The organism is Streptomyces sp. NPDC008150, assembly GCF_042956945.1.
Lineage (GTDB): Bacteria > Actinomycetota > Actinomycetes > Streptomycetales > Streptomycetaceae > Streptomyces.
The window spans coordinates 696,972-753,445 of the sequence record NZ_JBIBHJ010000001.1 but is presented as its reverse complement, the minus strand read 5'-3'; the positions used below and the strand labels follow the sequence as shown (position 1 = coordinate 753,445).

General features: G+C 72.7%; 49 protein-coding genes, 1 other RNA gene and 3 pseudogenes (1 of these 53 only partly in view). 32 read left to right on the top strand and 21 right to left on the bottom strand.

Annotated features, from left to right (window positions below; translation table 11 throughout):
• The 3 genes from ACFZA0_RS03260 to ACFZA0_RS03250 form a co-directional block, all read right to left on the bottom strand.
• Positions 1-85, bottom strand: the 5' end (the start) of a protein-coding gene (locus tag ACFZA0_RS03260) for a PhzF family phenazine biosynthesis protein (protein ID WP_391010373.1). It extends 560 nt beyond the left edge of the window; 85 of the gene's 645 nt are visible here — the first part of the coding sequence; it begins with the start codon at positions 83-85; its stop codon lies off the left edge, out of view.
• 83 nt (positions 86-168) lie between these two features.
• Complete coding sequence (locus ACFZA0_RS03255; protein ID WP_391010371.1) at positions 169-1,740, bottom strand: HtaA domain-containing protein; 1,572 nt, start codon at positions 1,738-1,740, stop codon at positions 169-171.
• Positions 1,741-1,812: 72 nt separating this feature from the next.
• Complete coding sequence (locus ACFZA0_RS03250; RefSeq protein ID WP_391010368.1) at positions 1,813-3,318, bottom strand: HtaA domain-containing protein; 1,506 nt, start codon at positions 3,316-3,318, stop codon at positions 1,813-1,815.
• Positions 3,319-3,443: 125 nt separating this feature from the next.
• Here ACFZA0_RS03250 and ACFZA0_RS03245 point away from each other — a divergent pair, with 125 nt between their 5' ends.
• From ACFZA0_RS03245 to ACFZA0_RS03230, 4 genes are all read left to right on the top strand, one after another.
• Positions 3,444-4,460 (top strand): ABC transporter substrate-binding protein, encoded by a 1,017-nt coding sequence (locus ACFZA0_RS03245; RefSeq protein ID WP_391010365.1) that lies wholly within the window; start codon positions 3,444-3,446, stop codon positions 4,458-4,460.
• Positions 4,461-4,519: 59 nt separating this feature from the next.
• On the top strand, positions 4,520-5,581 hold the full coding sequence (locus ACFZA0_RS03240; RefSeq protein ID WP_391011811.1) for an iron chelate uptake ABC transporter family permease subunit: 1,062 nt from the start codon (positions 4,520-4,522) through the stop codon (positions 5,579-5,581).
• On the top strand, positions 5,578-6,432 hold the full coding sequence (locus ACFZA0_RS03235) for a heme ABC transporter ATP-binding protein (protein ID WP_391010362.1): 855 nt from the start codon (positions 5,578-5,580) through the stop codon (positions 6,430-6,432). Before ACFZA0_RS03240 ends, ACFZA0_RS03235 begins: the two co-directional genes overlap by 4 nt.
• A 129-nt stretch (positions 6,433-6,561) precedes the next feature.
• Positions 6,562-7,563: a hypothetical protein gene (locus ACFZA0_RS03230; protein ID WP_391010360.1), complete on the top strand. Its 1,002-nt coding sequence runs from the start codon at positions 6,562-6,564 to the stop codon at positions 7,561-7,563.
• Positions 7,564-7,665: 102 nt separating this feature from the next.
• Here the strand turns inward: ACFZA0_RS03230 and ACFZA0_RS03225 are convergent, their stop codons facing one another.
• Positions 7,666-8,397, bottom strand: a complete 732-nt coding sequence (locus tag ACFZA0_RS03225; RefSeq protein WP_391010357.1) for a bifunctional DNA primase/polymerase — start codon at positions 8,395-8,397, stop codon at positions 7,666-7,668.
• A 261-nt stretch (positions 8,398-8,658) separates the two neighbouring features.
• Positions 8,659-9,156: a MarR family transcriptional regulator gene (locus ACFZA0_RS03220; RefSeq protein ID WP_391010354.1), complete on the bottom strand. Its 498-nt coding sequence runs from the start codon at positions 9,154-9,156 to the stop codon at positions 8,659-8,661.
• 114 nt (positions 9,157-9,270) lie between these two features.
• Between ACFZA0_RS03220 and ACFZA0_RS03215 the strand changes: the two genes are divergently transcribed.
• Together ACFZA0_RS03215 and ddaH are read left to right on the top strand one after the other, a co-directional pair.
• Complete coding sequence (locus ACFZA0_RS03215; protein ID WP_391011808.1) at positions 9,271-10,233, top strand: zinc-binding dehydrogenase; 963 nt, start codon at positions 9,271-9,273, stop codon at positions 10,231-10,233.
• Positions 10,234-10,449: 216 nt separating this feature from the next.
• The gene (gene ddaH, locus ACFZA0_RS03210) at positions 10,450-11,289 is read left to right on the top strand and encodes a dimethylargininase (protein ID WP_391010351.1); all 840 of its coding nucleotides are present in this window, start codon (positions 10,450-10,452) and stop codon (positions 11,287-11,289) included.
• A gap of 48 nt (positions 11,290-11,337) precedes the next feature.
• Here ddaH and ACFZA0_RS03205 read toward each other — a convergent pair whose 3' ends face one another.
• Entirely contained in the window at positions 11,338-12,315 is a 978-nt protein-coding gene (locus ACFZA0_RS03205) for a small ribosomal subunit Rsm22 family protein (RefSeq protein WP_391011805.1), read from the bottom strand.
• 213 nt (positions 12,316-12,528) lie between these two features.
• Positions 12,529-13,659 (bottom strand): serine hydrolase, encoded by a 1,131-nt coding sequence (locus tag ACFZA0_RS03200; RefSeq protein ID WP_391011802.1) that lies wholly within the window; start codon positions 13,657-13,659, stop codon positions 12,529-12,531.
• Positions 13,660-13,931: 272 nt separating this feature from the next.
• Here ACFZA0_RS03200 and ACFZA0_RS03195 point away from each other — a divergent pair, with 272 nt between their 5' ends.
• The gene (locus ACFZA0_RS03195; protein ID WP_391010348.1) at positions 13,932-14,933 is read left to right on the top strand and encodes a Gfo/Idh/MocA family oxidoreductase; all 1,002 of its coding nucleotides are present in this window, start codon (positions 13,932-13,934) and stop codon (positions 14,931-14,933) included.
• A 347-nt stretch (positions 14,934-15,280) separates the two neighbouring features.
• Here ACFZA0_RS03195 and ACFZA0_RS03190 read toward each other — a convergent pair whose 3' ends face one another.
• Entirely contained in the window at positions 15,281-16,486 is a 1,206-nt protein-coding gene (locus tag ACFZA0_RS03190) for a serine hydrolase (RefSeq protein WP_391010345.1), read from the bottom strand.
• Between the two features lie 271 nt (positions 16,487-16,757).
• Here ACFZA0_RS03190 and ACFZA0_RS03185 point away from each other — a divergent pair, with 271 nt between their 5' ends.
• Both ACFZA0_RS03185 and ACFZA0_RS03180 read left to right on the top strand, forming a co-directional pair.
• Entirely contained in the window at positions 16,758-18,233 is a 1,476-nt protein-coding gene (locus ACFZA0_RS03185; RefSeq protein WP_391010342.1) for an ABC transporter permease, read from the top strand.
• A gap of 117 nt (positions 18,234-18,350) precedes the next feature.
• On the top strand, positions 18,351-19,103 hold the full coding sequence (locus tag ACFZA0_RS03180) for an ATP-binding cassette domain-containing protein (protein ID WP_391010339.1): 753 nt from the start codon (positions 18,351-18,353) through the stop codon (positions 19,101-19,103).
• A 265-nt stretch (positions 19,104-19,368) separates the two neighbouring features.
• On the opposite strand, the gene ACFZA0_RS03175 is transcribed toward ACFZA0_RS03180, so the two are convergent.
• The gene (locus ACFZA0_RS03175) at positions 19,369-19,695 is read right to left on the bottom strand and encodes a nuclear transport factor 2 family protein (RefSeq protein WP_391010336.1); all 327 of its coding nucleotides are present in this window, start codon (positions 19,693-19,695) and stop codon (positions 19,369-19,371) included.
• Positions 19,696-19,827: 132 nt separating this feature from the next.
• Between ACFZA0_RS03175 and ACFZA0_RS03170 the strand changes: the two genes are divergently transcribed.
• The 5 genes and pseudogenes from ACFZA0_RS03170 to ACFZA0_RS03150 all read left to right on the top strand — a co-directional run bounded on the left by ACFZA0_RS03170 (position 19,828) and on the right by ACFZA0_RS03150 (position 24,984).
• Positions 19,828-20,376 carry a DoxX family membrane protein gene (locus ACFZA0_RS03170; protein ID WP_391010333.1) on the top strand — a complete coding sequence of 183 codons (549 nt, stop codon included), beginning with the start codon at positions 19,828-19,830 and terminating at the stop codon, positions 20,374-20,376.
• A gap of 51 nt (positions 20,377-20,427) precedes the next feature.
• Positions 20,428-20,844 (top strand): MazG-like family protein, encoded by a 417-nt coding sequence (locus ACFZA0_RS03165; protein ID WP_391010330.1) that lies wholly within the window; start codon positions 20,428-20,430, stop codon positions 20,842-20,844.
• 18 nt (positions 20,845-20,862) lie between these two features.
• Positions 20,863-21,795 (top strand): annotated as a pseudogene (locus ACFZA0_RS03160) (NAD(P)-dependent oxidoreductase); the annotation flags it as partial.
• A 328-nt stretch (positions 21,796-22,123) separates the two neighbouring features.
• Entirely contained in the window at positions 22,124-23,941 is a 1,818-nt protein-coding gene (locus ACFZA0_RS03155; protein ID WP_391010327.1) for a DUF262 domain-containing protein, read from the top strand.
• Positions 23,938-24,984: a CBS domain-containing protein gene (locus ACFZA0_RS03150; protein ID WP_391010324.1), complete on the top strand. Its 1,047-nt coding sequence runs from the start codon at positions 23,938-23,940 to the stop codon at positions 24,982-24,984. The genes ACFZA0_RS03155 and ACFZA0_RS03150 overlap by 4 nt, the downstream gene beginning before the upstream one ends.
• A 592-nt stretch (positions 24,985-25,576) precedes the next feature.
• On the opposite strand, the pseudogene ACFZA0_RS03145 reads toward ACFZA0_RS03150, so the two are convergent.
• The 3 genes and pseudogenes from ACFZA0_RS03145 to ACFZA0_RS03135 all read right to left on the bottom strand — a co-directional run.
• Positions 25,577-25,798, bottom strand: a pseudogene (locus tag ACFZA0_RS03145) (hypothetical protein); the annotation flags it as partial.
• 45 nt (positions 25,799-25,843) lie between these two features.
• Positions 25,844-27,979, bottom strand: coding sequence for a tetratricopeptide repeat protein (locus ACFZA0_RS03140; RefSeq protein WP_391010321.1), 2,136 nt, complete (start codon positions 27,977-27,979; stop codon positions 25,844-25,846).
• On the bottom strand, positions 27,976-28,386 hold the full coding sequence (locus tag ACFZA0_RS03135; RefSeq protein ID WP_391010318.1) for a hypothetical protein: 411 nt from the start codon (positions 28,384-28,386) through the stop codon (positions 27,976-27,978). Before ACFZA0_RS03135 ends, ACFZA0_RS03140 begins: the two co-directional genes overlap by 4 nt.
• 225 nt (positions 28,387-28,611) lie before the next feature.
• Here ACFZA0_RS03135 and ACFZA0_RS03130 point away from each other — a divergent pair, with 225 nt between their 5' ends.
• Positions 28,612-28,881 carry a hypothetical protein gene (locus ACFZA0_RS03130; protein ID WP_391010315.1) on the top strand — a complete coding sequence of 90 codons (270 nt, stop codon included), beginning with the start codon at positions 28,612-28,614 and terminating at the stop codon, positions 28,879-28,881.
• On the top strand, positions 28,874-29,515 hold the full coding sequence (locus ACFZA0_RS03125; protein WP_391010312.1) for a DUF6879 family protein: 642 nt from the start codon (positions 28,874-28,876) through the stop codon (positions 29,513-29,515). The genes ACFZA0_RS03130 and ACFZA0_RS03125 overlap by 8 nt, the downstream gene beginning before the upstream one ends.
• Before the next feature lies 1 nt (position 29,516).
• On the opposite strand, the gene ACFZA0_RS03120 is transcribed toward ACFZA0_RS03125, so the two are convergent.
• Complete coding sequence (locus ACFZA0_RS03120; RefSeq protein ID WP_391010309.1) at positions 29,517-30,281, bottom strand: hypothetical protein; 765 nt, start codon at positions 30,279-30,281, stop codon at positions 29,517-29,519.
• 297 nt (positions 30,282-30,578) lie between these two features.
• On the opposite strand from ACFZA0_RS03120, the gene ACFZA0_RS03115 reads away from it, so the two are divergent.
• Positions 30,579-32,387 (top strand): HNH endonuclease, encoded by a 1,809-nt coding sequence (locus ACFZA0_RS03115; RefSeq protein ID WP_391010306.1) that lies wholly within the window; start codon positions 30,579-30,581, stop codon positions 32,385-32,387.
• 37 nt (positions 32,388-32,424) lie between these two features.
• On the opposite strand, the gene ACFZA0_RS03110 is transcribed toward ACFZA0_RS03115, so the two are convergent.
• Positions 32,425-34,311 carry a DNA/RNA helicase domain-containing protein gene (locus ACFZA0_RS03110; protein WP_391010303.1) on the bottom strand — a complete coding sequence of 629 codons (1,887 nt, stop codon included), beginning with the start codon at positions 34,309-34,311 and terminating at the stop codon, positions 32,425-32,427.
• Between the two features lie 588 nt (positions 34,312-34,899).
• Here ACFZA0_RS03110 and ACFZA0_RS03105 point away from each other — a divergent pair.
• From ACFZA0_RS03105 to ACFZA0_RS03090, 4 genes and pseudogenes are all read left to right on the top strand, one after another.
• Positions 34,900-35,825, top strand: a pseudogene (locus tag ACFZA0_RS03105) (ABC transporter ATP-binding protein).
• Entirely contained in the window at positions 35,822-36,553 is a 732-nt protein-coding gene (locus tag ACFZA0_RS03100) for an ABC transporter permease (protein ID WP_391010300.1), read from the top strand. The pseudogene ACFZA0_RS03105 and the gene ACFZA0_RS03100 overlap by 4 nt, the downstream one beginning before the upstream one ends.
• A complete protein-coding gene (locus ACFZA0_RS03095; protein ID WP_391010297.1) occupies positions 36,550-37,722 on the top strand; it encodes a histidine kinase in 1,173 nt (390 codons plus the stop codon). Before ACFZA0_RS03100 ends, ACFZA0_RS03095 begins: the two co-directional genes overlap by 4 nt.
• Complete coding sequence (locus ACFZA0_RS03090; RefSeq protein WP_391010294.1) at positions 37,719-38,384, top strand: response regulator; 666 nt, start codon at positions 37,719-37,721, stop codon at positions 38,382-38,384. Before ACFZA0_RS03095 ends, ACFZA0_RS03090 begins: the two co-directional genes overlap by 4 nt.
• Positions 38,385-38,439: 55 nt before the next feature.
• Here the strand turns inward: ACFZA0_RS03090 and rnpB are convergent.
• Positions 38,440-38,841: RNase P RNA component class A (gene rnpB, locus ACFZA0_RS03085), an RNA gene on the bottom strand.
• Between the two features lie 96 nt (positions 38,842-38,937).
• On the opposite strand from rnpB, the gene yaaA reads away from it, so the two are divergent.
• Both yaaA and eda read left to right on the top strand, forming a co-directional pair.
• Positions 38,938-39,738, top strand: coding sequence for a peroxide stress protein YaaA (gene yaaA, locus ACFZA0_RS03080; RefSeq protein ID WP_391010291.1), 801 nt, complete (start codon positions 38,938-38,940; stop codon positions 39,736-39,738).
• 76 nt (positions 39,739-39,814) lie between these two features.
• A complete protein-coding gene (eda, locus tag ACFZA0_RS03075) occupies positions 39,815-40,468 on the top strand; it encodes a bifunctional 4-hydroxy-2-oxoglutarate aldolase/2-dehydro-3-deoxy-phosphogluconate aldolase (RefSeq protein WP_391010288.1) in 654 nt (217 codons plus the stop codon).
• A gap of 230 nt (positions 40,469-40,698) precedes the next feature.
• Here the strand turns inward: eda and ACFZA0_RS03070 are convergent, their stop codons facing one another.
• Genes ACFZA0_RS03070 through ACFZA0_RS03060 form a run of 3 tightly spaced genes read right to left on the bottom strand, consistent with a single transcriptional unit; the run spans position 40,699 to position 43,565 of the window.
• Positions 40,699-41,940, bottom strand: a complete 1,242-nt coding sequence (locus ACFZA0_RS03070; RefSeq protein WP_391010285.1) for a bifunctional RNase H/acid phosphatase — start codon at positions 41,938-41,940, stop codon at positions 40,699-40,701.
• 12 nt (positions 41,941-41,952) lie between these two features.
• Complete coding sequence (locus tag ACFZA0_RS03065; protein WP_391011800.1) at positions 41,953-42,696, bottom strand: C4-type zinc ribbon domain-containing protein; 744 nt, start codon at positions 42,694-42,696, stop codon at positions 41,953-41,955.
• Complete coding sequence (locus ACFZA0_RS03060) at positions 42,693-43,565, bottom strand: Nif3-like dinuclear metal center hexameric protein (RefSeq protein WP_391010282.1); 873 nt, start codon at positions 43,563-43,565, stop codon at positions 42,693-42,695. The genes ACFZA0_RS03065 and ACFZA0_RS03060 overlap by 4 nt, the downstream gene beginning before the upstream one ends.
• A 416-nt stretch (positions 43,566-43,981) precedes the next feature.
• Between ACFZA0_RS03060 and ACFZA0_RS03055 the strand changes: the two genes are divergently transcribed.
• Complete coding sequence (locus ACFZA0_RS03055) at positions 43,982-45,493, top strand: hypothetical protein (protein ID WP_391010279.1); 1,512 nt, start codon at positions 43,982-43,984, stop codon at positions 45,491-45,493.
• A gap of 97 nt (positions 45,494-45,590) precedes the next feature.
• The gene (locus ACFZA0_RS03050; RefSeq protein WP_391010276.1) at positions 45,591-45,746 is read left to right on the top strand and encodes a hypothetical protein; all 156 of its coding nucleotides are present in this window, start codon (positions 45,591-45,593) and stop codon (positions 45,744-45,746) included.
• A 178-nt stretch (positions 45,747-45,924) separates the two neighbouring features.
• Here ACFZA0_RS03050 and ACFZA0_RS03045 read toward each other — a convergent pair whose 3' ends face one another.
• Entirely contained in the window at positions 45,925-46,785 is an 861-nt protein-coding gene (locus tag ACFZA0_RS03045; protein ID WP_391010273.1) for a MaoC/PaaZ C-terminal domain-containing protein, read from the bottom strand.
• Between the two features lie 182 nt (positions 46,786-46,967).
• On the opposite strand from ACFZA0_RS03045, the gene ACFZA0_RS03040 reads away from it, so the two are divergent.
• Entirely contained in the window at positions 46,968-48,470 is a 1,503-nt protein-coding gene (locus ACFZA0_RS03040; protein WP_391010270.1) for a histidine kinase, read from the top strand.
• Between the two features lie 421 nt (positions 48,471-48,891).
• Positions 48,892-49,533, top strand: a complete 642-nt coding sequence (locus tag ACFZA0_RS03035; RefSeq protein WP_391010267.1) for a response regulator — start codon at positions 48,892-48,894, stop codon at positions 49,531-49,533.
• Here the strand turns inward: ACFZA0_RS03035 and ACFZA0_RS03030 are convergent.
• Positions 49,530-50,315, bottom strand: a complete 786-nt coding sequence (locus ACFZA0_RS03030; protein ID WP_391010264.1) for a methyltransferase domain-containing protein — start codon at positions 50,313-50,315, stop codon at positions 49,530-49,532. The genes ACFZA0_RS03035 and ACFZA0_RS03030 overlap by 4 nt on opposite strands.
• A gap of 339 nt (positions 50,316-50,654) precedes the next feature.
• On the opposite strand from ACFZA0_RS03030, the gene ACFZA0_RS03025 reads away from it, so the two are divergent.
• The 4 genes from ACFZA0_RS03025 to ACFZA0_RS03010 all read left to right on the top strand — a co-directional run bounded on the left by ACFZA0_RS03025 (position 50,655) and on the right by ACFZA0_RS03010 (position 55,242).
• On the top strand, positions 50,655-52,394 hold the full coding sequence (locus ACFZA0_RS03025) for an MFS transporter (RefSeq protein ID WP_391010261.1): 1,740 nt from the start codon (positions 50,655-50,657) through the stop codon (positions 52,392-52,394).
• Positions 52,395-52,533: 139 nt separating this feature from the next.
• Positions 52,534-53,226, top strand: a complete 693-nt coding sequence (locus ACFZA0_RS03020) for a class I SAM-dependent methyltransferase (RefSeq protein WP_391010258.1) — start codon at positions 52,534-52,536, stop codon at positions 53,224-53,226.
• A 69-nt stretch (positions 53,227-53,295) separates the two neighbouring features.
• Entirely contained in the window at positions 53,296-54,258 is a 963-nt protein-coding gene (locus ACFZA0_RS03015; RefSeq protein WP_391010255.1) for an N-acetylmuramoyl-L-alanine amidase, read from the top strand.
• Between the two features lie 144 nt (positions 54,259-54,402).
• Positions 54,403-55,242 (top strand): hypothetical protein, encoded by an 840-nt coding sequence (locus tag ACFZA0_RS03010; RefSeq protein ID WP_391010253.1) that lies wholly within the window; start codon positions 54,403-54,405, stop codon positions 55,240-55,242.
• Between the two features lie 116 nt (positions 55,243-55,358).
• Here ACFZA0_RS03010 and ACFZA0_RS03005 read toward each other — a convergent pair whose 3' ends face one another.
• Entirely contained in the window at positions 55,359-55,907 is a 549-nt protein-coding gene (locus ACFZA0_RS03005; RefSeq protein WP_391010250.1) for a hypothetical protein, read from the bottom strand.
• 162 nt (positions 55,908-56,069) lie between these two features.
• On the opposite strand from ACFZA0_RS03005, the gene ACFZA0_RS03000 reads away from it, so the two are divergent.
• Positions 56,070-56,360: a hypothetical protein gene (locus tag ACFZA0_RS03000; RefSeq protein ID WP_391010247.1), complete on the top strand. Its 291-nt coding sequence runs from the start codon at positions 56,070-56,072 to the stop codon at positions 56,358-56,360.
• Positions 56,361-56,474: the final 114 nt, after the last annotated feature.

Genomic DNA, 56,474 nt, shown 5'->3' with positions numbered 1-56,474 from the left:
GCGAGCCCTCGCGCACCACGCCCAGTTCGTTGCCGTAGCCGCCGCGCGGTCCCACGAAGACCCGCAGCACGTCGTAATCCGTCACCCCGGAATTGAAGCATCCGCGGGCGTCCGGCCGATCCGGACGGCAACGGCCGGGGCACCCCTCGGGGTGCCCCGGCCCGTGCGTCACTCCTGGGTCGCGCGGCGCCTGCGCGTCACGGCGACCGCCGCCGCACCCGCGACGACGGCCGCGCCCGCGGCGGCGCCCAGACCGCCCACCGGGAGGTCGCTGCCCGTGGAGGCGAGGCTGCCGCCGGTGGTCGAGCCGGTGCCGCCGATCGTGGAGCCGGTGCCGCCGGTGGTCGAGCCGGTCGTGCCGGAGCCGCCCGCCGAACCCGAACCGCCGGTGCCGGAACCGCCGGACGTGCCGCCGGAGCCGCTGCCGCCGGGCAGTTCGGCGTCGTCGTCGAGGGCCAGCGCCAGGTCCACCGGGTCGAGTTCGGTGCCCGCGGTGTAGAAGCCGGCGAACGCCTTGGCGCCCGCCCCGGTGATGGTGGCGGTGACGTCGTCCACCGCGACGACGTCGTCCTCGGCGGTCAGGTCGGCGGAGGGCGCCTCGAGGTCGGCGAGGACCACGTCCTCGGTCTTCTCGCCGAGGCTGGTGACGTCGGCGGTCAGCTCGCCCTTGCCGCCGTCCAGCGTCGCCCGCACGTCGCTGAGGGTCAGGTCGAGGCCGTACGTGCCGTTGTCCTCGTGGCCCTTGAAGTTCACCGAGCCCGCGAAGGACGCGGAGAGGGTGTCGGCGTCGGTGTCGTAGCTGCCGGACGCGTCGGTGAACGTGAACGGGCCGTTGCCGGCGGCCTGCGTCGCGCCGTCCGCCGTCGTGATCCTGCCGTTGGCGACGGAGCCGACGACGTACGAGCGGAAGGACTCCTTCACGCCCCAGCCCAGGGTGCCGTCGGCGATCTCGCCCTTGGCGGGCGCCGGGGTGTGCGTGTCCGACGGGGACGCCGACGGCGACCCGGTGGCCGTGCCGGTCGGCGAGGGGGTCTCCGCCGGGTCGGTCGTGCCCGGAGGGGTGGACCCCGGCCCGGTGGTCTCCTGGTCCGTCGGCTCCGCGGTGGTGGGCTCGTCCGTGGGGGCCGGCGAAGAGGTCTCCGGGGCGCTCGGCCCGGGGGACGTCGGCTCCGTCTTCTGGACGACCGTCACCGGGTCGCCCGCCGCCCCCGCGTAGCTCGCGCTGCCGAGGACGTCGGCGGCCTCCGTGGTCAGCGTCGTCGTCATGTCCGTCATCTCGCGGGTGACGGTGACGTCGGCGAGCGGCACGTCCTGCTGGGTGGTGCCGGACTTCGTGACGTCGGCCGTGATCTCACCGGCGCCGCTGTCGAAGCGCACGTCCGAGAGCGTGATGTCGAAGCCGTGCGCCGCCGAGACGATGTTCAGGCTGCCCTGGAAGGCGAGGTCCAGCGTGTGGGCGTCGGAGTCGTAGCCGCCCGCGCCGCCGGTGAAGGTGAACACGCCGTTGCCGTCGGCCTGCGAGGCGCCGCCCGCGGGCGTGAAGGTGCCGGCCGCGTAGGTGGCGACGTAGGTGCGGTAGGACTGCTTGATGCCCCAGCTCAACTCGTAGCCGGACAGCGGTATTTCGGCGGCGGACGCGGTGGCGGCCCCGAAGGTGGCCAGGGCGGCCGCACCGAGTGTCGCGGCGGTCGCCACGGCGGCGGCGAGGGCGATCGGGCGTCTGCGCGAAGTGGCGGGCATGGCGGTGGTACTCCTCGGTGGGTGCGGTGTGTTGGGGGGGTGGGCCGCCGACAGGCGTGCCGGGAGGGGAAGTCAGTCGTCCAGGGGGGTGGCGGGCCCGGTCGGCTCCGCCGGGTCCGAGGCGTCGGCCTGGCCCGGCTCCGGGCGGGCGCGGCGACGGCGGCGGACGGTGAAGGTCACGGCCGCGGCCACCAGGACCGCGGCGGCTGCCGCGAGGGCGACCGGCAGGACGGGTACGCCGTCGTCGTCGGAACTGCTCGCCACCGGCTCGGCGGACGTGCTCGGCGCCGGGCTCGCGGCGGGCGTCGGCGTCGCCGTCCCGGTCGGGGTGCTGCCGAGGTCGGGCAGGGCGGGCAGTTCGGCGTCGTCGGTGAGGGCGACGGCGACGGACACGGGGTCCATGGCGGTGCCCGTCGGGTACGTCCCGCCGAACGCCCGTGCACCGCGCGCGGTGAGTTCCGCCGGGGCCTCGGTCAGCCTCACCAGGCCGTTCTTCGCCTTGAGGTGCTTGGCGGTGAAGGTGACCAGCGGGACCTTCGTGCCGGTGAAGCCGTCGCCGCGCACGTCGGCGTAGAGGGTGCCCGTGCCGTCGTCCACGACGACGCGCAGGCCGCTCAGCGTGAGGTCGAGGCCGTGGTCGCCGGTGAAGCGCACGGCGCCCTTGAACGTCGCCCGCAGGCTGCCGTCCTCGAACGTGCCCTCGCCGTCGGGGAACCGGAAGAGCGCGCCGCCGTCCTCGGCTCCGGACGTGAGCGTCCACTTGCCGCGGGCGATGTCACCGGTGACGTATTCGCGGTAGGTGCGGCGCACGCCCCAGTCGACGGCCCCGTCCTCGATCGCGCCGTCCTGCTTCCCGCCGCCGCTCCCGGTCGTGGAACCGGCCTTCGCGGAGGCCGACTTCGACGCCTTCGGGGTGCTCGACGGGACCGCCGCCGCGGCCGGCCGCACGTCCGCCGAGAGGCTGACCGGGTCGAGCGCGGTGCCCGCCGTGTAGTACCCGGCGAAGGACTGCGCACCCTGCGAAGTGAGCGTCGCGGGAAGGTTGTTGAGGACGACGGCGTTGCCGTCGCCCCGCATGTCGATGCCGCCCAGGGACAGCGTGGCGAACGGGACCTGGGAGGACGTCGTGACCCGCCCGGTGTCCTTCGCCCTGCTGACGACGTCCACGTAGAGCGTGCCGCCGCCGCCCGAAATGCGCACCGTGGGGCGGCTGATGGTGAGGTCGAGCTGGTAGGTGCCGCTCGTCGCGCGGTGGCCGACGAAGTGGACGCCGCCGGTGAACGAGGCGGTGAACGAGCCCGCCGTCCCGTCGTAGGAACCGGTGGCCGACGGGAAGCGGAAGGTGCTGGCGCCGACGGTCGCGGCGCCGCCGGTCAGGGAGTAACTCCCGTTGGCTATCGGGCCGGTGACGTAGCTCTGGAACGAGGCCCTGATGCCCCAGTCGAGTCGGCCGCCCTGCACGGTCCGGCTCGCGGCGTGCGCGGCACCGGCCGGCAGCACGGCCGTGAGCACCGCCGCGACGAGCACGGCGGTCGCCGTGCACATCGCGGTGGCCAGGGCACGAGGGCGCGCGGGCATGGAAGGTCCTCCGGAATACTGTCGCCGGGTAGCAAGCGAGGTAAGGCTAACCTAACCTTTACCAGCCGCATACCCACGGTGGACAAGCCATCCCGGGAAGCCGGCGGACCGAAAGGACGGACGACGTGCGACCCTTGCGCACACGACTGGCGGGAGCGGCGGTCGCCGCACTCGCCCTCGCGCTGACCGCGACCGGATGCGGAGGGGCCGCGACGGGGGCCTCGGGGGGCGGTCCGGCCAAGGCCGCGGCCACGACCGCCGACCGCCTCGAACCGCTGCCGGGCACCGCGCGGCCGGACCTGCCGGTGACCGTGGAGTCGGCCGACGGCAAGAAGGTGACCGTCGGCCGGGCCGACCGCGTCGTGCCGCTGTCGGGCAGCCTCAGCGAGATCGTCTTCACGCTCGGCCTGGGCAGCAGGGTCGTCGCCCGCGACATCACGGCCACCTTCGAACAGGCCGCGAAACTCCCGGTGGTGACCCGCAACCACGACGTCTCCGCCGAGAGCGTGCTCTCGCTCAAGCCCGACCTCGTGCTCGCCGAGACGACGACCGGGCCGAGCGAGGCCATGGACCAGATCCGCGCGGCCGGGGTGCCCGTGCTGGTGGTCGACCCGGCGCAGGGCCTGTCCGACGTCGGCCCGCGCATCGACGCGGTGGCCGCCGCCCTGGGCGTCCCGGCCCGCGGGGCCGACCTCGCGAAGCGCTCGCAACAGCGGATCGCCGCCGTGCGCAAGGACGTTCCGCGGCGGACGACGAAGCCGCGCGTCGCCTTCCTCTACGTGCGCGGCTCGGCCTCCGTCTACCTGATAGGCGGTCAGAAGTCGGGCGCCACCTCGCTGTTGGAGGCCGCCGGGGCGATCGACGCGGGCGCCGCGTCCGGCCTGCGGAAGGACTTCAGCACCATCACCACCGAGGCGCTCGCCAAGGCGGCGCCCGACGCCATCCTGGTCATGACCAAGGGGCTCGAATCGGTGGGCGGCGTCGACGGATTGGTGAAGATCCCGGGCGTCGCGGAGACCCCGGCCGGAATGAACCGGCGGATCGTCTCGATCGAGGACGGCGTGCTGCTCAACTACGGGCCGCGCACCGACCAGGTGCTCAAGTCCCTGGTCGGCCAGCTGTACGGGGACGGTGCCGCGTGAGCGTCGTCGAGGAGGCCGGTCCCGGCACGGACGGCGGCACCGGGGGCGAGCGGCCGGAGGTGCCCGCGAAGGCCGCAGCCCGGCCCGCCGCCCGCCGAAGTACCGCCTGGACACTGACCGTTGGCCTGGTCGTCCTGCTGCTCGTGCTGGTCCCCGTGGCCGCCGGGACCGGCGCCTACCCGATCCCGGTCGGGGACGTCCTCGGTTCCGTGCAGCACCGGGTCGGGCTCGGCGGCACGCAGCTCGACCGGGTCGCCGACTCCGTGCTGTGGAACGTGCGCTTCCCGCGGATCGTGCTCGCGCTGCTCGTCGGTTCCTCGCTCGGCTGCGCGGGCGCCCTGATGCAGGGGGTGTTCGGCAACCCGCTGGCGGAACCCGGCGTCATCGGCGTCTCGTCGGGCGCCGCGGCCGGCGCCGTCGCCGCGATCTCGCTCGGCCTGACCTTCCTCGGCACCTGGACCGTCCCGGCGTTCGCGTTCGCCGGCGGACTCGCCACCGTCCTGCTCGTGTACGCGATGTCCCGCTCCGGCGGGCGCAGCGAGGTGGTGACGCTGATCCTCACCGGCATCGCCGTGAACGCCTTCGCGGGCGCCCTGATCGGCCTGTTCGTGTTCTTCGCGGACACCGCCGCCGTCAACCAGATCACGTTCTGGCAGCTCGGCTCGCTCGCCCAGGCGACCTGGCCGAAGGTGCTCGCGGTGCTGCCGTGCGCCGCCCTGGGCCTGGGGCTCGCCCCGCTGTACAGCCGCCGCCTGGACCTGCTGGCGCTGGGCGAACGGCCCGCCCGGCACCTCGGCGTGGACGTGGAACGGCTGCGGATCGTCCTGGTCCTGGTCATCGCGCTGCTGACGGCGGCGGCGGTCAGCGTCGCCGGGATCATCTCGTTCGTGGGGCTGGTCGTGCCGCACCTGCTGCGGATGGCGGCGGGGCCCGGCCACCGGTTCCTGGTCCCGGCCGCCGCGCTGCTCGGCGCCGCCGTGCTGCTCGCGGCGGACCTCGCGGCCCGTACCGTGGCCGCGCCCGCCGAGCTTCCGCTCGGCGTGCTGACGGCGCTGCTCGGCAGCCCGTTCTTCTTCTGGCTGCTGCGCCGCACCCGGCGCAGGCAGGGGGGTTGGGCATGAGGTTCCTCGGAACGCGCCCGGTGGCGCCCGCCCCGGCGGCCCCCGGCGACGTCCTCGCCGCCGCCGAGGCACTGCGTGTCCGGCTGGGCACGCGCGAGGTGCTGCGCGGGGTGGACGCGCAGGTCCGCGCCGGTGAGGTACTGGCCCTGGTCGGGCCCAACGGGGCAGGCAAATCAACCCTGTTGGGCGCCCTCGCGGGAGACGTCCGGCCGGCCGGGGGCACGGTCCGCGTCCACGGCCGACCGGCGGGCGACTGGCCGGCGGCCGAACTGGCCCTGCGGCGGGCCGTGTTGCCGCAGAGCGCCGAACTGTCCTTTCCCTTCACGGTGCTCGACGTCGTCCGCATGGGCCGGGCGCCCTGGGCGTCGCTGCTCCCGGAGGACGACGAACCGGCGGTCGCGGAGGCCATGGCGGCGACCGAGGTGACCGCGTTCGCCGGGCGCCCGTTCTCCGCGCTCAGCGGTGGCGAACGGGCCCGGGTCGCGCTGGCCCGCGTCCTCGCGCAGCGCGCCCCGCTGCTGCTGCTCGACGAGCCGACGGCCGCACTCGACCTGAAACACCAGGAGTTGGTACTGCGCGTGTGCCGGGACCGGGCGCGGGCGGGCGACGCCGTGGTGGTCGTGCTGCACGACCTGGGGCTCGCCGCCGCCTACGCGGACCGGGCGGCGGTGCTCGACGGCGGCCTGATCGCGGCGGAGGGACCGCCCGCCGAGATCTTCTCGGACCGGCTGCTCACCGACGTCTACGACCAGCCGGTGGAGGTGCTGCCGCACCCGCGCACGGGGGCGGTCCTGGTGACTCCGCGCCGGGACCCGGAACGGGCACCGGGCGGCCGGACCCGGACCGGCTAGAGGTGGTCGCGGCGGCCGGTTCCCCGGCCGCCGGGTCACGGTGCGGTCGCTGTCCGCGGTCCCGGCGCTCGCACCGGCGGCGGCCCCGGTAGGGTTTCGCCTCCGGGAAGGGGAAGGTGAAGGCAGCCGATGACCAGGGACCGCGGCCCGCGAAGGCCCCGCCGACGTGACCGCTCCATACGCGCGCTCCTCGGCCTGACCGCTCTGTCGCTCACGGCGAGCGGCTGCGTGGTGGTGCACGGCGAGCGTGAGGTCGTACCGACGGTCACGCGCGCCGAAGCCGCCCGCGCGCTGGCGCAGTTCACCTCGTCGTACAACAAGGCCGACAAGGCGTACGACAGTTCGCTGGACCGGGCCGTGGTGACGGGGGCGGTCGGCGACATCGACGGCGGCCGGCTGCGGGCGGGCCATGTGACGGACCCGGGCGGCAACCCCGCATACACACCACTGGAGTTGACCGACGCCAGGTTCACGATCCCGAAGAAGGCCGGCTGGCCGCGCTGGTTCGTGGCCGACGCCGCCGGCAACAAGGGCGGCACAGCCCGCTGGGTCCTCGTGTTCGTCCGCGACGGGCTGGACGAGCGCTGGCAGGTGGCGTTCCTGACCCTGGTGGCACCGGGCGACCTGCCCGCGATCCGCACCGACAAGGACGGCCTGGCCGAGGCCGTCCCGGCGACCACCGCCCAACTCGCCGTCAGACCGGCCGACCTGAGCGACGACTACGTCGGCTACCTCAAGGACGGCCGCGGTTCCTTCGCGCCGGGCCCGCGCACCAGCGCCTGGCGCGAGCTGCGGCAGAAGAGCGCGAGCCGGCCCGGTCTCGCCACGCAGTACATCGACGAACCGCTGACCCGCGGCGACTACGCGCCCCTCGCGCTGCGCACCGCCGACGGCGGGGCGCTCGTCTTCTTCGCCACCCACCACTACGAGAAGCAGACCGCCGCGCAGGGCACGACGGTGCCGGCCCCGAGCGCGAACGTGCGGGCGCTGACCACGGGCGAGATCAAGCAGTCGCTGACGCTGGAGTTCGTCTCGAACCAGGTGGCGCTGGACCCGGCGAAGGGGGCCGCCGGCCAGGGCGTGAACGTGCTCGGGCGGGTGCAGGGCCTGACCGGGGGCAAGGGCGAGTAGCCGCCGCGAACCCGAGCGGCACGCACGGGAGCGGCGCAGGGCGGGCGTGCAGGGGCGGGCGCCCGCGCCGGGCCGGACCTCGCGGTGGCGTCCGTGCCGGGATCAGCCGCGCGGCGGCCAGGCGGCGACCGGCTGGCCGGGGGTCTCCCCCGCGTACCGGGCGCACTCGTCGGTGAGGATCTCCAACAGGCTCAGCGGATCCGGCAGTTCGTGCTCGGGGCCGCGTATCCAGCGCACTCCCCGGCCGTCGCCGGGCAGCCGGGCCGGCGGCACCAGGACGTAGGAACCGCGGCAGTGCCAGCGCAGTCCGGGGTGCTCGTCCGCGGTCTCGGGGTGGCAGTCCAGCTCGCAGGGCCACCACTCGTCCTCGTCCTCGGGCGTACCGCGGGTGAGGGTGAAGAAGAGCACACGGTCGTCGTCGCTCTCGGCGACCGGCCCGACCTCGACGCCGGAGGCGAGCAGCCGTTCCAGTGCCTGGCGGCCGGCCGGGAGCGGCACGTCGAGGACGTCGTGCAGCATGCCGGTCGCGGTGACGAAGTTGGCCTCGGGCTGGTGCCGGGCCCAGCGCTCGACCTGGGCGCGGTCGGTGGTGGACTGGGTCTGCCACGCGAACGACAGCGGGTGCCGGGCGGGGGTCGGACAGCCGACCCGGTCGCAGGAGCACCGGTAGCCGGCGGGGTGCGCGGCGGGCGCCAGGGGCAGGCCCGCTCCGGCGGCGGCGAGCAGCAGGGCCTCACGGTCCCCGTCCGGGGCGGCCTCCTTGGGGCGGCGTCCGCGCAGCCATCGGGAGATCATGCCCTGCCGGTCGGTACGACCGCCGAACTCCGCGCTCATCTATCCCCTTGCCTCGCTGTGGTGCCGTCGACACGTATCACCGTGCCGCACTGCCATGGTCCCACCATCGTGCGCCCCGGGTGACCGGAGCCCGTGTCCGGGGTGGACGGAACACGGCGCACGGCGCCGCCCGGCCGGTGACCCGTCCCGCTTTGCGGCAATTGCCCCCGCCGGTCACAGGACCTTTGGTCCCGCTACGAGCCCGTACCGGTGTCGATGGGCACTGATGTCCTCGCGGCCGCCCGCCGCCCGCCGCCCGCGTCAGAGCGTGGCCGCGCCCGCGAGCAGTTCGCTCGCCAGCCGGGAGAGCTGGGCACGCTGCGGTCCGGTGAGGCCCGCGGCGAGTTCGGTGACGCGGCGGCCTGCCTCGCCCGCGCCGGTACGGGCCAGTGCGCGCCCCTCGTCCGTCAGCGACACCCGCACACCGCGGCGGTCGTCGGGCGAGGGCGTCCGGCGCACGAGTCCGCGCCGCTCCGCCCGGTCGACCAGACCCGTCATGGACGACTTGTCCAGGCCCAGGTGGCGGGCCAGCTCCTGCATGCCGGGCGTGCGGTCCCGCAGCACGCCGAGCAGCCTCAACTGCACGACGGTCAGGCCGTGTTCGGCCGCGACCTTCGCGAGCGTGCCCTGCACCAGGAACGAGAGCTGGACCAGTCCGTCCACGAGCCCGAGGTCCGGCGCGGCGGCGGACGCCGACCCGGACGGCGCGGACGGCTCGGCGGGCGCGGACGGCGCGGGGGGCGTGGCGTCGTGAGGCATGCGGGCATCGTACTTGACGTAGTACGTGACACAAATTAATTTAGTTCGTGTCACGTATTAACTCGAATCGCGGAGCCCCCGGAGTCCCCCATGTCCGAGCACACGCAGAACCAGATGCGCGCGGCCGTCGTCACCTCGTTCGACAGCCCGCCGCGGTACGCGGACTTCCCCGTCCCCGAGGCCGCGGAGGGACACGTCCTGGTGGACGTCCTCGCCGCCGGCCTGCACCCCCGGGTCCGCTCGGGCGCCGACGGCACCCACTACACCAGCGCCGGGCGGCTGCCCCTGGTGCCCGGCGTGGACGGGGTGGGGCGGCTGCCCGACGGCCGTCTCGTGTACTTCGTGGCCGACGACGACGTCCCCGGGACGATGGCCGAACGCGCGCTCGTCGACCCCCGCCGGTCCGTACCGCTGCCGGACGACGCCGACCCGGTGACCGTCGCGGCGGCCATGAACCCCGCGATGTCCTCCTGGGTCGCGCTGCGCCGCCGGGTCTCCTTCCGGGCCGGGCAGAGCGTGCTGATCCTGGGCGCCACGGGGAACGCGGGGCGCACGGCCGTGCAGATCGCCCGCCTGCTCGGCGCCGACCGGATCGTCGCGGCCGGCCGGGACCCGCGCCGCCTCGCCCTGCTCGACGGGCTGGGGGCCACCGACGTCGTCCCGCTGGGCGGCGACCCCGACGAGGAGGCCGACCGGCTGGGCGGCGCCGCCGCGGACGTCGACGTGGTGATCGACTACACCTGGGGCACGCCCACCGAGCGGGCGATCCCCGCCCTGCTGACGCGCCGCTCCGACCGCAGCGCGCCGCTCGACTGGATCCAGATCGGCTCGACCGCCGGGGCCGACATCACCCTGCCCTCCTTCGTCCTGCGCGCCGCCAACCTGCGGATCATGGGCAGCGGCCAGGGCTCGCTCACCGCGGCCGGGATCGTCGCCGAACTGCCGTCCCTCGTCGAGCAGTTGTGCGCCGGGGCCCTCACGGTCGACGCGCTGCCGGTGCCGCTCGCCGAGGTCGCGACGGCGTGGAACGCACCGACCGCCCCGGGCCGGCGCGTGGTGTTCACCCCGAACGCGTAGGCGGCGCGGCGGCGCGGCGGCAAGGCGGCGCGGCGGCAAGGCAGCGGGGCGGCAGGGCACGGCCGCGCTACGGGACAGCGCGGGGCCCGGCGGGGCGGGGCCCGGTGGCGCGGGGCGGCAAGTCAACCCGTTCGGCACACGCGCGGGACCCGGGGATTCGCCCCGGGATTCGCACCATGGGCAGCAACCGTCCCTGCGGCACCACAGGAGCCCGCCTTGGCCCGACCCCGCCCCGCCTCCGCACCCCGGCGCGCCACCCCCCGGCGCTACCTCATGTGCGCGCCCGCGCACTTCGACGTCGCGTACGCGATCAACCCCTGGATGAACCCCGCGAAGCCTGTCGACGTGGCCCTCGCCGTCGCCCAGTGGGAGGACCTGCGCGACCTGTACCGCTCCCTCGGCCACACCGTCGAGGAACTCGCCCCGCGGCCCGGCCTGCCCGACATGGTCTACGCGGCCAACGGCGCGACCGTGGTGGACGGCCGGGTGCTGGGCGCCCGGTTCGCGCACCGCGAGCGGGAGGCGGAGGCCGCGGCCCACCTGGAGTGGTTCGCCGCCCGGGGTTTCCGCGAGGTCCGCGAACCCGTGCACGTCAACGAGGGCGAGGGCGACTTCGCCGTCACCGCCTCGTACGTGCTGGCCGGCCGCGGCTTCCGGGCCAGCCCCGAGTCGCACCGCGAGGCGCAGGAGTTCTTCGGGCGTCCCGTGATCGGCCTCGACCTGGTCGACCCGCGCTACTACCACCTCGACACCGCGCTCGCCGTGCTCGACGACGCCGCCGGCACCGTCGCGTACTACCCGCCCGCCTTCTCCCCCGGCAGCCGCGAGGTGCTGCGCCGGCTGTTCCCGGACGCGCTGCTCGCCACCGACGAGGACGCGGCGGCCTTCGGCCTGAACGCGGTGTCGGACGGGCTGCACGTGCTGCTGCCGCAGGCGGCGGCCGGGTTGTTCGACCCGCTGCGCGAGCGCGGCTTCGAGCCGGTCGGCGTGGACCTGAGCGAACTGCTCAAGGGCGGCGGCAGCGTGAAGTGCTGCACGCAGGAACTGCGCGCCTGACACCCGGCGACCGTCGGCCGCCGGCCGCACCCGGCGGCTCCCGCCCCGCTACTCGGCCGCCGTCTCCGGCGGCCACGGGTCGCCCCAGTCGGCGTCGCGGGCCGCCCGGTAGAGGGGCCCGTGGCGCTTGGTGACCGTGCTGCGCGCGAGGCGTTCGTCGGCCTCGCAGAGGTCGAGGAGCACCTGCCCCTTGCGGATCTGCGGGCGCCGCACCACGCGGGAGGCGGCGGGCGCGGCCGGGAGGCGGGTGGCCGCCACGTAGCTGAACTTCTCGTCCTCGTAGGCGAGCGAACCGCCCTTGACCTGCCGGTGCAGCGACGAACGGCTGACCCGCGCCGAGAAGTGGCACCAGTCCTCGCCCGGGACGATCGGGCAGGCGGCGCTGTGCGGGCAGGGGGCGGCGACGCGGAAGCCGGCGGCGACGAGGCGGTCTCGGGCTGCGAGGACGCGGGCGTACCCGCCGGGGGTGCCCGGCTCGACGATCACCACGGCCTGCGCGGCGGTCGCGGCGGCGTCCACGACGGCGGTCCGGTCGGCCTCGGTCAGCTCGCCGAGCACGTACGAGACAGTGACGAGATCAGTGCTCTCGATGGTGAGCGCCGCTCCGACACGAGAGCGCTGCCACCGGGTGTCGCGCAGTGCCGGGTTGGCGGCGGCGATCTCCCGGCCCAGCGCGAGCGCCGGTTCCGCCCAGTCGAGCACCGTCACCGGCCGCCCGCCGTCCCAGGTGGCGCTGACCGCCCAGGTCGCCGCCCCGGTCCCGCCGCCGACGTCCACGTGCCGGGCCGGCGCCCAGTCGGGCACCGTGTCCGCGAACTCCGCGAGCGCCGAGCGCACCGCCTCGAAGGTGGCCGGCATCCGGTACGCGGCGTACGCCGCCACGTCGGCGCGGTCGCGCAGCACGGGGGTGTCGGTCGGGGTGGTGCCGCGGTAGGTGGCGATGAGCCGCTCCACGGCCTGTGCCGCCTGCCGGGGCGGGAGCCCGTCGAGCAGTCCGGCGAGGGCACCGCGCAGGGTCTCGGCCACCGACGCCGCGGACGCCGACGGTGCCGAGGGCTCCGGGGACGCGGGGGATGCCGGGGACGCGGGGGATGCCGGGGACACGGGGACGTTCACCCGGCGATTCTACGGGCGGTCCGCGCCCCGCCCGCCGCGCTCCCGACCCCACCAGGCGCGCTCCCGACCCCGCCCGCCGCGCTCCCGGACCGGCCCCGCCGTCGCGCCCGTGCCGCCCGCGGTCTAGCCGCGCGGTCCGCGCATCCCCCGCACCGCCCGCGCCAGCCGGGTCGCCGCCGCCGCGCGGGGGCGGCTGTCGGGGGCGCGGCGCACGGGGTGGACGGTGTTGGCGAGCAGCACCAGGAAGGTGTCGGTGACCGGGTCGAGCACCAGGGAGGTGCCCGTGAACCCGGTGTGGCCCGCGGCGCCCCGGCCCGCCAGTTCGCCCATGAACCACGGCTGGTCCAGCGCGAAGCCGAGGCCGGGCGGGGTCAGCAGGAGCTCGACGAAGTCGGGGCCCAGTATCCGGGCGGGCCCGTACGAGCCGCCGGCCAGCAGGGTGCGGCAGAACACCGCGAGGTCGCGCCCGGTGGAGAACAGCCCCGCGTGACCGGCGACCCCGCCCAGCGCCCAGGCGTTCTCGTCGTGGACGACGCCGCGCAGCATCCCACGGTCCGCCTTCGCCCACGGCCTGCGCTGGTCCTCGGTCGCCGCCGCCCCGGGACACGGGCCGAAGCGGGTGCCCGCCATGCCGAGCGGGCGGGTGATGCCCTCCTGGACGAGGACGTCGAGCGTGCGGCCCGTGACCCGTTCGAGGACGTGCTGGAGAAGCAGCATGTTCACGTCGGAGTAGACGTACTTGTCCGGCGGTCCCGACGGCACCTCGCTCTGGAGCATCGCGAGCCGCGCCGCGTCGTCCTTGCAGTCGTACAGCGGGAGTTCGGGGCGCATGCCGGAGGTGTGGGTGAGCAACTGCCGTACGCTCACGTCGTGCCGGGCCGCGCCGCGGAACTCCGGCAGGTAGGCGCCGACGCGGGCGTCGATGCCCAGGGTGCCCCGCTCGATCTGCTGGACGGCGGCGACCGCCGTGAACAGCTTGGTCAGCGACGCCAGGTCGAACGGTGTGTGCCGGGCCACCGGAACCCTTGCCTGCGCGGGGAGTTCGGTCCCCGTGTCCGACTTCGGGTCGTGGGAGGTGTAGCGCACCGCCCAGCCGGCCGCCTCCTCCACCGCGATCACCGGGCCGCGTCCGGCCACCACGACGGCACCCGCCGCCCAGGGCCGGTCGCCCGTCGTCAGGTCGTGGACGTCGCGCACGAGGTGGTCGAGCTCGCCGGGGTCCAGCCCCGCCCGCTCCGCCGTGTCGACGCGCAGTCTCGCGCTCAGTTCCCCGCCCCTTCCGCGACCCGTCCCTGTTCCGGGGACCGCACGTTCCCACGAAGCGGCCCGTTCCGACCACCGCGCCCGCCAGTTGGACCGTGCGGCGTGCGTGACGGACGTGGGCCCCTCCCCTCCGACGTCGTCGGCTCCTTATGCTCTCAGCTCGTACGACACATGTGCGACGCGTGTACGACGAGACACGGACGACGACACGGGACGGCCGGACCCGCACGGGCACGGCGCCCGGGACGAGTGAGGGCGGACGGATGGACGCGAAGAGCGTGCGCTGGGGAGTTCTGGCGACGGGCGGGATCGCGGCGGCGTTCACGGCCGACCTGGTGGACATGCCGGACGCGGAGGTCGTGGCGGTGGCGTCCCGCCGGGAGGACTCGGCGCGGGCCTTCGCGGACCGCTTCGGCGCCCCCCGCGCGTACGGCGACTGGGAGTCGCTGGCCCGGGACGAGGACGTCGACGTCGTGTACGTGGCGACCCCGCACTCGGCGCACCGGGCGGCGGCCGGGCTGTGCCTGGAGGCCGGGCGGAACGTGCTGTGCGAGAAGGCGTTCACCCTCAACTCCCGCGAGGCGGGGGAACTCGTCGGTCTGGCCCGGGAGCGCGGGAGCTTCCTGATGGAGGCCATGTGGATGTACTGCAATCCGCTGGTGCGCCGGCTGAAGGCGCTGGTCGACGACGGCGCGATCGGCGAAGTCCGCACGGTTCAGGCGGACTTCGGACTTGAGGGGCCCTTCCCCGCCGCGCACCGGCTGCGCGACCCGGCGCAGGGCGGCGGCGCGCTGCTCGACCTCGGCGTGTACCCGGTGTCGTTCGCGCACCTGCTGCTCGGGGAGCCGTCGGAGGTGACCGCGAGGGCGGTGCTCTCGGACGAGGGCGTCGACCTCCAGACGGGAGCACTGCTCTCCTGGGAGAGCGGTGCTCTCGGTCTGGTGCACTGCTCCATCACCGGCGGCACCTCGGTCGGCGCCTCGGTCACCGGTTCCCGGGGCCGCATCGACATCCCGGACGGCTTCTTCCACCCCGAGCGGTTCGTCCTGCACCGCGACGGCCGCGACCCGCAGGAGTTCCTCGCCGACCCGGCCGACGGCCCCCGCTCCAGCCTGCGGCACGAGGCGGCCGAGGTGATGCGGGCCCTGCGCGCGGGCGAGACCGAGTCCCCGCTCGTCCCCCTCGACGGCACCCTCGCGGTGATGCGGACCCTCGACGCGGTGCGCGAGCGGATCGGCGTGCGCTATCCCGGCGAGGCCGCCTGAACGGCCCGCCCCGGCCGGCGCCCGCACAAGTGGTCCAAAACTCAACTTGCACAAGCGGAATGCATTCCTCCGGGGCAATTCGCCACTCCGAGCCCCTATGCTCAGGACGTCTCCATCAAAGCTTCACAACTTGAGCACACGGGTCCCTTGTGGACCGGAGACCACACCGAGGGGGGAAACGGCGGCCGTTCCGCGGCACCGGGCAGGGGGCGCGTCTCGTACGACCACGAGGCGCGCTCCGGTCCGCGGGACGACCGCCGGCCGGCCGGCCGTGCGCGCGACGGAGTCCCCGTCCGCGCACGGCCGGCGCGCTTTCACCCGCCCACGGCCTCCGGCGGGCGCCGGCCTCAGCCGCGGTGCCCGCCCGGCCCCCGCGCCTCGTCCGCCGCCCCGGCCGCGCGCCGCACCGCCGCCCGGCGCCTGCGCAGCGCGACCGTCCCGCCGGCCAGCACCACGACCGCCGCCGCGGCACCCTCCACCGTTCCCCACGACGAGCCGCCGCCCGACGACGCGGGCGCACCCGCCGCCGCCCGTGCCGCCCGCGCCGTCGGGGACGGGCTCGCACTCGCCCCGCCCTCGCTCAGCGGCTTCACGAGCGTGCCGACCGACTTCGCCGAACTCCCGTCCCCGAAGCCCCAGTCGAGCAGCGCGGTGGTCTCCTCGTAGACCGCGTTGCCGCCGTTGTGGGGGTGCATGACGGTGACGAGGAGGGTGCGTCCGCCACGGGTGGCGGCGCCGGTGAACGTGTTGCCGGCGTTGGTGGTGTAGCCGTTCTTGACGCCGATCATCCCCGGGTACGCCTTCACCCCGAGCAGGCCGGTCAGCAGGCGGTCGGTGTTCTGTATCTGGAAGGTCTTCTTCCCCCCGGCCGGGAAGTCGGCGGTCCTCGTGGCGCAGTACGAGCGGAAGTCGGCGTCGGCGAGGCCGTGCCGGGCGAACAGCGACAGGTCGTACGCGGACGACACCTGCCCCTTGTGGTCGTAGCCGTCGGGACTGACCACCTTGGTGTCGAGCGCCTGGAGGTCCTCGGCCTTGGCCTGCATCTGGGCCACGGTGACGTCGATGCCGCCGTTCATCCGGGCGAGGACGTGCACGGCGTCGTTGCCCGAGCGCAGGAACACGCCCTGCCACAACTGCTCGACGGTGTACGTGGTCCCGGGCTGCACGCCGACGAGGCTGGAGCCGGACGGGATGCCCCGCAGATCGGCGTCGGTGACGGTGTGGCGCTCCGTGCGGTCGAACCGGGCCAGCACGGTGTCCGCGAACAGCATCTTCAGGGTCGAGGCGGGCGGCAGCGCGCGGTGCGCCCGGTAGGAGGCGAGCACCTCGCCGGTCTCCTCGTCGGCGACGAGCCAGGAGCGCGCGGTCAGCTTCCGGGGCAGTCCGCCCGCGCCGCGCACCTGCACGGCGTCGAGGGCGAGCCGCTCGCCGCCGACGGCCGTGGCCGGTGCGCTCCGCGCCGCGGCGGAGGCGGCCGGCACGGCGGCGACCAGCGGGGCGGCGGCAGCCGCGGCGAACAGGGACCGCCTGGAGATCCGGGTGGAGTCGTGCATCCGGGGACCGTACATACCGAGGCTGTGCGCGCGTGCGGCGGGTCCCCCGACAGCCGCGCCGCTCGCCCGGCGATGTCCGGTGCCACCCCACGGAACAGGGGTTTCCTGGCAATGACCCCTCGTGCGCCTGGCAATGAGCTGTCTCACCGTTTTCTGAATCCGCGCCCCGCTTTCTCAGTCCTGGCACATCTCTTCCTCAGGGCGCCCCAAAGGTTCGTCCCTAGCTTGTGGCCGCGCCCACTTGGGGCGCCAAGAACCTTCGAGGAACGGGATGTTTGGCATCTATCTCAAGCGTGAGCTGAGCCGGCGCAAGAAAGCCGCTCTGGTCATCGCCATGGGTCTGGCGCTCGGAATCGCTCTGGTCATCACCGTGAACTCGGTGTCGGCCGGCATGCAGAAGGCGCAGGACAAGGTCCTCCAGTCGCTCTACGGCCTCGGCACCGACATGACCGTGACGAAGGCCGCGGCGGCGCCCTCCGCCAGCGGTTCGCAGAAGCCGAACTTCAAGTTCGACGCGAAGTCCAGCGGCAGCTCGAAGCAGAGTTCGGACCGGGTGATGACGCAGGGCGGCCAGTCCCTGAAGTCCTCGCTGGTCTCCAAGGTGGCGGCGCAGAAGGGCGTCGCGAACGCGGTGGGCGCGCTGACCCTGAACGTCACCAAGGTCGACGGCTCCTTCACCCAGGGCAAGGCGCAGTCCTCGACGACGCAGAACGGCGAGGGCCAGAACGGCGGCCCCGGCGGCAGCAGCACCGGCATGCCGCAGGTACAGGGCGGCGGCGCCTCGTTCAACGTCAACTCGTACTCGGTCGCGGGCGTCGACGTCTCCGACCAGACGCTCGGCCCGCTGGCCGCGAGCAAGATCACCTCGGGCAAGACCTTCACGACGGCACAGGCCGGCTCCAAGGTCGCGGTGGTCAGCAAGTCGTACGCCAAGGAGAACAAGTACACGGTCGGCAAGACCTTCAAGATCTCCGGCACCAAGTACACGGTCATCGGCATCGCGACGCCCGACAGCAGCGACTCGACCACCGACGTGTACCTGCCGCTGAAGCAGGCGCAGACGCTCGGTGACGCCGCCGGCAAGGTCACCACGATCTACGTCAAGGCGTCGGACTCGAAGCAGATCGACGCGGTCAAGAAGACCATCCAGAAGAACATCTCCGGCACCACGGTCACCACCTCCGCCGACCTCGCGGACACCGTCTCCGGTTCGCTCTCCACCGCCTCCAACCTCGCGACCAGCGTGGGCAAGTGGCTCTCCGTCGCGGTGCTCGTCGCCGCCTTCCTCGTCGCCGCGCTGCTCACCTCCTCCGCGGTCTCGCGGCGCGTGCGCGAGTTCGGCACGCTGAAGGCGCTCGGCTGGCCGAGCCGCAAGGTGACCCGGCAGGTCGTCGGCGAGTCGATCGTCAACGGCCTGATGGGCGGCGTCCTCGGCATCGCGCTCGGCCTGGTGGCCGCGTACGTGGTGACCGCGATCAGCCCGACGCTGACCGCCGACCTGGGCTCGACGGCGGGCTCCGGCGGCGCGGGCGGCGGCCCCGGCGGCGGCGGTGGCGGCATGGGCGGCGGGCCCGGCCAGCAGGCCGTGTCCAACACCGTGAAGATCGCGCTGACCGCGCCCGTCTCGGTGACCACCATCGGGCTCGCCGTGGGCCTCGCGGTGGCCGGCGGCCTGATCGCGGGCGCCATGGGCGGCTGGCGCGCCTCCCGGATGCGCCCGGCCGACGCGCTGCGCAGCGTCTCCTGACACCCCGCGGTCCCCTCCGCCCCGTACCGGGGCGCCGTGTCCGTTCCCCCCGGGGCACGGCGCCCCGCCCCTTCCCACAGCCCCGGCCGTCCGCGGCCGGCCATCCACGGAGAACCCATGTACAAGCTCACCGGCGTCACCAAGCGCTATTCGCGGGGCAAGGAGACGGTGCAGGCGCTGCGCGGCATCGACCTCACCATCGAGGACGGTGACCAGCTCGTCATCCAGGGCCCCACCGGCGGGGGCAAGTCCACGCTGCTCCAGATGATCGGCGGCCTCGACCGGCCCTCCGACGGCAGTGTCGTCCTGGACGGTGTCGACCTCGGGTCGATCAGCGAGGCGAAGCTGACCCGGCTGCGCGCGGAGAAGATCGGCATCATCTTCCAGTCGTTCAACCTGATCCCGACGCTCACCGCGCAGGAGAACGTCGAGACCGCGCTCGTACCGCTCGGTGTGAAGCCGAAGGAACGGCGCGAGCGGGCCGCCGAGGCGCTGAGCTCGGTGGCGCTGGGCGAGCGGCTGCACCACGTGCCCTCGGAGCTGTCCGGCGGCCAGCAGCAGCGCGTGGCGATCGCCCGCGCGCTGGTCAAGCAGCCGAAGGTGCTCCTGGCCGACGAGCCCACCGGCAACCTCGACGAGGGCACCCGCGACGACATCATGTCGCTGCTGGAGGGGCTGTGGCGCGAGCACGGGCTGACGTTCGTCATGGTCACCCACGACTCGTCCATCGCCCGCCGGGCACCGCGCCTGGCGACCATCAAGTCCGGCCGCATCACGCTGAAGGAGCGCCCGGACAACGCGCGCCGGGGCCCGGTGGCGGGGGCCGCTCCGGAGCCGACACTCACTCAGGAGGCCTACGGCGCGCAGTAGTCGGGGCGCCGTGACGCCGGCCGGCCGTTGCCGCCGTCGCCGCCGTCACGTCCCTGTCGGAGGGCCGCTTCCCGCACACGCGGGGGCGGCCCTCCGGCACGGGGGGCGGGGGCACGGGTCCGCGGCACCGGGCCGGGGCACCGGTGCCGGGCGGGCTCGGGACGGCCGGGGACGGACGGCATCGCGCCCGCCCGCGCCGTGCGCCCCGGTCCGCGTTACGCGCCCGGCCCCCGGTCCGCGTTACGCGCCCGGCGCCCGGTCCGCGTTACGCCTGGCCGGTCTCGAAGCGGCTGATGCGGCCGTCCTCGCCGACGGTGAAGCTCCACCGGGTGTTCATCTCGCCCCAGGCGTCGTTGCTGTAGCGCGCGACGAAGGACCGGCCGTCACGGGACTCCTTGTCGACCTCCAGGTGTCCGTGGGAGGAGAAGATCTCGCGGTCGATCCACTCGGTGAGGTCCCGGTCGGAGCCGTCGTCCGCCATGGTCGCCCCGGGGGCCAGCAGTGCGAGGAAGCCGTCGCGGTCGTGGGCGTTCACCGCGCCGACGAAGGCGCGGACGGCCGGGTCGCTGAGCCGGGCTGTCTGAATGGTCATGCCCGTCACCCTCACACCGCCGCGCCGGGCCCGCCACCCGAACGGCGGCCCGGACCGGGCCCGTCCGGCACCCGGGATGCGAAGTTGGGAACGGAACCGACCGTTGTCCGCCGTCTCTGCCCGGGAGTGACCGTGAGCTGCTGTTTCGACCGACGTGATCTGGGCCTGCTGCTGCTCCGACTGGGCACCGGGGGCGTGCTCGCCGCGCACGGCGCGCAGAAGCTGTTCGGCTGGTTCGGCGGGGGCGGCCTGGAGGGCACGGGGCAGGCCATGGAGTCCATGGGCTACAGCCCGGGGAAGGCCAACGCGACCATGGCCGGCCTCGCGGAGGCGGGCGGCGGCGCGCTGCTGGCGCTGGGTCTGGCGACCCCCGCGGCGGGTTCGGCGGCGGCCGGGGCCATGGCGGGCGCCGCGGCCGTGCACGTACCGAACGGGTTCTTCGCGCAGAGCGGCGGCTTCGAGTACGCGGGCTTCCTGGGCCTCGCGGCGGCCGGCCTCGCGGTCACGGGCCCCGGGCGCCTGTCGCTGGACCACGCGCTGGGCCACGCCGTCAACCGCGGCTGGATGGTGCCGGCGGCGTTCGCGGTGACCGGCGCGGCGACGGCGGTGGTCGTCGGCACCCGCAACAAGAGGGTGCGGCGGGCGGCGGAGGGCGAGCAGGGCACGCTGTTCGAGGGGTGAACCGGCGGCCCCGCGGGCGGCCGGGCCCAACTCCCGTGACAGGCTGCTGGGATGGACGATCCCAACTCGGCGGCCCCGGCCGGGGGCACCACGGACCCGGACCTCTGGAAGGCCGTCGACGCCCTCTGGGGCTGGCTGGAGGCGAGCCGCGGCACCGGCCCCGACAGCACGGGCCGCGGTGAGGAACTGCTGTCGCGGGTACTGAAGTTGTCGGAGGAGGTCGGTGAGGTCGCGCAAGCGGTGATCGGCGCCACGGGGCAGAACCCGCGCAAGGGCGTCACGCACACCTGGCAGGACGTCGAGTCGGAACTGTGCGACGTGGTGATCACCGCGCTGGTGGCGCTGCGCACGCTGACCCCGGACGCGCGGCGGGTGTTCGCCGGACACCTGGCGCGGGTGACGGACCGCTCGCTGGGCGAACCCCTGCCGGACTCCTCCCGTGCCGAGAGCAGTACCGAGAACACCTGACGCCACAGGGAAGTTGAGAGCGGGCACCGCCCGGGAAGAGAGCCGAAGCACATGGCCGAGAAGACCGACACCCTGACCGTCACCGTCCTGGGCACCGGGATCATGGGCGCGGCGATGGCCCGCAACATCGCCCGCGCGGGGCACACCGTCCGGGCCTGGAACCGCACCCGCGACAAGGCCGAACCCCTCGCCTCCGACGGCGTGTTCGTCGCCGACACCCCCGCCGAGGCCGTCGCGGAGGCGGACGTCGTCCTGACGATGCTCTACGACGGCGACGCCGTGCTGGAGGTCATGCGGGAGGCCGCCCCGGCGCTGCGTCCCGGGACCCCGTGGGTGCAGTCCACCACGGTGGGCACGGAAGCCGTCGCGGAACTGGGCGACTTCGCGCGCGAGCACGAGCTCGTCTACTTCGACGCACCGGTCCTGGGCACCAAGCAGCCAGCGGAGGCTGGCAAGTTGACGGTGCTGGCCGCCGGCCCGGCCGCCGGGCGCGAGGCGGTGGCACCCGTCCTGGACGCGGTCGGCGCGCGTACCGTCTGGACGGGCGAGGACGCGGCCGCGGGCAGCGCGAGCGGCCTGAAGCTGGTGGCCAACAGCTGGGTGCTGGCGGTGACGGCGGCGGCGGGCGAGTCCCTCGCCCTGGCAAAGGCCCTGGAGGTCGACCCCCAGCACTTCCTCTCCGCCATCGAGGGCGGCCCCCTCGACATGGGCTACCTGCGCGCCAAGGCCGACGCCATCCTCAACGACCGCCTGACACCGCCGAGTTTCGCGGTCACGACGGCGGAGAAGGACGCCCGCCTGATCGTCCAGGCCGGCGCCCGCCGCGGCGCCCGCCTGGACGTGGCCGCGGCGGCGGCGGAACGCATGGCCCGAGCGGCGGCCCAGGGCCACGGCAACGAGGACATGGCGGCGGCGTACTTCGCGAGCTTCGAGGAGAAGGCGGAGGCGTAGTCACCCCGCCACACCCGTACACCCACGCCCCCGAACCCACGCGCCCCGGCCCTTCGGACCCGGGGCGCGCCCTGTTCCACCCACGCGTCGATGACGGTGCGGCGGCGGGCGGCGCTCACCTGAGTGAGGCGCGGAGATCCGGTGGTGCTCACGCCGACCAGCGTCCATTTCCACAACCAGGCCAGTACCGGTACAGACTGCAACCACCGGTACGTCTTTGCTTCACGGGGCACCGATCCGGGTCCCAACTTCTTTGAATCGGTTGCCTGTCACCCGGTAACGCTGCTGGAATCACTCTCTGTACATATGTCAGGGGAGTGGGACGAACGTGGCAGCACTCGACAACGTGAAGCTGAAAGACGTACTCGCGGACGTGGCGTCGGGCTCCTTGCAGTTGCCCGACTTCCAGCGGAACTGGAAGTGGGACGACGACCGGATCCGCGCCATCATCGCAACGGTGACGCTGGACTATCCGCTCGGCGTAGTGATGACGCTGCAAACCGGCGGTGCCACCCGGTTCCGCTCACGGACGCTCACAGGAGCACGCCCGGAGGGCGATCCGGCCGCGGACCTTCTCCTGCTGGACGGGCAGCAGCGCCTCACCTCCCTCTTCCAGGCACTGTGGCTGAACGCCCCGGTGGAAACGGCTGACGCCCGCGGCAAGCCCATCGAGCGGTGGTACTACGTCGATATCGCGAAGGCCGTCGGCCCGCCAGCGGACCGCGACGAGGCCATCCTGTCCGTCCCGGCGGACAGGGTGCTCCGGACCGACTTCAACCGCACGGTGGTGCTGGACCTGAGCACCACCGAGGGCGAGTGCGCCGCCGGCCTATTCCCTCTGCATCTCGTCTTCGACGCCCAGCGTGTGAACAACTGGAAGAGGTCATACATCAAGGCGGACGAGGAACGGAACTGGGACACGTGGGGCCAGTTCGACGAGTTGGTACTCCAGCAGGTCCGCGCCTTCCAGGTCCCGATGATCCGGCTGGCCGCCTCGACATCCATGGACGCCGTGTGCGCGGTGTTCGAGCGGGTAAACACTGGCGGTGTGCCCCTGAACGTCTTCGAGCTGCTCACCGCGACCTACGCCGGCGACCGCGAGTACGTGGACCGGACCGGGGACTACTACCAACTGCCCCAAGTATGGCGAGAGATCAAGCAAGGACTCGCGGCCAAATACCCCGTCTTCGGCCGACTGGAGGGAGGCGTCGAGAACGGGCTGAGCAGCATCGACTTCCTGCAGGCCATCGCTCTGGTGCGCACGTGGGAACGGAAACAGGCGGGCACTGGAGCGACGGTGTCGTGCAAGCGCCGGGATTTGCTTGACCTCCCGCTGGCCGACTTCGTGCGGCTCGCACCGAAACTCGCCGAAGCCTTCGCCTGGGTGGGCGACTTCCTGGAACGGCAGTGCATCGTCCGTCCGACCGATCTGCCGTACAAAACGCAGCTCGTTCCGCTCGCGGCCGTCCGCGCCATCCTCGACACCGCCCTAGCTGGTCTGGGGCCGGAGGAGAAGATCGAGCAATGGTACTGGAGCGGGGTCCTCGGTGAGATGTACGGCGGCTCGACCGAGACCCGATTCACCCGTGACGTCGAGCAGCTCGTCCCCTGGATCACTCAGGACGACCGGGCCCCCGACACGGTCACGGACGCGTTCTTCTTCGCCGACCGTCTGGACACCCTCACCACCCGCAACAGCGCCGCCTACAAGGGTATCTACGCTCTGCTGATCAAGCAGGGGGCGGTGGACTGGCACTACACAGACAGCCCTCTCAGTCCCGGCAGGTTGGACGAGTACAGCGTGGACGTTCGGCAGGTCTTCCCGAAGACCTGGTTCCGACGCGGCAACAGTGACGGCCGGCCCACGAACTCCATCGTGAATAAGACCCCGTTGTCCTATCGGGCGGCAATGGACATGACTGGGGCGCCGGCGTCCTATCTCGCCACCATGGTCGCCGCCTCCGACCTGCGGCCGGAGTGGTTCGACGACGTACTCGCCACCCACCTCATCGATCCGGAAGCGCTCCGCGAAAACGACTACGCGCGGTTCTACAGCGACCGGTCTAAGCAGTTGCAGGATCTCGTGCACTCCGCCATGGGCAAGCGGACCATGCTCCGTGACCTCGCGGAGGGCGATGCCCGATGACGAGCACACCACGCGGGCAGGATCTTGCCGCCCTCAAGGGCAGAACCGTCCCCGTGCAGGACATCCTCGACCTGTTCCAGGTGCGGGTGCGCAACCACGGGACGGTCCACCGGATTTCGCAGGCACTCACGGACGCCGGACTGACGACTCTGCCGGACTTCGCTGTCTGCGACTACGGCAGCAGTGTCGACGTCATACCGCTCGCATCCGTCCCCGCGCAGCCTGCCCCTGCCGACGCGGAACGGGACGAGGCAGAGGAGGCTTTGCCCTCGGCCGCGCTTCCCCAGCGCCTGCTGCTCGGGGACATCCCGTCGGCAGGCCGCGGCTTGGTGTCCGTCGGTCCCGGCACACCTCTGCCGCAGACCACGTTCCTGATGCGCACGAAGGGGATCGCACAGGTGCCCGTGACCACCGGCATGGCACAGATCCATGGAGTGGTGACATGGGGATCGGTCGCCAAGATGTACGAAGCTGGCAAACAGCCGACGCTGGACAACGCGATGGAGAAGGACTCCTTCCCGATCGCCGACACCCGCCAGGAGTTCTTCTCCGCGCTGCCGATCATCCGCGAGCACGGGTACCTCCTCGTCCGAGGTGACGACGGTTGCCTGTCCGGCATCGTCACCGCGGCTGACGTCACCGACCGTTTCGAGGGCACCGCACGGCCCTTCTTCATCGTCGGGGAGATCGAGTCCCTGTTGCGGCGCTGTCTGGGAGCGGCACTGGACGAGGACGCGGTCAGGGCCGTCCAGAACAACAGGAAGGCGGAGCACCGCACCGGCCGGGTCTCTGATCTAACGTTCGGCGACTATCTGAGGCTCCTTGACGGCGACCAGACGAAGGCGTCCATGGCCGAACGCGCCGACGCCAACTGGGAGGCGCTGAAGTGGCCCAGCATGCCCAGGGAGCAGTTCGTCGGTCGTCTGAAAAGGGTGAACGACATTCGCAACCGGATCGCCCACTTCGACGAGAAGCCGCTCCCACCGGAGCTGATCGACGAGCTGACGACATTCGCAAATCTGCTTCGGGCGTTCGTGGCCTGAGACCGGACGGGGTGTCTCCGTGCGAACAGGGAGACGCCCTCATCGTCAGACTGGTCCAAAACCGAACTGCCGCGAGGCCAGTGCCTCGTGAAGCCGTAGCGTGTGACCGTCCGGCAAGGTCTCCAGCACTTCACACCGTCGCAGTTTGAGGAGTTGGCGCAGGACCGCGGCGAAGCGTATGGACCAGCGGTCTGGCGCGCAAGCTGTAGCAGCAACCGGTCCACAAGTCCCTCGCTGCTCTTCTCGACGCAGGTGCGTTCGGTGCGAGCGGACTCCCGCGGATCGGCGGCGAGTTCGTGCCCGGCGATCCGTCGCACGGACTGTGTGATGGCTGCGGTTCACCAGCCGCAATAGCCTTGCCGACGGCGGTGAACTGCGCCTCCAGCCTGCCGCGCCGCACTGGCGCGCCAGTGCGGCGGCACGGTCGAGCACGACGGCGCTGCCGGAACAGCCAGCCCCTGGCGAGGCGGCGTCGAGCAGTGGCTCGGCAACCCAGTTGGCGTCTTTCAGACGCGGGCGACCTGTCGGGCGCCGAACGCTTCGCTCACGCCTCCCGGTTGTCGACCGTGTCGATGCGCTTCTTCCGGACCTGCGGCACGAGAAGGAACCTCTTGCGTCCACCGTCAGCCACTCGTGTTTCGTCAGCACCGGGGCGAACCCGGTGCGGGCCCGAGCGGCGCGGTCGCCCTGAGCGCGCGTACAGGACGGCCATGCGGTGCGACTTGCCCGAACCGAACGATCCCTGCAGGCAGGCAGCCTACGAGGGGTGCCCGTCGAGCGCGGACTTGATGAGGTCCGACGCATCGTCGAAGTTCCCCGCAGTCGGCGGTGAGGGCACTTTCCTCGCACCGCACGAGGATTACGATCGCCGTTGCCCCGACCGGTGGGCCTCCAGCAGCCTGTGGCTCGCGATCGTAAAGGGGTGTTCGGGGCCCAGGGCCTGTTCCCTCTGCCCGACGACGAGGGTCATCAGCCCGATCGCCTCGTCCAGGTGGCCGAGTTCGGCCCGGGTCCGGGAGCGTAGCTGCCGGGCAGCGAGCACGAGCGGGTACCCGGGTCCGAAACGTCGTACATAGGCGTCGGCGACGAGCCGGATCTCCTCGTCGGCCTCTTCGTAGCGGCCCAGGAGATACAGGGCCCACGCGTGGTTGTGCCCGGCGCCAAGCGTCACCGTGTGATCGGCGCCGAGGAGCCTGGCGCACTCGGACGGCAGCGAGAGCAGCGCGCCGCCCTCTTCGTCGGCCAACTCGGAGGCCGGCAGCATCTCCAACAGGCCGGCACGGGATCGCAGGGTCAGCGGGTGGTGGGGACCGAGCGCCGCACGTCGGCCGGTGACAGTGGCCCGCAGGAGCGCGAGGGATTCCTCGCGTCTGCCGAGGTTGCCCAGCACGAGCTGGAGACCGTGGCCGCTGTCCAGAGTGTCGGGGTCGTCCTCCCCGAAGAGCCTCTCCTGGGCGGCACGGACGTCCTGGAGCCACGATTCGGCCTCGGGATACCTGCCGAGTCGGAACAGCGCCCGGCCTGCCCTGGAACGGGCCGCCAGTACCAGGCGGTGGTCCGCACCGAGCCGCTGCCGCGCGACCTCCGCCGCCGTGCGGGAGGTCTCCCACGCGGAAAGGTAGTCACCCGTACGGTGCAGCGCGACGGACAGCCGCGTCGCAACTGCCAGTGTTTCCGCCAGGGTTGACGACTCACCAACCCGCCGCAGCAGGGCAAGCGCGTGAGGTACGAGCAGCCGCAGGCGCGGATCGTGCGGGCCCGCGTCCGGCTGGGCCGGAACAGCCGCGTCCAGCAACCGCACCGCTGTCCTGTCGAGAACCCGCTTTCGCTGCGGGGGCGTTGCCGCGGCGACGCTGTCGAGCAGAACTCCGTGACACTGCAGGCAGCGCGCTTCGACGTCGACCAACTCGGTCAGCGACTGGTCGAGCAGGGCCCGCAAAGCGGTCTCGGTGCGCGCACGCGGGAAGACACCGTCGATCTCGGCACGGTCGAGCAGGAACAGCGGCAGCGGCTCGGGGGCGAACCGGGCCAGAAGCCTGAGCAGCGCCGTCGCCTCGGGCAGCCCATGGCCCTCGAACGCGTCAAGGGTCAACTGCCAAGTCAGACCGACCAGATGACGAGGGTCCGCCTCGGACAGCGCGTCCGCTCCCCGGTCGATGAGCTGGACCCGTTCGTCCTCGTCGAGATGGTCACCGTAGGCATCCATCGTCCAGGGGTCGAGCACCTGGTGGGAGAGGAAGCCGCCCGCCAGGGTGAGGGCGAGCGGCAGGCGTCCTAGCCGGTCCGCGATCCGCGCCGCCTGCTCGGCCGTGCCGCTGTGGGGGGCGAGGTCGCACAGTACGAGGGCGGCGTCCTCTCGGGGCAGTACGCCGATGTGCTGCAGTTCGGCACCGGGCCACCAATGGGCGGCGGCCCGCCGTGTGGTCACCACGACGGTGCCGCGCGGACTGGTGCGCAGCCAACTGCCGTCCCGAAGAATCTCCGGCTCGTCGGCGTTGTCGAGGACCAACAGCCATGGTTCGGGCGACCGGTCGAGGTACTGCCAGACGAGATCCGCCGCGGGACGCAGACCGTTGCGGGCGGCCAGCAGTTCGGCGTCACTCGCTCCCCGGTCTGCGGCGACGGCCAGCATGCCGGCCCTCAGACTCGCCCGGTCGGAGGCGTTGACCCACAGGCCGACTCTCCCGTACTCGCTCGTGGCCGCCTGAAAGAGGACGCAGGCGACCGCCGTCTTTCCACAGCCGCCCATGCCGTACAGGACATAGGCCTCGCCGCCCCGATCCGTCCCGACCGCTGCCCGCAGGCCCGCCATCACCTCGGCACGGTCACGCAGCACCGCAGGCGGGCGTCCGACCGCCGGGCGGCGCACCGAGTCGGGGCCCGCGGGCGTGGACGGCTCGCCAGCGTAGTGGTGGTGCTCGCTGATGTGCTGGTCGCCGGATGCCTGGAAGACACGCGCGCTGTCTTCGGCGCGACCGTCCATGCCGTCCGTCATCGCTCGGTGATGTGCTGGTCGCGGCCGGCTTGGTAGACCTTGGCCTGGCCCGACGCGGTCGCCTGCTGTGTGATCCGGTGGGGAGCAGCACCGCCTGGATCAACTTCGTCCAGCAGTTGTCGCAGTTCTTCAGCGGCGCCCGGGTGGGCGACGATCAGTCGGCGTAACAGTCCCTGCCACTGCAGCCGTACCTCGTTCAGCGTCTGCTGGTCGTCCGCCGCGATGGCGGCCAGCACGTCTTCGCGGCCGGTTTCCAGCTCGGCCGCGACGGTCTGGGCACGCTCGGGCTGCAGCCGATGCCACAGCCCGGTGAGCCCGTCGCGGGTGCGCTGCCAGGCGTCTGTGGCCATCAGCGTCACCAAGGTGGCTCCCGCGCTTTGTGCGAGTGAGGTCAACTCCGCTTCCACAGGCACCCCTTCGTCCGGCTAAATTCGGCAACATGGCGAAAAGGCAGCGGTTCACAAGGCGTCGACGCCGCGATTCTCCAGGTCAATATCGTTCCACTCTCGAGGGAGAGGGGACAAGGAGCCGTCAACCGGAAGCATTCCGGCCAGAGGCCGGACTCACCACATGGCCCGGCTTGGGCACAGGGGTCTACTGTGTCGTCGGCGACCGACCGAAGGGGGACCGGAATGACCAGGCCATGGGAAGCGGATCCGACCACAACATTCAAGCGGCGCCTGGGCAAGTCGCCGCAGGAGTTGGGAAATACGACAGGTACTCCCGACTGCCCCGACATCTGGGAACTCGCCAACGGAGACATCGCGGTCATCGGCCGGGACCTCACCCCGTCGCTCGGCAGGGAACTGCCCGACGGTGTCTCGATCGGCGCGGACGAGCGCCTCGTGGTCATCCCCAGGAACATGCTCGTCGCGGCGAAGCCGGACATCCCCAGTGTTTGACTCCTTCCCCGGTGGTATCTCCGATCGCATGGACCGTCCCGCGTACCACGCGGACTTCGGACGGCTCTACAAGAGTGGCATCGGATTCCTGAACAAACTCGAACGCGGTCAGCATTTCAAGGAGCGGGGCTTCCCGAGCTGGGAGGCGTTCGCCGTCGGCGACTGGGGGAAGGCCCTGTCCCTGGCCGACGAAAGACGCGAGGACTACGAGCAGGAACTCAGCAGGGCCTCGCGCCTCGGCGTCCACCACCGCCGCCTTCGCGTCGTGGAAATCCCCGTCACACCGTATGTGCAGTGGGAGTTGCATGTCCTGCGCGTTCGTGTGGACCTGGGGGACGACATCAGGGTTCTCGACGCGCGCGGGATTTCCGACCTCGAACGGGTCCGCCAGGTCCCGGAGGTCGTCGTCCTCGGCAACGCGGCGGTGTACGAGGTCGTCTACGACCCCGACGGTCACGCGGACGGAGCGAAGCGCTACACCGATCCCGCGCTGGTCCGGGACACGAACGACGGATTCGACGCACTGTACGAGCGTGGGGAGGGCTTCCACGACTTCTTCGAGCGGGAGATCGCCGGCCTGGCCCCGCCTCGCGAGCCCGGCCCCGCCGCGGACAACGACTGGCGTCGGCGCTGACTCAGGGCACCAACTTCGACTGGGGAATCGCCAGTTCAAGGCCGGCGAGGTGCTTCTGCAGCCGCTTGGCCATGGGGCGGTACGTCGCGAAGGTCAGCCCGCCGGAGACTGCGGCGCCGACGAGAGGGATGGCCTTCGAGACACCCTTCGCGAAGGTCTGCTTGGTCATCTCGGCACCAATGTAGCCCGCTACCTTTTTCACAATGGGGTAGATGACGCCCTGCGTGAGCGCCTTCTGCGGAAGCTTCTTGGCGACATTCTCCGCCATCATCCCGGCGACCTTCCCTACGGCGACGTTCGCCGACTGAGCGCCGAACATGACGCCGAAGAAGAGGGTGAGCACTCCCATCGTCGCGTCGTCGATGTCGTCGGCGTGACTCTCGAACAGGTCGGGCCAACTGTAGAGATACGCGAGCTTCTGCGAGACACGCAGCATGTGGGTGACGTACTGCGCCAGGTCCGCCGGCACGGTGGCGGGCATCGCGAAGACGCCGGGTATCCCGGCTGCGGCGGAGAAGGCACTGGCCTTGCTCGTATCGAAGCGAATCGAGTCGTTGGCCGCCCTGTCCAGAACCTCGAGGCAGATACCGGCTGCCGAGGGGGTCTCCGCAATGGCTATGCGGACCTCGTCCTCGGTGCACCGACGCGCGAGCGTCTTGCGGAGGTACGCCTCCCGGTCTATCCGTACCCCGGGGAGCTTGGCCGCGGCGAACAGCGCCACGGAGAAGCGGGATTCGGAGGCGTCGCTGACTTCACCCTGTTTCATAGCAGGAACGTACAGTAGTTCCGGCCCGCACCGAGCGAGCTTTGATCAGCCGGTTTCGGCAGCCTTCGCAAGCGCGGGCGGAGGCAACGCCGATGGCAGAGGGCGGAGTTGCGGGGGCGGGAGGGAAGCCTCGACAGGTCATGCCTGCCGAGGTCTCAGCCCGGTCAGAGTTCCACGAACCGCAGAATGCCCTGCCGGCTCGGGAGATCGAGGCGTACCTGCGGGCTCGGGCAGTCGCGACGACAACGGGCGGACACAGCCCGGGGATTGTCATACTTTCCTACTAGGCTCCCCGTCATGGGACTTGGAGAAGTAACCCGCGCAGGAGTGCTGGCCGCGGTACACGAGTGTCAGTGCTTGGGCCGTGAAGCGTTCCGCCGTCGGCACGGTTTCGGGCAAGCGACGACCTACGAGCTGGTCATGGACGGAGACCGCTACGACTCGAAGGCCGTCGTGGGCGTCGCGCACCTGTACTCGGCCGGCAAGCTGCTGTCAGCCGGCGACTTCAGCGGGGGCGCACACACTGTGGCACGCCGTCTGCGAGATCTCGGCTTCACCGTGCACACAGGGGCCACGACGGTCACATCGGACGGAGAACGGAAAGCAGCTCCGCAGATGGTCCTTCAGCCTCGCGGCGGACCCCGTGAGCGCGGGCCGCAGAACTTCGCCAAATCGGTGCGACAGGGGATACGCCTCGCCGATGTCGCACACGTTCTCGGTGATCACGCGGAGGTTCTGAACAGCTTGTACCCGGGCGGGGTGGCACGGTTGTGGGGTGCCACCCCCACCACAGAGCGCAACAACGAGAAGGTGAGAGCGCTTCGAGGCCGTCGCGTCGGCGATGATGTCTTCTTCTACACCGAGAAGAACTTCTTCGCTCGCGCCACCATCCTCGATCTGTTCGACAGCCCGCTCCTCGCCAAGGAAATCTGGGGAACCAAACAGGACGGTTCCACCTGGGAACACATCATGGCGCTGGGAGAAGTCGAGGAGTTCAGCACACCCGTGTTGGCCGGTCCCATACTGCAACTCCTGAACGCTCCACAGGTTCTGCGCATGCTTACCCTGCGGTCGGCCGAGGACTACCGGCGCGTCGTCCATTTGCTCCCCCGCAAGCCCGGACCGGGTTTGCCTCGTCCCCTGAACCCGGTTCCTCCGGAACCGGCTCGGTTGACCCGAAGAGAGCTGTTGAGACGCCTCCGCTCTCTCAACACTCATCGCCGTGCGGAGAGCGGCACTCCCAGCCGGCACCAACCGCTGTCCCTGTTGTGGGCGATCTCCCGCATAACGGCGGGCAAGCCGCGCCTGGCACCGTGGTCTGTTTTCCGCTCGGAGGTCGGGCCCCTGCTCTCGGAGTTCGGACTGCCGGGTTCGAAGACCACCCCGGAGTACCCCTTCTGGCACCTGAAGAACAGCGGCCTGTGGGAAGTACACGGAGCAACAAGCGATGACGGTCCCATGCCGCAGGTTGGCATGTTCAACACCGTCCAACCCGTGGCCGGCCTTACGCACGCGAGCGCCGAGCTTCTGCGAGACCCGCCAACGCGTCTGGAAGCCGTGGTCAGCCTGTGCGGCACGTACCTGGCCGACATAGACCAGCGTGGACTGCTGAACAGCCTGGGACTCGCCGGATACGCGACGGCGGACGGTCTGTTCGACGGAGACGAGGAGGAGTCCGACAAGGAGGCCGGCGACAGCGAGCGCGCGGCCGGCCCTGCCGCGCGCCGGGACTTCACCGTCTCACGACCGGTCCGCGACCCCGCGATCGTCCGCAAGGTCAAGGACCTGCACGGCAACGCCTGCCAGATATGCAATGCCCAACTGCAGTACAAGCGCAAGCCCTACAGCGAGGCCGCCCACATTCGGGGACTCGGCTCCCCGCACGACGGCCCGGACGAATTGGCCAACCTGTTGTGTCTGTGCCCCAACCACCACGTTTCCTTCGACGGACTGGAAATCTACGTCGACGTCGACGGCACCGTGAAGGAAACGCACTCGGACAAGACCCTGGGGAAGCTTCAGTCACGCGACGGCCACCAGGTCGACCGGGCATACCTGCAATATCACCGGACCCTGTGTGAACTGAACCGGTTGACCAGCAGGTAACGGCAATGAGGACAGGACACGGTGTCGGCCCCTTCCGTCAGGCCGGCACCGTTTCCCGCGCCACCCCACCCGCCAATTCCCGCAACTTCGCCTGCGTCTCCAGGTCCGTCGAGTACACGATGGTGCCCACCATGCCGCGAGTCAGCAGCACCTTGTAGGTGTTGCGGATCAGACGGTCCACGTCGGCGTCGGTGACGGATTTCTTGAAGACCGGGTCCTTCGACGCCTTGCGGTCCGTGATCCAACGGTCGCCGCGCCAGAGCAGATCGGGACCGATGATCACGCCGGACCAGTCGTACTCGAAGCCCTGGGCGGTGTAGACGCATCCGACCTGCCCGAAGCCCGCCGGGTCTGTTGCCCACAGGGCGGCCGGCGGCGCGCCCGACACGGCGCGGTCGCCCCGCAGGTTCCAGGGGCGGGCCCAGTCGCCGATGACGATGTCGGGCGGGAGCGGGGCTCCGGGCTTGGGCTCCGGGGACCAACGCCAGCAGTAGCCGGCGGACATTCGGGCGCCGTAACCCTGAGTCCGGCGAGATTCGAGGAATTCCTCCATCTTTCGCGGACTGTCGGCGACCAGCAACTGCATGCGGCCGTCCGGCTCCCAAGCGACCGGGCCGCCCTGTTCCAGACCGAGAAGCCGGACCACCCAGCGCAGGTAGGCGTCACTGCCGCCGCAGCGGAACTGACTGTCCAAAGGGACGACCGAGCAGGGGATGTCCCGCTTCGCCGCCGCCGCCTCGATCTCGGCCACCGTGCCCATCTCACCGGGGCGCACGACCTGGTGCTCGTCGAGGAAGAAGACGGGCACATAGGCGACGTCGATGAGTTCGTCGATCTGCGCCCTGCCGGTACGGTGCTCGGCACGCGTGAAGCGGTTGGCCGATGCCTCCCGGATGCGGTGTGCCTCGTCGCAGATCAGAGCACCCAGGCTGTTCTTCTCGGCCGTCATGAAGCTGTTGAAATACTTGAACAGGTCCTGGACCTCCCGCTTACGGTCCCCGGCGACCTTCCTCATCGTCTTCGTGAACGACTGCGAGCCAGTGGCATGCAGTGCCGGTACCCCGCGGCGGTAGAGCTCTCCGAGCAACTGCAAGGCGATCACGCTCTTGCCGGTGCCGGGGCCACCCGTGACGATGACGACTTCCTTGCGGTCGGAGTGCTTCGCCTTCTCCACCGCGTTGAGCACCATGCGGTACGCGACCTGCTGCTCGTCAAGAAGCACGAACTGCGTTCGTTCACGGACCTCTTCGGCGGCGACGGACATGAGCTGCCTCGACGGCACCGTGGCGCCCGCACGGAGTTCGTCCGCCGCCTTGGCCCCGGGCTGCTTGTCGCTCAGCCTCGTACGGAGATGGTCGAGCAAGGCGCCGCGCCGCTCCGCGGTGAAGAGCAGGCCCCGACCGTCACGTTCGACATCTCGTAGCCCGGTCACGCCGAACTCCGTGGCGTTGTGCAGGTAGGCCACTCCGGCCACCCGGTCACCGTGCTCGGCCACCGCGCCGTTGAAGTTGACGAGGTACTCGCAGTAACGGCGCACCTGCTCGATGGGGTTGAGGACAGGATGGTTGTAGGCGTCAACGTGGCACAGGGTGGGATCGTCCTCATGAGGCAGTGCCTGGCTCCACTGCTTCAACTCCACCACCACGTAGGACGGCTCACCTGTGGCCGGGTGCACGCCGGCGAGAACGACGTCGGCACGCTTGCTGTTGAGCGGCAGCGAGTACTCCAGCATGACCTCGACGTCGCCCAGGCCGGCATCGTTGAGCGCGGTGACCAGGACGGGGATGCTGCGCTCCCAGGAACGCACCTCCGAGGCGCCGGGCCGGTAGCCGTGCACCTGGACGAACTGCTCGGTGAGATGCAGGAACAGTGAACCGTCGAGTGCCATGACGGCGACCGTCTTGGCCGAGGCGCGGAACAGCAAGGACTTCCCCCAGGCAGCACGAAAGAACTCGTGCGGGTGGGGGCATGTCCTTCGTGACTCTGTCGGAGCCAAAAGGAAGCCCGTCGGGCCGCGTTGACGAAGTTCGAGGGTACCTGGAGGCACTGACAGCCGTATGCGTGGTCGGTGCGGTTCAGGAGCCCTCGCAGGGCATCAGTCCGCCTCCGACTCGGCCAAGTCCCCTGTTGCGATCAACGTGTCGATGCCGCAGGACAGCGCGTCCCGGATGTCGGTGCCGCCGAGCCGCCCCACCCGAAAAGCGGGCGACCTCCAGCAGCAGGTCCTCGTGCTGCACGCCCGGTCCTTCGTCGACCACGTTGCCGAGCACAGGTTGCCTCGACGACCGCCCGCCCTGTCACGTGCTTCGGCCAACAGGCCGCGGACGGCATCCTGGCAGGGACGGCCCCACAACGCCGGGCCTGCGTCCACCGTCACGAACTCCACTCGTGGGGACGACGGACCGCCACGGTTTCCTCGGGCTCCGTCGGCGGTCCTCTCCTCCCCCGGTGGGAGGCCGGGTTTCGACCGTGGGCGGATGACCGCGAGATCGCCGCGCCGGAAGCTTCGGGCATGACTTCTTCGCGCACGCTCGCCGGCGGCCCGCCGGCCATCCGGGTCGAGGGACTGACCAAGCGCTACGGCCGGAGAACGGCGGTCGACGACCTGTCGTTCACGGTCGCAACAGGAAGGGTGACGGGGTTCTTCGGCCCGAACGGGGCGGGGAAGACCACCGCGCTCAAGGCGGTCGTCGGCCTGGCGTCGCCGACGGCGGGGCGGGCGCTCGTGCGCGGCACCCCGGTCGCGGCGGTCCGGCCCGACGCCCGTCTGCTCGGCGTGCACATCGAGCCGTGCGGAGCCCATCCCGGACGTACCGGCCGGGCGCACCTGCGGTCGCTGGCCGCGATGGCCGGGCTGCCCCGCCGCCGGGTCGGTGAGGTCCTGGAACTCATGGGTCTTGAGGAGGCGGCCGGGACCAGGGTCGCGAAGTACTCGATGGGCATGCGGCAGCGGCTCGGGCTCGCCGCGGCGCTGCTGGGCGATCCGGAGATCCTGGTGCTGGACGAACCGGTGAACGGCCTGGACCCGCAGGGCATCCGCCGGCTGCGCACGCTGCTCCGGGACCGGGTCGCGGACGGCGGTACGGTCCTGCTGTCGAGCCACACATGCTGGACGAGGCGGCCCGGACGGTCGACGACGTGATCGTGATCGACCGGGGGCGGCTGGTCCACGAGGGTGCGATCCGCGATCTCGAACGGTCCGAGGAGAGCGTGGTCGTCGTGCGCACCGCGGCGGCCGGGCGTCTGTCGGACCTGGTGGCCGCGGCGGGCGGCCGTACGAGGCGCGAGGCCGGGGGCGAACTGCTGGTCGAGGGGCTCGACGCCGCGGAGGTCGCGCGGCTCGCGCGGCGCGGCGGCGTCCTGCTGGAGGAGATCGGCCGGCGGAACGTGTCGCTGGAGGACCTGTTCCTCGGCCTCACGGGAGGGGCGGAGCGTTGAGTCGTACGTGGAGTCAGCTGCTGCGGGGCGAACTGATCAAGACCGTGACCACGCGGACCGTGTTGGGCTTCGCGCTGGGCGGGGTCGCGTTCGCGGTCCTCAACGTGCTGGCGGTCGCGGTCTGGTCGGGCACGCTGGACGAGGTGCCCGAGAAGGAGGAGGCACTGTCGGCGCTGCCGATCCTGCTTCTCCTCTGGGGGCTGGTGGGCACGGCCGGGGAGTACCGGCACCGGACGGCCGCGCCGGCTGCCCTCGTGGGCCGCCGGCACCGCGAGGTCGTGCTGTCCGCGCGCATCGCCGCCTACGCGCTGACCGGGCTCCTGCTCGGCGCGCTGACGACGGTGGTGTCGGTCGGCCTCGGCCTGCCGCTGCTGGACGCCCAGCCCGGACCCGATCTCACCCCGGGAGACATCGGTGCCGTGGTGGTGGGCAACCTCCTCGCGTTCGTCCTGTTCGCGATCCTGGGTGCCGCGCTCGGCGCCCTGATCCGCACTCCTGTCCTGGGAGTGGTCGTCCTGCTGGTCGTTGACTTCGCCGTGGTCCCGCTGCTGTCCGACGTCTGGGAATCGGCCATCAACCTGACACCGTTCGGCGCGGCCGGAATCCTGAGCCGGATGACGCACAACACGACCCTGTCGGTGGCCTCGGCCGGGTGGGTACTGGCCGCGTGGACGGTCGCGGTGACCCTTGTGGCCGTCGTCGTCGAGCGACGGCGCGATCTGGCGTGAACCGGACACCGCGGTGGGCGCGAGCGGCGTACGACCTGGTGGTCGCGCGCCGCTCGGCGCTGTTCGACCTCGCGCTGGCCGTGATCACGACCGGAGTCGAGCTCGGGCTGCTCTTCGACGACGACACGCCGGTCCGCGTACTCCCGGTCGTGGTGACGGCGCTCGCGGGCTCCGCCCTGCTCGTGCGCCGTCGCGCGCCCCTGACGGTGCTGGTCGCGACCTGTGCGAGTGCCGCGCTGCTCGTCCCGCTCGGCTACTCGCCGGGCGGGGCGCCCGTCGTGGTCGCGCTCGCCTCGCTCGCCGACCTGCGCGGCCGAAGGGTGTCGGTCGCCGCGCTCGTCCCGACGGCGCTGTTCCTGCTGCTGGCGAGCATCACCTCGCTGCCCCTGCCGATCGCCGCGTGGGCCCTCGGCTCGTACCTCCAGACCCGGCGGCGCTACACCTGGGCTCTGCGGGACCGCGCGGCCACACTGGAGCGCGAGCGCGAGCAACTCGACCAGATCGCGGCACAGCGCGAGCGCACCGCCATCGCCCGCGAACTCCACGACATCGTCGCCCACTCGGTCACCGTCATGCTGATCGGCGTGCGCGGCGCCCGGGACGTCCTGCCGACCGATCCCCAGGTCGCGGCCGAGACCTTGGCACGGGTCGAGGCGAGCGCGGAGCAGAGTCTGGCCGAACTCCGCCGGATACTGGGCCTGTTGCGCACGTCGGACAACGGCACGCAGTGGCGCCCGCAGCCGTCGCTGGACCAGCTCGCCGAGCTGGTCTCCGGCTACCGGAAGGCCGGGATGCCCGTACGTCTGGAACTCTCGGGCGAGGCCCGGCCGTTGCCCGGCGGGCTGGAACTCTCGGCCTACCGCATCGTCGAGGAGGCACTGACCAACGTGCTCAGACACACCGACCCCGCCCGGGTCACGGTGACGCTCGACTACGGCCGGACGGAACTGGACGTCACGGTCGAGGACGAGGACGAGGACGGCGACGACACCCGCACCGGCACCGAACCGGTCCTGTCGGGCGGCGGGCACGGCATCCCCGGGATGCGGGAGCGCGCGGCGGTGGCGGGCGGCAGCCTGGAGGCCCGCCGCACCGCCCGCGGCTTCCTCGTGACCGCGAGGCTCCCGGTCGGGAACGGGAACGGGAACGGGGACGGGAACGAGGTATGACCGTCCGCCTTCTGATCGTCGACGACCAGGAACTGATCCGCATCGGCTTCCGGCTGTTCCTTCAGACCCAGAGCGACCTGGAGGTCGTCGGCGAGGCGGCCGACGGCCACGAGGCGCTGGCGCAGGCCGCCGTCCTGCGCCCCGACGTGGTCCTGATGGACGTCCGCATGCCGCGCATGGACGGCGTCGAGGCCACCGCGCGGCTGACCGCCTCCGGATCCGCGCCCCGGGTGCTGATCCTCACGACCTACGACCTGGACGAGTACGTCTTCGGCGCCCTGCGCGCGGGCGCGTCCGGCTTCCTGCTCAAGGACGCCCCCCGCGAACGCCTGCTGGAGGCGATCCGCGTCGTGCACGCCGGTGAGGCGCTGCTGTCGCCGTCGATCACCCGCAGACTGATCGAGGACTACGCCACCCGCACCGAGCCGCTGCAACCGCCCACCGAGGCACTGACCGGGCTCACCCCCCGCGAACGGGAGACCCTTCTGCTGGTGGCCAGGGGCATGTCGAACCCGGAGATCGCCGCGCACATGGTGGTGACCGAGGCGACGGTCAAGAGCCACGTCGGCAGCGTGTTCACCAAGCTCCACCTCCGCGACCGCGCCCAGGCGGTGGTGTTCGCCTACGAGAACGGCCTCGTCCACCCGGGCACCCGGGGCTGACCCCTCGACTGCCGGGGCGGAACGAACGGTTGACGGCAAGGGCCGCGGTGGGCGGCAGACGAGTCGGGCTGTACGCCGGGTTTTGTCGCCCGGTCGCCTCGCGGCGGCCGGGGAGACGGCCATCCATCTAGGACCGGCGTTGCCGCCGGCCTCGTGCGGTCTACCCGCGGACTCGGGCGAGCAGCCCTCGAACGTCCGCGCAGGGACACCGGGGTGTCCCCTTTTGACCTTGCTCCGGGTGGGGTTTACCTAGCCGCCTGAGTCACCTCAGGCGCTGGTGGTCTCTTACACCACCGTTTCACCCTTACCGAGGACCGAGGTCCCCGGCGGTCTGTTTTCTGTGGCACTGTCCCGCGGGTCACCCCGGGTGGCCGTTAGCCACCACCCTGCCCTGTGGAGCCCGGACGTTCCTCGGGAAGGTCCGCAAGGACCTCCACGCGGCCGTCCGCCCGGCTCGTCTGCCGTGCCGACCATGGTACCGGCCCCGCCGGGGCCTCCTCACCCCGTGCCCGGCGGGCCGTAGGCTTGCCCGGGTTCGATCGAAGGAGTTCTCGTGCTTGTCCTGCTGCCGCCCTCCGAAGGCAAGGCACCCTCCGGCCGCGGCACGCCGCTGAAGACGGGGTCCCTGTCCCTGCCGGGGCTGACGCCCGCCCGCGAGGCCGTGCTCGCCGAGCTGGTCGACCTGTGCACGGGCGACGAGGACAAGGCACGCGAGGTGCTCGGTCTCAGCGAGGGGCTGCGCGGCGAGGTCGCGAAGAACGCCGAACTGCTCACCGCGGGGGCTCGGCCCGCCGGGGAGATCTACACCGGCGTGCTCTACGACGCCCTCGGCCTCGCCTCCCTCGACCCGGCCGCCAAGCGGCGGGCCGGCCGGTCGCTGCTGGTCTTCTCCGGGCTGTGGGGCGCGGTGCGGACGACCGACCGGATTCCCTCCTACCGGTGCTCGATGGGCGTGAAGCTGCCGGGCACCGGGCCGCTCGGCGCGTTCTGGCGCGCGCCCATGGCCGAGGTGCTGCCCGAGGCCGCCGGGGACGGGCTCGTCCTCGACCTGCGGTCCTCCGCGTACGCCGCCGCCTGGAAGCCCTCCGGCGAACTCGCCTCGCGCACCGCGACCGTGCGGGTGCTGCACGCCCAGGTCGTCGACGGCGTCGAGAAGCGGTCCGTCGTCAGCCACTTCAACAAGGCGACCAAGGGACGGATCGTGCGCAGCCTGCTGACGGGCGGGGTCGCCCCCGCCGGTCCGGCCGAGCTGGTGGACGCCCTGCGCGACCTCGGGCACACCGTGGAGGCCACGGCGCCCGCCCGCGCCGGCCGGCCCTGGGCGCTCGACGTGGTGGTGTCGGAGATTCACTGAGGGCCCCCGGAGCACAGGCGTTGCAGCATGTGCAACGCCCTTTGCGCAGGGTGAAACCCGGCGGCAGGATGTCGGCATGACCCCGCCCCCGCCCTCCCCCTCGCCTGCCTCCGTCCTGGATCTCGCGCCCGTGGTGCCGGTCGTCGTCGTCGAGGACGCCGCCCACGCCGTGCCGCTCGCCCGTGCCCTGGTCGCCGGCGGGCTGCCCGCGATCGAGGTCACCCTGCGGACCCCCGCCGCGCTGGACGCGATCCGGGCCGTCGCCGCCGAGGTGCCCGGGGCCGTCGTCGGCGCGGGCACCGTCATCACGCCCGAGCAGGTCGCCCAGTGCGTCGACGCCGGGGCCCGGTTCCTGGTGAGCCCCGGGTGGACCGACGCGCTGCTGGCCGCGATGCGGGCGTCGGGGGTGCCGTTCCTGCCGGGGGTGTCGACCACCTCGGAGGTGGTGGCGCTGCTCGAACACGGCGTGCGCGACATGAAGTTCTTCCCCGCGCAGGCCGCGGGCGGCACCGCCTACCTCGCCTCGCTCGCCGCCCCGCTCCCCCAGGCCCGGTTCTGCCCCACGGGCGGCATCGGACCCGGCAACGTCACGGAGTACCTGGCGCTGCCCAACGTGGGCTGTGTGGGCGGGAGTTGGATGGTTCCGGGGGACGCCGTCGCCGCCGGCGACTGGGCGCGGATCGAGCGACTGGCCCGGGACGCGGCCACACTCGCCGCCCGGTGCGGCTGATTCCCCACCGCCAACTCCCGCGCGCAGCCAGGCCACTTGGGCTCGGTGTCGGTGTCGGTGTCGGTTCCCGGCGCGATCGACCTGCCGTGCAACCAACGCCGTGGCAGACGGAGTTGCGCGGACCCGCGGGCTGCCCGGCCGCCGGGTTTCGGCGGGGGGCGCCGCCGTCCGGGACCGGTGCAAGGTCAACTCCCGTACGGTCCGGCAGACATGCGCCCCGGGCGGAGCCCTCAGCGCAGGTGCGACGTCTCGTTGAACAACCGCACGCTCGCGTTGCCGTCCGCGTAGTACGCCACCGCCGACATCGACGCCGCCGACAGCTCCATGCGGAACAGGGACTCCGGCGGTGCGCCCAGGGCGAGTTGGACCAGCGTCTTGATCGGTGTCACGTGCGTGACGAGCAGGACCGTACGGCCCGCGTACGTCCTGACGAGCCGCTCGCGGGCCTCTTCCACCCGGGCCGCGACCTCGGTGAAGCTCTCGCCGCCGCCGGTCGGTGCCACGTCCGGGGACGCCAGCCACGCGTCGAGGTCGGCGGGGTGCCGTTCGCGTGCCTCGGCGAACGTCAGGCCCTCCCAGGCGCCGAAGTCGGTCTCGCGCAGGCCCTCTTCGATCACCACATCCAGGCCCAGGCGGCCGGCGACGATCGCCGCCGTCTCACGGGTGCGCGCGAGCGGCGAGGCGACGACGGCCTGCACGGTGCCGCGCTCCGCCAGCGCCTTCGCGGCCCGCTCGGCCTGCTCGCGGCCCGTGCCGGACAGCGACGGGTCGGTGCCGCCGCTGCCGGAGAACCGCTTCTGCGGGGTCAGCGGCGTCTCGCCGTGCCGCAGCAGTACGAACGTGGCGGGCGCCCCGAGGTCCGGCGGTGCCGCCCAGCCGACGGACGGGGACGGGGAGGACGAGGACTTGGTGCCGGCGGCGGCCGCCACGTTGCGCGCGGCCCGTACGTCCGCGCCGTCCTTCGCCGCGCGGTCCGCCGCGCCCCCGGCTCCCGCGGCCCTCGCACCGCCGTCCGCGGCACTCCGCAGTTCCGCCGTCGAGTCCGACGCCGACCACTGTTCGCCGCGGGCGCCCGCGTCCATCGCCTCGTTGGCCAGCCGGTCCGCGTGCTTGTTCTGCGCGCGCGGGATCCACTCGTAGGTGACCCGGCCCGCCGGGAACACCGCGCGGGCCTCCTCGGCGAGCGGCCGCATCGCGGGGTGCTTGATCTGCCAGCGGCCCGACATCTGCTCGACGACGAGCTTGGAGTCCATCCGCACGTGCACCCTGGCCTCGGGGTCCAGCGCGTGCGCGGCGCGCAGGCCGGCCACCAGGCCCCGGTACTCGGCGACGTTGTTGGTGACGACGCCCAGGTACTCGGCGGCCTCGGCGAGGGTCTCCCCGCCGGACGCGTCGAGCACGACGGCGCCGTAGCCCGCGGGCCCCGGGTTGCCGCGCGAACCGCCGTCGGCCTCGACGATGAACTCCCGCACGACCGGGCTCCCTTACAGGCCGGAGTCGGAGGTGCGCACCAGGATGCGGCCGCAGTTCTCACAGCGCACGACGGTGTCGGGGGCGGCGGCGCGGACCTCGTTCAGGTCGCTGATCGCCAGCTCCTGACGGCAGCCCTGGCAGGTGCGCTGGTACAGCTTGGCCGCGCCGACGCCGCCCTGCTGGCCGCGCAGCTTGTCGTAGAGCTTCAGCAGGTCGGCGGGGACGGCCCCGGCGACGACCTCGCGCTCGCGGGTCACCGAGGCGGCCTCGGTGTCGATCTCGTTGAACGCGGCGTCCCGGCGGCCGGTCGCGTCCGCGATCTTCGCCTCCACGGAGGAGACGCGCTCGGTCAGCTCGGCGGCCCGCTCCTGGGCGGCCTCGCGGCGCTCCATGACCTCCAGGACGACGTCCTCCAGGTCACCCTGCCGCTTGGCGAGCGAGGTGATCTCGCGCTGGAGGTTCTCCAGGTCCTTGGAGGAGGTGACGGCACCGGAGTCGAGGCGCTGCTGGTCGCGGACGGCGCGCTGGCGCACCTGGTCCACGTCCTGCTCGGCCTTCGTCTGCTCGCGGGCGCAGTCGCTCTCCTCGGTCTGCGAGGCGACGAGCAGGTCGCGGAGCTGGGTGTGGTCCTTGGACAGCGACTCGATCTCGGCGTGCTCCGGCAGCGACCTGCGGCGGTGCGCGAGCTGCTGGAGGCGTACGTCCAGGGCCTGGACGTCGAGGAGTCGGATCTGGTCGGCGGGCGCGGCGTTCAGTTGGGGGCTCCAGGAGTGCTTGGCGGGGTGGACGCCGCGTGGGCGGTCCAGGGGTCGGTGACCGTGCGGGACACGTGGACGCGGAGGTCCCATCCGTTCCGGTCGGAAATCTCGTCGAGCTGGCTCGCGGCCAGCTCGCACCAGGGCCACTCGGTGGCCCAGTGCGCCGCGTCGAGCAGCGCGAGAGGACTGTGGGGACCGTGGCCGCGGTCCGCGGCGAACTCGGACACCGGGTGGTGGCGCAGGTCCGCGGTGAGGAAGGCGTCGACGCCGGCGGCGCGCACGTGGTCGAAGAGGCTGTCGCCGGAGCCGCCGCTGACGGCGACCGTGCGGACGAGTGCCTCGGGGTCGCCCGCGACGCGGATGCCCTGCGCGGTGGCGGGCAGCCGCTCGGCGGCACGGGCCGCGAACTCGCGGACGGTCAGCGGGTGGTCGAGCGCGCAGATCCGGCCGAGGCCGCGACGCCCTTCGGGGTCGCCCGCGTCCGGCACCAGGGGGCCGGTGACGCGCAGGTCGAGGGCGGCGGCGAGCGCGTCGCTGACCCCGGGGTCGGCGGTGTCGGCGTTGGTGTGCGCGACGTGCAGGGCGATGTCGTGCTTGATCAGGGTGTGCACCACGCGGCCCTTGAAGGTGGACGCCGCGACCGTCGTCGTGCCGCGCAGATAGAGGGGGTGGTGGGTGACGAGCAGGTCGGCGCCCAGCTTCACCGCCTCGTCGACGACGTCCCGCACGGGGTCCACCGCGAACAGGACCCGGGAGACCGGCTGGTCCGGATCGCCCACGACGGTGCCGACCGCGTCCCAGGACTCGGCCCGTTCGGCGGGCCACAGGTTCTCCAACGCGGCGATGACTTCAGACAGACGGGGCACGGGAGCAAGGCTACCTGGCGGTTCTGCCGGGCTGAACCGCTGACCGCCGCACGACCGGTCACCCTCCGAGGTCCCCGCCGGTCCACCGCCGGTCCACCGCCGGACACCCTCCGGATCCGCGCGGATCCGTGACCGGCCCCGGTCGATCCAGCGCCTGTCCACCACCCGTCCGCGGCCCGCCCGCGGCCCGCCCCCGGCCCGCCTGCGACCCGTCCGCGCCCCGTCCCCCGTCCGTCGCGGGTGCCCCGGCGGAGCGGCCGCCGGTTCCGCCCTGCCACCCCGCCGCCCGCTCAGCACAGCCGTCCCTGTTTCCTCAGGTGAACCGCCGTGTGGCCACCCTTATGTGTGAAGTGACGGCCCGGCGGTCCCCCGCCCGTGCGTACGAAACTAGCTTCGTCGCCGGAGGTGACCGAACGATGACGGCCTGTGCGCCCCCCGAACTCTCGGTTCCGCCCGAGCGGCCCGAGCAGGGGGCATCCCCGCCACCCGTCGCGGCCGACGGCGAGGACGATCCGGTGCCGCGAACGCTGTGCGCGATCTCCGCGGAAGGCGCCTACGCCGCCCGGCTCGCCGGTGCGGGCGACGCCCTGTACCCCGAGCGCTGGACGCTGGACGGCCCCGAGCCGTACGCCGTGCCGCTGCCGGGCAGTCAGCCGGAGGACCCCGGCACCGAGGTCCAGCCCATGGGCGACGGACGGGTGCTCGTGCGGCGACTGGTGGACGGCCGGCACATGTTCTCGCTCCTCTACCCGACCGGCCCCGGCACCGGTGAGCTGCCGCTCGGCGCGGTGGAGTGCCCCGACGCCGGCACCCGGCTGTGGCTGCTGCCCCCGGCACCGGGCGGCGAGCGCGCGTACGCGCTGATGGTCGGCCCGTCGTCGAGCGCGGTGTGGCTGGTGGCGGGCGGGGCCTTCGGGCCCGAGCACGTCGCCGCCGTGCCGGGCCGCTGCTCGGGCGGGGTGTGGCTGGACCGCACGGGACGCATGCTGGCCCTCGACCGGGAGGCGGACGGGCGGACCAAGACGGTCGTGGTGGACCTGGAACGCGACGGTGAGATCTCGCCCCTGCTCCAGATCGCGGCGGACAGCGACGACCGCCTGCTGTTCGCCGACCCGGACAGCGGACTGCTGCTGATCGGCTCGGACGCGCCGTCGCCCGGCGTGGAGCGCCTCGGCTGGGGTGTCCTCGGCAGCGCCCTGCCGGTGCGCTTCCCCCACTGCCTGCGGATGACGGTGCAGGCACCGGCTCCCCCGCCCACCGGTTCCGCCCCGGGGCCCGCCGCGGAAACCGCCGCCGGCACCAACCCCGAAGCGCAGCCCAACACCCCTTCCCCTGAGGGAAGTTCGGAGCCGCCCCGGGTCGCGCTCACCGTGACCCCGTTCGCCGTCCAGCCCGGCCAGGTACTGACCCCGGAGCGCTGCGCCGTGGCCCTGCGCGTGGACGGACCCACGGGATGCTGGGTCGGCGTGTGGCGTCCGGCCGAGCGGCAGGTGCGTCATCTCGCCGCCCCCCAGGGGTGGTTGACGGGCACCGGCCTGTTCACACCCGAGGGTGAACTTCAACTCCCGTTCTCCACACCCGAGGTGCCCTGCGGAGTGGCCCGAGTGCCGGTGCCCGTCTGGGAGTCGGCCATCACCACCGACCGCACCTCGCGCGACGCCGCGAGCGGCATCCGCACGGAGCGGACGGAGGGGTACGACACGGACGGCCGCGGCCAGGCGTTCGGCACGGGGCCCGGATCCCGGTCCGGGACGACGGGCGGCGACGGTCACGCGGACGCGGACGAGGGCGCGGTCAGGGACCCGGCCGGCGTGGAGGGCGCCGCCGGGCCGGCGGCCGGGGCCCCGGACACCGGGCCGCCGCAACCCGTCGTGCCGCGCCCCGTGCCGTTGCAGCAGGCACCGCTCGGCGGTCTTGTAACGAAGTAGTGCCGGTTGGTCGATCCGTGTGGAAAGGGCTCCGGACCGGGAAGTTAGACTCCTCCGGCTGTTACAGAGATCATGTTGACGGGGTGAACCTTTTCCGATGAACGACACCAGCACGTCCACGCCGCTGTCCGCCGACGCCGAGGGCGACGCCGGTCACGGCAAGCACCGCGGGTCGGGCTCGTCCCAGGACGACTCGGCGGCGCCTCACGGCCGCCACCGCAAGCCCGCCCAGCAGGCCGACACCGGCGCGTGAACGAACGGCCGGCGCCGCCGACCGCGGCCCCGGCGAGAACCGGCCCCCACGGGCCGGCCCGCACCACCGAGCGTCACCCGACCCCCGACCGTCCACGACGGCGGGGGTCTTCGCGCGTCCGGGCACGCGTCCGCCACCGGCCTCCGCCCCTGCCGCCCGTACCCGACTCCCGTACGGATCAGAGGTGTTCGACGACCGTGTCGGCGAGGACCGGCGCGTCGTCCCGCTCCGGCGCCGTCACCGTCGCCGCCGTCCGTGTCCCGTCCGTCGCCCACAACCGGACGCGCAGGGTCTCCCCCGGGTAGGCGACTCCGGCGAAGCGCGCGGTGCAGGCCCGTACGCGGTCCACCTCCCCGCCGAGGACGGTGTCGACCACCGCCTTGAGCGTCGCACCGTACGTGCACAGCCCGTGCAGGACCGGTCGGCCGAACCCGGCGCGGGCCGCGAAGCCGGGGTCGGCGTGCAGCGGGTTCAGGTCGCCGTTGAGGCGGTAGAGCAGGGCCTGGTCCTCCCGCAGCGGCAGGTCCAGGACGCGGTCGGGCGGGCCGTCCGGCGGCGCCTGGCCCGCGGAGGGGCCGCGTTCGCCGCCCCAGCCGCCCGCGCCGCGTACGAAGATGCGCGCCTCGTCCGTCCACAACGGCCCGTCCGCGTCGGCCACTTCGGTGCGGTGGACGAGGACGGCCGCGCTGCCCTTGTCGTACACCGCGGTGATCCGCGAGGTGGCCGTGGCCCGCCCCTCGACCGGCAGCGGGCGGTGCGCGACGAGCCGCTGGCCGCCGTGCAGGACGGACGCCAGGTCGACGTCGACGCCGGGTGCGGACAGGCCGGCGACGACACCGGGCTCCCCGCCGCCCGCGACGGTGGCGAAGCTCGGCAGGACGTGCAGCCGGGACTCCAGGGTGTAGCGGAGCTCGCCCGGGTCGGTCGCCGGAATGCCGGCGCCGATGCTCAGGTGGTAGAGCTGCACGTCCTTGCGGCCCCAGGTGAGCACGGCGGTACGGGGAGCGGCGGCGAGGGCCCGCGCTGCGTCGATGGGCATGGAACTCCTGGTCGGCGGGTGGGTCGACTCCCCTGTATAACCCGGGCCGGGCGGGCGGACGGGCGACCGTGACATTTGTCCTGCCGCAAGCCGTACATGCTCCTCTGCCCGCCGGGCGCGGTGCTGCGTAGCGTGAAAGGCGGAAGACAACGGGTGTGACCGCAGGGGGACGGAGAGCGGAGATGTCGGACAGTCGCAGCGAGCAGACCGGCGCACGGACCGGTGAGCAGGAGTGCCGGGCGGACGGGGCGGACGGCACGCACGGCGCGTGTGGGCCCGGACGGTCCCGGAACCCGTTCGCCCAGGTGCTGGCCGAGCGGCGCCGGGCGCGCCGGGAGTGGCACGAGCAGTGGGGTCCGCAGCGCGCGGCCTTCCGGGCGCGGGGCGGCTCGAAGTCCTTGCGGGACGGGGAGTTGGGCCCGGCGCCGAGCGGTTTCACCCTGCTGCCCTGGCTGTTGATGGGGCTCGGCTCCTTCTCCAACCTGCTCCAGGGCAAGGACGCCAACCCGTGGATCGGCGGCATCGGCCTGTTCGCGTTCAACTCCCTCTACATCTCGGTGGTGTTCCGTGCCTTCGTGAAGGAGAAGCGGGACGCGCCGGCCACCCGGTGGACGCTCGTCGCGATGCTGCTGATCACCTGCGGCCTCGCGGTCGGCTACGGCGGCACGTGGCTGTACTTCTTCCCGCTGCTCGGTCTCGCGGTGGGCTCGGTGACCCGGGGCAGGCGGCTGGGCCAGTTCGCGATCGGGCTCGGCGTCCTGGCCGCCGGGGTGTCGGCGCTGGGGGACGCGGCCTTCGGCCGGCACACGGGATGGGGCGCCCTCAACATCACGTACGCCACGTTCCTGTCCACCACGGTGACCGCCGCGATCCTCTCCCTCGCCGAGGCCGTACGGGAACTGCGGGCGGCCCGGGAGGAGTTGGCCCGCCGCGCGGTGGAGAAGGAACGGCTGCGCTTCTCCCGCGACCTGCACGACCTGCTCGGCCACACCCTCTCGGTGATCGTCGTGAAGTCGGAGGCGGCCCGGCGGCTCGCCCCGCGCGACCTCGACTCGGCGCTGCTGCAGATCACCGACATCGAGTCGGTGGGCCGCCAGGCGCTGACGGAGATCCGCGAGGCGGTGACCGGCTACCGCGAGGGCAGCCTCGCCACCGAACTGGACCGCAGCGGTTCGGCCCTGTCGGCGGCCGGTGTGGTCCCGGTGGTGGACCGCTCGGGCCCGCCCCTGACGCCGCAGACCGAGGCGCTGCTCGGCTGGGTGGTGCGCGAGGCGGTGACCAACGTGGTGCGGCACAGCGGGGCGTCCCGCTGCGCGATCACGCTCACGAACACCGCCGACCGGGTCCGCCTGACGGTGGCGGACAACGGCACGGGCGCACGGGCGGCCGGGGCGGACCAGGCGCACGGCGGCGAAGCGGACGGGGAGGCCGTGGCCGAGCGGGTCGTTCCGCTCCCCGGCGCTCCCGTGCCCCCGGCCGCGCCGGTCCTGGGCGGTACCAGTACCGGTACCGGCCTGAAGGGGCTGACCGAGCGGCTGTCGGCGGCCGGCGGCCAACTGCGGGCCGGTCCGGGGGCGCGTGAGGGATTCACCGTGACCGCCGAACTGCCCACCGACTGGCACGAGTTGGCCGACGCCCCGGTCGACCCGGAACCGGGCCGCGACCGCGCGGGCCAACCCGCCTGAGAACACCCGCGCCCGCCCGCCCCGCCGGAGCCCGCCCGAACCCGCTCGGGGCCGGGGCTCCGGACCACGTTCCGGGCCGGATCCCCGGCTCCCGGCCCCTGGGCGGCTGCCGCGCGAGGATGCCGCGCCGCTGCCCGTACCGGGTGCCGATCCGTGGACCGGTCCGGAACTCGGCAGCGAGCGGCCCCGCACAAGAGGTTCACGGTCTGAGCGAGCCGGCTCGTGGCCCCGGCCGCCCGCGAGAGGATCGGCGCCGAATCCGGCGGAGCGGACCGCCACCGGGCCGGTCCGCGAGCGGGAGACCGACCCGCACGACGTGATCAGCACTCGCCGGGCAGGCCCCCGGAAAGCCCCGTCCGGCTGCACGCCGGGCGGGGTTTCGTGCGGCTCCGACCAGCAACTCCGCCCGTACTCTTGGCACATGGACGAGATGCCCCGGGACCACCGCCCCGCGAAATCCGTGCGGGTGCTCCTCGCCGAGGACCAAGGGATGATGCGCGGTGCGCTGGCCCTGCTGCTGGGCATGGAGCCCGACATCGAGGTGGTCGCGCAGGTGTCGGCCGGGGACGCCATCGTGGACGCGGTCCTCACGCACCGGCCGCACGTGGCGCTCCTGGACATCGAACTGCCGGGCCGCAGCGGCCTGGACGCGGCCGCCGACCTGCGCGACGAGGCGCCGGACTGCCGGGTGCTGATCCTGACGACCTTCGGGCGCCCCGGTTATCTGCGCCGGGCGATGGACGCGGGCGCCGCCGGGTTCCTCGTCAAGGACGGCCCGGTCGAGGAACTGGCCTCGGCGATCCGCCGGGTGCTGACCGGGGAGACGGTGGTGGATCCGGCGCTCGCGGCGGCGGCACTGAGCGCCGGTCCCAATCCGCTGACCGCGCGCGAACGGGACGTCCTGAACGCGGGGGCGGACGGGGCCACCGTCGCGGACATCGCGCGGCGCCTGCACCTGTCGGAGTCCACAGTGCGCAACTACCTCTCGTCGGCGATCGGCAAGACCACCACGCGCAACCGCATGGAGGCCACCCGCGAGGCCCGCCGCCAGGGCTGGCTCTAGGGGTTCCGAGCGGGGGCCGCGGTGCCCGGGTCCCGCTCCTCCCGCCGGAACAGCGCCGTCCACAGGAAGTCCTTGCCGAAGAGGGCGGACCCGTCCGGCTGCTCCCGCATGCGCCGCAGTTCGACCTCCGTCAGGCCGGCGAAGATCCGCCGCAGCGCGTCCGGCGTGTAGGCGAGACCGCCCTGGAGGCCGCGTGGCGCTCCGCCCGCCGCGGCACGGTAGAACGCGGCGTCGGGCAGTTCGCTGCCCATGCCGCCGGAGGCGAAGCAGGCGAGGCCGAAGTGGCCGCCGGGGGCGAGGACCCGGTCGAGGAGCGCCAGGTAGCTGACGCGGCGGTGCGGCGGGAGGTGGTGGAAGCAGCCGGAGTCGTAGACGAGGTCGTACGGGCCGGAGAGGGCCGCGCCCGCCGCGCCGAAGGCGTCCCCGCAGTGCAGGCGGACGTCGGCGCCGGCCGCGCGGGCCCGTTCGGCGGCCCAGTCGACCGCGCGCGGCGAGAGGTCGACGGCGTCCACCGTGAAGCCGCGCGCCGCGAGGTGCAGGGCGTTGCGGCCGGGCCCGCAGCCGAGGTCCAGGGCGCGCCCGGGGCGGAGCAGGCCGGTGTCGAGGTGGGCGGCGAGGTTCTCGTCCGGTTTCGCCGTGAAGAAGGGCACCGGACGCGTGCGGTCGTCGTAAAACCCGTCCCACCATCCGGACCCGCCGTCCGTCCAGCGGTCGGCCTCCGGTGCGAACAGGCCGTCGAGCAGGCGCAGTACGTCGTCCACGGTGCGGATGTCACGGTCCATTCGGCTCCCCCGCGCCCCGGCCCGGCGGTACCCGGGCCCCTGTCCGACGGTGCGTCAGATGTTCATGTAACGGTCAAGAATCCGGCCGGGCGGCCCCGGCCGGAATAGTTGCCCGGACGTACGGGGTTCATCCTGCACGTATCTCGCTCCTGTCCCGCTCCGATCCCGGAGAAACGCCCGCCGGTCACCGGTCACTGTCCGCCGTTCACCGTTCACCGCGTTCACCCCGACCCGATTCGGTCCACGACTCGGCTCGGCCCTCCGCCGCGATCCGACTCGACCAGCCGTTTTCGTTCCGACCCGACCTTTCGCACCTCTCAGGCCCGGAGGCCTCATTCCATGACGCACACGACGACCGACCGGCCCACGGGAAGGACCAGCGGGGCCGTCGTCCCGGTGCTCGCCTTCGCGGGCATCGTTGTCGCGGTCATGCAGACTCTGCTCGTTCCCGTCATCAAGGACCTGCCGCAACTGCTGCACACGGGGTCCAGCAACGCGACCTGGGTGCTGACCTCGACTCTCCTGTCCGGAGCCGTGGCCACGCCGATCATGGGACGCCTCGGCGACCTGTACGGCAAGCGGCGGATGCTGATCCTCAGCCTCGCCGTCATGGTGGTGGGCGCGCTCGTCAGCGCGCTGACCAGTGACCTGATCACGATGATCGTGGGCCGCGCGCTCCAGGGCTTCGCGATGGGCGCCATCCCGCTCGGCATCGGCCTGATGCGGGACATGCTGCCGCGCGAGAAGCTCGGGTCGGCCATGGCCCTCATGAGCTCCTCCATAGGCGTGGGCGGCGGTCTCGCGCTGCCCCTCGCCGCGCTCGTCGCCCAGCACGCCGACTGGCACGCGCTGTTCTACGGCTCGGCCGGCCTCGGCGTCCTGTGCATCGCGCTGATCCTCGGCGTCGTGCCGGAGTCCCCGATGCGCGCACGGGGCACCTTCGACACCCCGGGCGCGCTCGGTCTGTCCGCCGGCCTGGTGCTGCTGCTCCTGCCCGTCACCAAGGGCAGCGACTGGGGCTGGACCTCGGCCACCACGCTCGGCCTGTTCGGTGCGGCCGTGGCCGTGCTGCTGCTGTGGGGCCTGTACGAACTGCGCATCTCCGCCCCGCTCGTGGACCTGCGCACCACCGCACGGCGCGAGGTGCTCCTCACCAACCTCACGTCGATCATGGTCGGCGTCTCCTTCTACGTCGTCTCGCTGGTGCTCCCGCAGCTCCTCCAGCTCCCCTCCGCCACCGGGTACGGCCTCGGCCAGTCGATGGTCGTCGCCGGTCTGTGCGTGGCCCCGCTGGGCCTGACGATGATGTTCACCGCCCCGGTGTACGCCCGGCTGTCCGCCCGGTTCGGCCCCAAGGCGACCCTCATCCTCGGCCTGGTGATCATCGGTATCGGCTACGGCGCCGGTATCGGCCTGATGAGCGCCGCCTGGGAGACCGTGCTCGTCTCCGTCGTCCTCGGCGCCGGCATCGGTCTCGCCTACTCCTCCCTGCCCGCCCTGATCGTCGGCGCGGTGCCGGCCTCGGAGACGGGCGCCGCCAACGGCCTCAACACCCTGATGCGGTCCATCGGCACGTCCACCTCCAGCGCCGTCATCGGCATGGTGCTCGCGAACACCGCGCACCAGACCAACGGCATCGCGGTGCCGACCATGCACGGCTTCCGCGTCTCGTTCCTGATCGCCACCGTCGCGGTGGCCGGCGGCCTGGTCCTGGCGCTGTTCCTGCCGGGCCGGCGTCCCGCGGGCCACACCCAGCTCCGCGCCAGCAGCGCGGAGGACGCGGTGCTGGAGCTGGCCGAGGAGGCGCTGCGTGGTTTCCGCGGCCGGGTCCTGGGCGCCGACGGCGCCCCGGTGGCGCGCGCCAAGGTCACCCTCATCGACCGGCACGGCCGGCAGGCCGGCGCCACGATGTCCGACGAGGACGGCGGTTACCTGCTCGTCGTCCCGTCCGAGGGCACGTACGTGCTCGCCGCCCGCGCCGGGGGCCACGGCCCGTACGCGTCGCACGCGACCCACGCGGGCGACGACACGCACGTGGAACTGGACCTGTCGCTGCCCGGGGACACCGTCCCGGCCTGACGGCCCGGCGCCCGCGCCGCACCCCTCCGCACCCCCTGTCGCCCGCGCGGCAGGGGGTGCGGCAGCATGGGACCCGCACCGCCCGACCGCCCCTGACCTCGTACGTCCCGCTCCCCCGCCCCGTACCGGAAGGACCCCCATGAGCACGGCACCCGAGCCGGAGATCCTGGCCGCCTTCGAGGCCGCGAAGGGGTTCATGCCCGCGGACGAGGGGCTCGCCCTGTACGCCGCGGCGCTGGACGCCGGGCGGCTGGGACTGCCGCTGCTGGAGGTCGGCACGTACTGCGGCCGTTCCACGATCCTGCTGGCCGACGCGGCCCGGCGTACGGGCGTGACCGCGCTGACGCTCGACCACCACCGCGGCAGCGAGGAGCAGCAGCCCGGCTGGGAGTACCACGACCCGCGGACGGTGGACCCGGAGATCGGTCTGATGGACACGCTGCCCACCTTCCGGCGCACCCTGCGCCGGGCCGGCCTGGAGGACCACGTGGTCGCGCTCGTCGGGCGGTCGCCGCAGGTCGCCGCGTTCTGGGGCACCCCGCTCGGGCTCGTCTTCGTGGACGGCGGGCACACCGACGAGCACGCGAACGCCGACTACGAGGGCTGGGCGCCGCACGTCGCCGAGGGCGGCCTCCTGGTGATCCACGACGTGTTCCCGGAGCCGGCGGACGAGTTCACCGGGCAGGCCCCCTACCGGGTCTACCTGCGGGCGCTGGCGTCCGGCGCCTTCACGGAGACCGCGGTGCGCGGTTCGCTGCGTGTACTGCGGCGCACCGGCGCGGGCGACGTCACCGGCCCGCCCGCCCCGGCGGCGGCCACCGCCCGCCCCTGACCCGGCGCGCGCCCCGCGCGCACGGGCCGGTTCACGCGGTGCCCCACAGGGGCCCCTATGGTGGCTCACGTGTCGTACACAGACCCCCACTTCGACCCGGAGTCCGGACCGGGGTCCGGCTCCCGCCCGCGCCGCCCCCGTCGCGGACCGCTGACCGTGGCGATCGCGGCGCTGGTCCCCGGCGCCCTGCTCGGCTGGCTCGTCTACAGCAACGTCGGCGACCACGACCGCACGCAGGGAGCCGGTTCCGTGCGCGCCGCCGGTCCGTCGGCCGACGACGGCCGCGACGGTGACGCGGGCGCCGGCGCGTCCGCCTCGCCCTCGACGACCGCGCGCGCCGACGGGCCGCTGCGCGGCAGGGTGATCGTCATCGACCCGGGCCACAACCCGACCAACTCCCTGCACACGGCGGAGATCGACCGCCAGGTGGACATCGGCACGAACCACAAGGAGTGCGACACCACCGGCACCGAGACCAACTCCGGTTACGCGGAAGCCCGGTTCACGCTCGACGTCGCGCACCGCATGCGGACGTACCTCGAACACCTGGGCGCCAAGGTCACGTTGACGCAGGACGGCGACCGGCCGTGGGGGCCCTGCGTGGACGAGCGGGCCCGGATCGGCAACGCGGCGCACGCGGACGCCGTGGTCTCCGTGCACGCGGACGGGTCGGCGGCGGGCAACCGCGGCTTCCACGTGATCCTGCCCGCGTCCGTGCACGCGGGCGGTGCCGACACCCGTGCGATCGTCGGCCCGTCGCGCGAACTGGGCACGCTGATCCGCAGCGACTTCGCCCGCGAGACGGGCACGGGAACGGCCGGCTACATCGGCGACGGCCGCGGTCTCGTCACGCGCGAGGACCTGGGCGGTCTCAATCTGTCAACGGTTCCCAAGGTGTTCGTCGAGTGCGGCAACATGCGCGATAGCAAGGACGCGGCACTGTTGACCAGCGGTGCCTGGCGGCAGAAGGCGGCACTGGGGATCTCTGAGGGAATCGTGAGTTTCCTGCGGGGGGAGCGGCCGGGGCGCTGATCCCGGCGGACAGCCCGATCGTACGGACGATACTGTCGTCCGTACGACTAGGGGCCGCCCCCGCGCTCCACTCGCGGGCCCGACGGCGACACGGGTGTCGGCGACGCCTCTACCGACGACGAGACGACCGACGAAGGACGTGAAGTGAATATTCGCTCCCTCACTAGAGGCGACGGCGTAGTGATCGGAGCAGCGGTGGTGCTGTTCATCGCGTCGTTCCTCGATTACTACTCCTACTCCACCGGGGGCTACAGCACCTCGCAGAACGCCTGGGACTCCCTGGGCATCGGCATCGGCACCTACATCGGCGGGGTCATCGGTGCCGCCCTGATCATCGTGAACCGCGCGCTGCCGCAGCCGCGGAAGGTGGCCGGGCTGGACCTCGGGACGGTCGGCACCGCGTTCACCGTCCTGGTCGCCTGGATCCTGTTCTGGTCGCTGGTGGACGTCCCGGACGGGATCGACGCGGGCGCCGGACTCATCCTCGGCTTCGTCCTGGCGCTGGTGCTCGCCGCGGCGGCCATCGCCACGGACCTGGTCCCGGCCCTCAAGGCCCCGCTCATGGGCGCCCCCCGGCCGGTCGCCCCGCAGCCCTACGGCGGCCAGCCGCAGGGCGGTTACGGCTACCCGGGCCAGCAGCAGCCGTACGGCGGCCAGCCGCAGGCGGGCCAGACCGGGCAGCCGGGCCAGCCCGCCCAGCCCTACGGCGGCCAGCCGCAGCAGGCCCAGTCGTTCGGCGGCGGTCAGCCGCAGGCGCAGCAGCCCGCCCAGCCGGCGGCCGGCTTCTCGCCCTTCTGGTTCGCGGTGCCGGAGCCGCGGCAGCTCTTCCCGGAGGACGGTTCGCAGACCCCGGTCGCCGAACTCACCCCGGGCGTCTGGTACTTGGCCCTTGAGCAGCGGGGTTCGGGCCTGCTGACCGAGGTGCAGGGCAGCAGCGTCCGCGGCGTGCTGCGGGACGCCGCGAACATCCAGCGCGGCGACTGACACCGGTCCCCGCCGCTCCACGCCGACGGCCCCCGCTCCTCGGAGCGGGGGCCGTCGGCGTCCGCACGGGCGGCGGGCGGCGAACAGGTGTCGAGGCAACGGATTCTGACGTGGCGTCAGGACTTGGTCAGCTGCGAGGCCGAGGGCACCTTGTCGGTGACCTCCGCGCCGGCGTCCTTGCCCGCGTCCTTGACCTGGCCCACGATGTCGTCGAAGGTGCCGACCACCGAGTCCGTCGAATCGCCCTTGCGGAGCTTGGACGGCAGGTCCTTGAGCGCGGCGATGCCCGCGGTCAGCGGTGCCACGGCCTTGGCCAGGGCCGGATCGCCCTTGGCGTTCACCGAGGCGGCCTTGAGCCGGTTGTACGCGAAGGCGCCGGCGGCGCCCGCCTTGACCAGGGCGACCCTGCGGCCGTCCGCGCCCTTCTTGAACTTCCCCGCCCGGTACGGCTTCACGATCCACTGGTAGGTGGCGCCCGCCGCGAGCCCGGCGTTGGCCACGAACCGGGTCTTGGCGTACTTCTGCTGCTGCGCGGAGCCGGTGGCGGTGGGCGTCGCCGCGGTGGCCGTGGCGTCGCTGTCGTCGCCGCCGCACGCCGTGACACCGGCGACGAGGGCACAGCAGAGGATGGCGGCCACCAGCAGGCGGCGGAGCGGTGCGGGCACGGGGGTCCTCCGGGAGACGTGGCTGCTCCCGGCAGCGTCACCCGGCGTCCGGGACGGTGCCACCCGGGGAGCCCGTTCGGGTCCCGGCGGGGGATGCGAACGGTTTCAACTACCACGTGTACCCGTGGGTTTCAAGCGGGGATCCGGGGCCAGACGGAGGTCATGTCTCGATATCGCAGCGGTTCCAATTCCGCGGGGACGGTCATCGCGGTGGTCGCGGACGTCATGGCCGTCATCATTGGACTGTGGATTCTGATGTACCTGCTGGACGCAAACCGGGCCAACGACCTGGTGCAGTTCGTCCACAACGTGGCCAGCTGGCTCGCCAGTTGGTCGCGAGACCTGTTCACCTTCGACGAGGCCTGGGCCCGAGTGGTCGCGGGCTACGGTCTGGCCGCGGTGGTGTACCTCTTCATAGGGCACGCCATCGCCAACCGGATGCACCGCCACTGACGGCGGGCGCTCCGGCGGCCTCGGGGCCGGGGGGGGGGGGGGGGGGGGCCCCCCCCCCGGGGGGGGGCCCCCCCCCCCCCCCCCCCCCGGCCCCCCCCCCCCCCCCCCCCCCCC

Coding starts and splice junctions, on each gene's coding strand:
- ACFZA0_RS03255 (WP_391010371.1), bottom strand. CDS start 1,740: ATGCCCGCCACTTCGCGCAGACGCCCGATCGCCCTCGCCGCCGCCGTG.
- ACFZA0_RS03250 (WP_391010368.1), bottom strand. CDS start 3,318: ATGCCCGCGCGCCCTCGTGCCCTGGCCACCGCGATGTGCACGGCGACC.
- ACFZA0_RS03235 (WP_391010362.1), top strand. CDS start 5,578: ATGAGGTTCCTCGGAACGCGCCCGGTGGCGCCCGCCCCGGCGGCCCCC.
- ACFZA0_RS03230 (WP_391010360.1), top strand. CDS start 6,562: ATGACCAGGGACCGCGGCCCGCGAAGGCCCCGCCGACGTGACCGCTCC.
- ACFZA0_RS03225 (WP_391010357.1), bottom strand. CDS start 8,397: ATGAGCGCGGAGTTCGGCGGTCGTACCGACCGGCAGGGCATGATCTCC.
- ACFZA0_RS03220 (WP_391010354.1), bottom strand. CDS start 9,156: ATGCCTCACGACGCCACGCCCCCCGCGCCGTCCGCGCCCGCCGAGCCG.
- ACFZA0_RS03215 (WP_391011808.1), top strand. CDS start 9,271: ATGCGCGCGGCCGTCGTCACCTCGTTCGACAGCCCGCCGCGGTACGCG.
- ACFZA0_RS03195 (WP_391010348.1), top strand. CDS start 13,932: ATGGACGCGAAGAGCGTGCGCTGGGGAGTTCTGGCGACGGGCGGGATC.
- ACFZA0_RS03190 (WP_391010345.1), bottom strand. CDS start 16,486: ATGCACGACTCCACCCGGATCTCCAGGCGGTCCCTGTTCGCCGCGGCT.
- ACFZA0_RS03185 (WP_391010342.1), top strand. CDS start 16,758: ATGTTTGGCATCTATCTCAAGCGTGAGCTGAGCCGGCGCAAGAAAGCC.
- ACFZA0_RS03180 (WP_391010339.1), top strand. CDS start 18,351: ATGTACAAGCTCACCGGCGTCACCAAGCGCTATTCGCGGGGCAAGGAG.
- ACFZA0_RS03175 (WP_391010336.1), bottom strand. CDS start 19,695: ATGACCATTCAGACAGCCCGGCTCAGCGACCCGGCCGTCCGCGCCTTC.
- ACFZA0_RS03165 (WP_391010330.1), top strand. CDS start 20,428: ATGGACGATCCCAACTCGGCGGCCCCGGCCGGGGGCACCACGGACCCG.
- ACFZA0_RS03150 (WP_391010324.1), top strand. CDS start 23,938: ATGACGAGCACACCACGCGGGCAGGATCTTGCCGCCCTCAAGGGCAGA.
- ACFZA0_RS03140 (WP_391010321.1), bottom strand. CDS start 27,979: ATGACGGACGGCATGGACGGTCGCGCCGAAGACAGCGCGCGTGTCTTC.
- ACFZA0_RS03130 (WP_391010315.1), top strand. CDS start 28,612: ATGACCAGGCCATGGGAAGCGGATCCGACCACAACATTCAAGCGGCGC.
- ACFZA0_RS03120 (WP_391010309.1), bottom strand. CDS start 30,281: ATGAAACAGGGTGAAGTCAGCGACGCCTCCGAATCCCGCTTCTCCGTG.
- ACFZA0_RS03115 (WP_391010306.1), top strand. CDS start 30,579: ATGGGACTTGGAGAAGTAACCCGCGCAGGAGTGCTGGCCGCGGTACAC.
- ACFZA0_RS03090 (WP_391010294.1), top strand. CDS start 37,719: ATGACCGTCCGCCTTCTGATCGTCGACGACCAGGAACTGATCCGCATC.
- eda (WP_391010288.1), top strand. CDS start 39,815: ATGACCCCGCCCCCGCCCTCCCCCTCGCCTGCCTCCGTCCTGGATCTC.
- ACFZA0_RS03055 (WP_391010279.1), top strand. CDS start 43,982: ATGACGGCCTGTGCGCCCCCCGAACTCTCGGTTCCGCCCGAGCGGCCC.
- ACFZA0_RS03050 (WP_391010276.1), top strand. CDS start 45,591: ATGAACGACACCAGCACGTCCACGCCGCTGTCCGCCGACGCCGAGGGC.
- ACFZA0_RS03045 (WP_391010273.1), bottom strand. CDS start 46,785: ATGCCCATCGACGCAGCGCGGGCCCTCGCCGCCGCTCCCCGTACCGCC.
- ACFZA0_RS03040 (WP_391010270.1), top strand. CDS start 46,968: ATGTCGGACAGTCGCAGCGAGCAGACCGGCGCACGGACCGGTGAGCAG.
- ACFZA0_RS03035 (WP_391010267.1), top strand. CDS start 48,892: ATGGACGAGATGCCCCGGGACCACCGCCCCGCGAAATCCGTGCGGGTG.
- ACFZA0_RS03030 (WP_391010264.1), bottom strand. CDS start 50,315: ATGGACCGTGACATCCGCACCGTGGACGACGTACTGCGCCTGCTCGAC.
- ACFZA0_RS03025 (WP_391010261.1), top strand. CDS start 50,655: ATGACGCACACGACGACCGACCGGCCCACGGGAAGGACCAGCGGGGCC.
- ACFZA0_RS03020 (WP_391010258.1), top strand. CDS start 52,534: ATGAGCACGGCACCCGAGCCGGAGATCCTGGCCGCCTTCGAGGCCGCG.
- ACFZA0_RS03000 (WP_391010247.1), top strand. CDS start 56,070: ATGTCTCGATATCGCAGCGGTTCCAATTCCGCGGGGACGGTCATCGCG.